Genomic DNA, 45,123 nt, shown 5'->3' on the forward strand with positions numbered 1-45,123 from the left:
CTTTTGTCAACGAGGAACTGTACCGCCACGACGTCGGGATTTTGGAAGCGGAACGAAAGCAGGCGCTTTCCGACAACGACGAGCTAAAAGACATGGTCGACCGCATCGTCCACGAGTTGAAAGCCAATATCAACACGATTTCTCTTTGCAACGAGACGCTGCAAAACGAAGTCATCCAACTCGCCGCGGAAACGATGAACCGCCAGCTCAGCCAGCTGCTTTTGCTTGCGAAGCTCGAAACGAACACGATGTCCCTCCACTATGAAAAGGCCGATGTGCGCGACTTGCTTTGCCGTTCCATCAAAAACAACAAGTACTTTCTCATTCACGAGCGCTTCTCGATCCATCTCGATTGCGAGTCGGCCATCGTCTATACCGACGCCGACTGGCTCGTGTACGTTTTCGACCAGCTTCTTGTCAACGCCATCAAATACAAGCGGGATCCAAAAATCGAAATCGCGGTTCGCCAAAACGAGTCGGTGACGACGATTCAAATGACCGATTACGGCATTGGCATTCCCGCCTTTGACTTGCCCAGCGTTTTTGAAAAAGGAGCAGTTGGCAGCCACGTGCATGCCGGCGCCTACAAATCGACCGGGATGGGGTTGTATTTCGCGAAAAAGGCGCTGGACCACCTTTCCGGAACGATCGAAGTGCAATCCGAGTCCGGGCAGTCCACCACGTTCACGATTCGCCTCTACAACAATGAAAAAATCGACTTGCTTCGATCTTGACGAGCTTTGTAATCTAGATGTAAGGATGGATCCAAGTCGATTTTTTACAATAGAGTCGGAGGTACAACCAATGAAAAAAGAAATTTTAAAAGTGGAACATTTACAAAAGATATACGGAAACCGCGGCTATGGCCAGCCGGTGCTGGACGATATCAGCTTTACCGTTTACCAAAAAGACTTTGTCGCCATCATGGGGCCGAGCGGATCCGGCAAGACCACGCTGCTGAACTTGATTTCCTCGATCGACCGGCCGACACGCGGCCATGTGGTTTTGAACGGAAGCGACCTCACAAGCCTTTCGTCCAAACAACTCGCTAAACTGCGAAAAGATTCCATTGGCTTCATCTTCCAGGACTACTCCCTTTTGGACTCGATGCCGCTGCTCGACAACATCGTGCTGCCGCTTTCGCTCAATGGCGAAAAAGCGGCTGTCGCGCTCCAAAAAGGAAAAAAGCTCGCCCGGCTTTTCGGGCTGGCGAACCATCTCGACAAATATCCATATCAGCTTTCGGGCGGTCAGAAACAACGGGGCGCGACTTGCCGGGCGCTGATCATGAATCCGTCGATCGTTTTCGCCGACGAGCCAACCGGCGCGCTCGACTCCAAATCGTCGAAAGATTTGCTGGAGTGCTTCGCCCAAATCAACAGCCAGGACCAGACGACGATCGTCATGGTCACGCATGACGCCTTCGCGGCCTCGTACGCCAAGGAAGTGTACGTGCTCAAAGACGGACGAATCGAAATGCACATCCATCGGGGCGAAAGCCAAAAGGAGTTTTTCAACCGGATCCTTGACATTCAAGCGACGATGGGAAGTGATCTGCAATGAGTTTGTTTCAACTCGCCTGGCAAAACTTCGTCCAGCACGCCCGCCGGTACAGCGCCTTGATTTTCTCGCTGTCCTTTACCGTTTTTGTGTATTTCAACTTTGAAAACATCCGGTATTCCAGCGCCCTGGGCGGACTGGATGCAGTCAATCTGGAACGCATCGCCACACTGCTTAACGTCGTCAAAGTCGTTCTCGTGTGCTTCATGATCTCGTTTATTTGGTACGCGTCCAACGTCTTTTTGAAAAACCAGAAAAAAGAAATCGGCATCTACGTGTTTCTTGGCTTGACCAACACCCGGATCGGCATGCTGTATGCCATAGAGAACTTGCTCGTCGGCCTCGTTTCCATTGTGGCAGGCATCGTGCTCGGCACCTTGTTCTCGTATTTGTTCACGATGGTTTTCGTGCGGATGTCCGCTCTGGGCGTCGCGCCCCAGTTCTCGATTTCCGTCCAGGCCATCGCGCAAACGGCTTTGCTTTTTTCGCTCATTTATGGACTCGTCACACTCAAAGGGATGTGGGAGATCCGACGCAGCACGGTTCTCCATTTGATTTCCGCGGCGCGCCAAAACGAAAAGGTGGCGCGTCGCAGCGGATTTCTGCTCGCCAAGGCCTTACTTGGCTGCGCCACGCTTGGCATAGGCTACGCGTTCGCCATCAAAGACGGCGGCATGGATGTGCTGGCCAACGCGATGATCGCGACGGTTTGCGTCATTGTGGGGACATATTGGCTCTTTGGCGGCTTTCTCCCCTTTCTCTTTCAGTGCCTGCAAAAAAACAAGCGGTTTCTTTATGGCGGCCGGCGCGTCTTGTGGATCAACAACCTCGTCTTCCGCATGAAACAAAACTACCGCTCGTACGCGATGGTATGCATTTTGCTCATTTGCGCCGTGACCGCTCTTGGATGCGGATTCACGTTAAACAATCGAATCCAGGCGATGCGTGAGTACTCGATGCAGTACGACTACCAGCTAATCAGCGCTTCTCCAAACCAGCAGGAACATTTCGACGCGCTCTTTCAAGACGTCGTCGACCGTTCGACACTCCAAATCGGACAAAGCGAAGAGCAGCTGTTCATCCCGTACTCGAATCTGGCGGACTTTGACATTCCCAAGCCGGAGCCGGATCAATGCGTCAAGCTCGCCAAGAAAATGATGCTTTCGCTTTATACCGATCCCTCCCGCTTTTCAACGACGCTCGACGGGAAACCACTGGAATGCGTCGGGGAGGTGCGGCGGGCCGTTGCCGGATTCATGCAGGATAAAATGGAAGTGCCGATTTATGTCATTGACGACGCGTTGTTCAACGCGACCTTTCCTGAAGAACAACGGCTTTCCCTGTACAATTATAAGCTGGCGGATTCCCATCCCGACTACGCGCAGACGCTGCAAGACGATCCATGGGTCGAAGGAGTGTATATCGCGGATAAAAACGCGCAAAGCGACGAGTGGCTTTCCACGATTTTCACCTTTTGCGTTTTCTTGTTTCTCGTGTTCCTCATCGCGGCGTGCTCGATTTTATTTATCAAGCAGTACAACGACTCGTTCGAGGACATCGCACCATACGCCATTTTGCAAAAACTCGGCGTGGACAGAAACGTTCTGAAACGCTCCATCGCGAAAGAATGCTCGCTCCAGTTTGGCTTGGATTTTGTGATCATGAGCCTTTCCTCCTTCTTTTCGCTTTTGGCGCTTTCCAAAATCGCAGGCGATCCGATGGAAGTGGTTTTCTTTGTCAGCAACGCGATCATTCTCGTATTCATCGTGTTGTGCGACCTGCTTTGCATTCGTTTTGTCCAGCAAAACGTGCTCTCCTGATCTCGTAAAAAAAGACGGTTCACCGTCTTTTTTCGTCTTCATTTGTTTTTAATCCCGCAACGGGTCGATGCGCACTTCGCAAACATTGGAAAAATCCAGGGACTTCACGATGTCCAGCACCTCGTCCAGCGTCAACTCTTCCACTAGATCCAGCCATTCCAAATAGTCGTAGCCATCCAGTTCGGCCCGCATCATTTCGATCGCGAGGCTCTCAAAATGGTCCAGCGAGCGTATGTTGCGCGCCAAAGCCTGGATTTTCAAGCTTTCAAAGCCTTCCGGGGCGATTTCCTGTTCTCCGCGCGCGATCGACTCCACCACCTGGCGGAACGCGTCGACTTTTTCAGTTTGCGCGTAAAACAAAATATAGCCGTGGTCTTTGTGGAAATCCGCCTCGGCTCCCCACATTTGCGAAATGACCTGATGGTCAAGCCACGTCTGGTATTGCGGATTGACCGGTCCGAGGACGCAGTCGAGCCACAGCGAAACCGCCGTGTCGACCTTCAAGCACTGCTCCAGCGTTTCATAGCCGTGAAGCTTGTACGCGAAGCCGACAAAGGGCGCTGAAACGTCCATTTCCATGGAATAAAACGCCCGCGCGACTTGCGCCGGCTCTTCCGGAAAAAAGCGGACCGCCTTGCTTTCGATGCGGGAAGGATATTTTTCTTCCTGCTCTTCAATGTGTTGGAATACAGGATCCAGCTCCTGTCCGGTAATGCCGACAATCACCATGCGGGAAGGATCGTAGTTGCGGGCGTAAAACGCCTTCAAATCGGTCACGCTCATCTGCTCGATGTCATGTTCGGTTCCTAAAATATCGTATTTCAGCGGATGGCGGCCATACATGGAGGCGTACAGTTCTTTTACCAGACGAAAATCCGGATTTTGATCGTACATCGCGTATTCGCTCAAGATAATTCCTTTTTCTTTCTCGACGGTTTTCTCGGTAATGTCAAGGCCTTGCACAAAATCCAGCAGCAGCGAAAGCGGCCGCTCGATATCGGCCGTCGTTGAAAAATAGTAGGCCGTTTCCGTATACGACGTAAAGGCGTTGGTTTGCGCCTGCATTTTCGCGAACAGGTCGCTCACATCCTCGTCGTGGTAGTGAAACATTTGATGCTCTAAAAAATGAGCGCAGCCGGTGCGGTTTTGAATCGTTTCGCCCGCGATCCGCTCGCGGACATTAAAGCCCCCGGTGCCAAATCCGCAAAGGAAAAACGACTGCACGTAGTCCGGTTTGCGGATCAGGATGACGGTGGCTCCGTTTTTCAGCGTTTTTTTTCGAATCTCAGTTTTCCATGGTTTCATCGAAATCCTCCTTTACGATCGCCATTGAAACAAGCGCGAGCCGACTGGCGACTTCGCAAACCTGGTCCCGCTCAATGGTTCGAATCGTTTCCACGCGTTGCGCCAGCGACTCCGAGCGCTCAAGCATCGAGTCGAGAAAGCGCTGCTCGATCATGGCCCACGGCCGGTCCTGCTGACGCCGGAACATGTCTATCAAATCCATCTTGGCGATTTCCAGCTGTTCATCGGAAAACTGCCCGTCGGCGCATTTCTGAATTTGCGCCTGGATCAGCCGCAAACAGCGGGCGATGGAGTCCGCGGATGTGCCGGTGCTAATAAGCAGGGCGCCGTCAAAGCGGACAAGAGAAGAAGAAATCGAATAGCACAAGCTGTTCTTTTCTCGCACTTCCTCAAAGAGCAGCGACATGGGACCTTGGCCTAAAATCGAGTTCAGTACAAGAAGCGGGTAATAGCGGGATGAATCAATGGGAGTCGACGTGGCCCATACTTGCACGATGGAAGTTTGAGCGATATTTTTCTCAAGCACCTGGAACGAAGGACTCGTCCTAGGAATCAGCGCCATGCGCAAAGACGGTTTTTCGAATTGAGGAATGGCATTCAAAAACGCCTCCATGACCGGTTCGAGCGTTCCGCAGCAGGAAACGAAACGAGGAAGGGCTCTCCACGATTCGTACAGCGCCACGACCTCTTCGTAGGACAGGGCCTCGATGTCTTCCAAAGCGCCTTGAATCGGGATCGCGATATCGTGGTCCTCGGCGGCCAGCGCGAACGCCGTTTTGAGCGCGAGAGAATCCGGGTCGTCGTTTTGCCGGCGCAGCCGGCTGGCAAGCAAGTATTTCGCTTCTTCAAAGGATTTTTGATCAAAGAGCGCGTGATGGAGAATCTGATCCATCATATGCACGACTTCATGGATATAACCGGGATCCTTGACGCGCTCGGGCCGAATGTATTGAAAGCGGATGTCGAGCGCCACCTGCCGGCCATAGCCGGTCAATCCGTAGGAAACTTTCATTCCGTACGCGTGGTTGAGGGCGATCGATAACTTTTGCTTCGAGTCGAAATCGGCCGTTTTCGACTTCAGCATAAAAACTAAAAGGTTGTAAGCGGTAATCGTACGGCGTTCCAAAGGCAGGAGCGAACGAACAAGAACACTTACATCACTAAATTTTTCAGTTTGAATCTGTTGCAAATTTCTTTCCTCCTTTTTCTTCACCTTGTATTTTATTATAGCATGATTCGTCGGTATGAAGTCCAGAGGGTGTCACAAAAAAAAGCCTCCAAATGGAGACTTCTTCTTTCCGATTTATGCGACGTGGATAAATCCAATCAGCGCGCGTTCGCAGTCGATTCCTGCAACGACAGTCTGGCTTCCGAGCCATCCGCCGTGAACGGCTTGTCCGTTTCCAATGTAAACGGCGATATGTCCGGAATAGATGATCAAGTCACCGGCTATCGGGCTGCTCGTCCAAGAACCAAGCGCCGCGTAGTCTTCCGGCCATCCGTGGAAGTTGATTCCCACAGCCGCCAAAGCGTTTGTCGCCAGCATCGTGCAGTCCTGCGTCATGCCGACTTGAGCAAGCGCCGCGTTGGCGATTGCCTGTCCTTTTCCAGTGTCTACGACTGGCGGCTGTTCCGGAACTACCGGCTCCACTGGCGCTTCCACTGGAGGTTGTTCTGGCTGAACAGGCTCCACTGGTGTTTCCACTGGCTGTTGTTCTTCCGGTTGTACCGGCGTTTCGACTGGCTGCTCAACCTCTGGTGTTTCCACCGGTTGTTCAACTTCCGGTGTTTCCACTGGCTGCGACACTTCCGGCTGCGTTGGAGTTTCCTGTGGTGTTGTAGTTTCTGTAGTTGTTTCTGCAGGAACTTCCGTATCTTCAACTGCCGGCGCATCCGTAACGACACCGTTTCCGTCGATTGTATAGCCATCTTTCGATGTATTTTGCATTAAGTTTCCGTTTTCGTCGAATGCGTAGTTCGTACCTTCGATCGCATGGAATGTATCTTTTACCTGGTTTCCGCTTTCATCGAAATATTGTTTCGATCCATTCGCTTCCTGCCAGCCTGTGCGGAAGACGCCGTCGTCTCCTGTCACATACGTTTTGCCATCCACTTCAAACGTTCCCGTGACCATTGCTCCGTTTTCACCGAAGTAATAGCGGTTTCCGTCAATGTCCACCCAACCAGTCACGGCGTTGCCGTTTTCGTCAAAGTAATACTTAACTCCGTCATGGTCGATCCATTGTTTTGCCACTTTGAATCCCTGGTCGTCATAATAGCTTTTGCCATCTTCCGACCATCCCTGCACAAGTCCGCCTTGCGACTGGAAGTTGTAAGTAGTACCTTGAATGGTTGTTTCGCCCGTTTCCGCAGAACCGTCTTTTCCAAAGTAATACGTTGCGTTGGAAACGTTCTGCCATCCGAACTGCATTTCTCCTTGCCCATTAAAGTAATAGACTTCGCCATCAATTTCTGTCAGGCCGGTCGCACGCTGGCGATTCGACTCCAACACATAATAACGATCTGCATCCTCACCATGCCATCCCGGCTGGGTTTCATATGCATGTACGGTAGAAAGAACTGGACCTGAAGCACATAAGCATAAGGCTACTGCCAATAATTTACTGTGTTTTTCAATAAAATTCATTTCTTATACCTCTTCGCTACAACACGGATAGGTTAACATGAAATTTCATTTCTTGCAAAATTCGATTTGCACCATTTGGCTTTCCTCCCGCGAATATTCAATTTATTTTGTAATGAATTCCTTTATCTAAAGTTGATTTTTCTTAAATATGGATAAATATGTGATTTTTAATAAAATTATCGAAATTCAAAAAATGTCTACGAATCATGAACAATTTTCGTTTTGTTTGTCATATTTCCAATCGTATTTATCAGTATTACAAGCTGAAACAGCCCTAAAATCACAAAACCGGCGCAAAAAAGGATACCGCCCGCAGACAAAATAGAAAGCGTTTTCAAAGCTGCTGTAATCGTAACACATTGCAGTCCGACGACCATCCACCCCGCGATCCATCCCAACAGCCCCGCGACAAGTCCCGCAAGGAAATATCCCGCCTTTTTTCGAAGCGCCACAACCAGTCCCAGCGACAAAACCAGCAAAAACAGTTCACCAGGCGTAAACGCCGACGCGATCTTTTTCGCGTTCATTGCCGCGAAGGCGATCCGGGGAAACAAGCCCGCCGAATACCGGTTCATGGATTCGTAAAACTCAAACAGCGCGTCCACGTCGCGCACCCGCCACAAATCGACCATCATGAAGCCAAGCCAGACAAACTGCCAAAGCCACCATCCTAAAACGACGGTTTCCACCCACGCCAGCCGCTGCTCAAACGAAGCGAAGAAGCTGTCAATCGCCTGAATAATTTTCAAGGAAGTCTTCCCCTTTGAGCTGCTCGTGACCGCTCAAGCCCGGATAGCCAAGCTGACGAAGCACCTCGTACACGACGATCGCGGTGCAGTTGGAAAGATTCAAGGAGCGGGCGTTGGCGATCATCGGCAGCCGCATGCAAGTTTCAAGGTGCCCCTTCAAAATCGACTTGTCGATTCCCGTGCTTTCTTTTCCAAGCACTAAATAAATATCGCCCGGCTCTTTTGTGAAATCAAAATCGGATGGCGCTCTCTTTCCGTAACGCGTCATAAAATACATGGAGGCGTCCGGATTTTCCTGCAAAAAGGCGTCCCAGTTTGGATGGATATGAATGTCCGCGTCGCGAATGTAGTCCATGCCGCTGCGACGCAAATGCTTTTCATCCAGCGAAAATCCAAGCGGCTCGATCAAATGAAGCCGGCTTCCTGTCGCCATGCAGGTGCGGATGATGTTTCCCGTGTTGCCCGGAATTTCAGGCTCATACAATACAACGTGAATCATTGGTTCTGGTCCTCCAAGAAGCGACGCAACGCGATGCCCCGGTGCGAGATCGCGTGCTTTTTCTCATCGCTGACGTTGGCCAGCGTCGTCTGATAAGGCGGGTAGTAAAAAATCGGATCGTAGCCAAAGCCGTTGGATCCAATCGGCTTCTCGCTGATTTCCCCTTCCACTTCCCCGCGGTACACGCGCTCTTCGCTTCCGTCCACATACGCGATGGCGCACACGTAGCGGGCCGTCCGCGTTTTTCCTTCGACTTGCCGCAAGATGAAATCGTTTTTTATAGCATACGACGTGTCTTCGCCCATAAAGCGGGCGGAGTACACCCCCGGCGCTTTGTCCATCGCATCCACTTCCAAACCGGAGTCGTCGGCAAAAACCGGTTCGTGCACGCGTTCATACAGCGCTCTGGCTTTGATGAGCGCGTTTTCCTCAAATGTCTTTCCATCTTCCACGATGTCGATCGGCTCCTTCAAATCTTTAAAACTTTTGATTTCGACATCCGCGCCTAGCATTTCCTGAAACTCTTCCAGCTTATGCGCGTTGCTTGTCGCGATCCATACTTTCTTTTCCATGCTTTACCTCCGTGAAGCCAACACCAGCCATCTTTCTCCTATATTATATAGGACATGCCAGCCTTTTGTGGTTTCCAACAGCGTCAGTATACCACATCCTGCGCGTCTTCCACGCTTTGATTGGCTGAAAGGTCGATTCCTGTCCGGATGAAACAATGAAAATTCATGAAACAAAGATTGTTTCGTTTTCAAGAATATATTATAATTTCTTTTAAGATCATTGGATCATTTGAGAAAGGAGAGAAGAGCGAAAGCTCCAACATCAGTTATGAAATTAAATGGATCACAAATCATTATGGAAATTTTACGTGAGCACGGTGTCGACACGATTTTTGGTTATCCGGGCGGCACGGCCCTCAACGTTTACGATTCCATCTACGATTATCAGGATAAAATTCACCATGTGCTCACCGCGCACGAGCAAGGGGCCAGCCACGCGGCCGACGGCTACGCCCGGGCGACTGGAAAAACGGGCGTCGTGTTCGCGACCAGCGGTCCGGGGGCGACCAATTTGGTGACGGGCATCGCGACGGCTTTTTTGGACAGCGTGCCGATGGTCGCCATCACATGCAACGTCAACGACGAAGCCATTGGCCGGGACGCCTTCCAGGAAGTGAGCATCACCGGCGTCACGCTGCCGATTACCAAGCACAATTTTTTTGTCAATAAAATCGAAAATCTGGCCGACTCGCTGCGCAACGCGTTCCGCATCGCCAACGAAGGAAGAAAGGGTCCCGTTCTCGTCGACATTACCAAAGATGTCACGGCGCCGAACAATTTGTATGAATACACCGCGCAGCCGCCTTTGCCTAAAAAGCCCCATCCCGCTTTGGATGAAAAAAAGCTGGATGAAATCGCCGAAGCCATCGCTTTGTCGAAACGTCCGGTTGTTTACTTTGGCGGCGGCGTGGCGTCCAGTCAAGCCAAGGAGGAGCTGAACGCGTTCATCGAGCGCATTGACGCGGTCGCCACGTACACCTTGATGGGCGCCGGCGTTCTCAAGCACGACGATCCCCGCAACCTTGGCTTGATTGGAATGCACGGCAGCATGGCGGCCAACCAGGCGATCGACCAGGCGGATTTGGTCATCGCGCTAGGCACCCGCTTTTCGGATCGCGTCGCGTTGAATCCAAATCGTTTCGCCCAGCGCGCGGCCATCGTCCATGTCGATATCGACGAATCGGAAATCAACAAAAACGTCCTGATCAACTTCGATGTCGTAGCCGACGTGAAAGACTTTTTGACCGCCCTGCTGCCAAAGCTTGAGCAAAAACGCAACGACGCCTGGATCAAACACGTGTCGTCCTTCCGGAAATTCGTCGAAACCGATGTCAAAGAGGCGACGATCCGTCCAAAAGACATCATCGAGGCAGCGTGCGACTTGACCGACAAGGAAACGATTTACGTGACCGATGTCGGCCAGCATCAAATGTGGGCGGCACAGTATTTAAAGCATGAAAAAGCCGAAAACTTCCTGACAAGCGGCGGTCTAGGCACGATGGGATACGGCTATGGCGCCGCGATTGGGGCCCAGTTTGGAAAGCCGGAAAAGCGCGTCATCCACTTTACGGGTGATGGCAGCTTCCATATGAACTTGAACGAAGCGTGCACCGCTGTCAGCAACCGCCTGCCGATTATCACGATCATCTTCGACAACAAAGTGCTGGGCATGGTGTATCAATGGCAAACGGTTTTCTACAACAAACACTACTCCCAGACGATTTTGCAGCGGCAAACCGACTACGTCCAGCTCGCCAAAGGATTTGGCGCCAAAGGATTTGAAGTGAACACGATCGAGCAGTTTAAGGACGCGTTCACACAAGCGCTCAAGGAAGACGGCCCGGTTTGGATCGCCTGCAACATCGCCAAGGAAGAGCGCGTCCTGCCGATGATTCCAAATGGCGGAACCATCGAGGACATGATCACGAACTGAGAGAGGAAGAAAGACGTATGAAAAGAGAAGTTATCAGTATATTTGTCGACAACAGCGCCAACGTGCTGACCCGCGTCGCCTCTTTGTTTGGACGCCGCGGATTCAATATCGAATCGCTTACCGTTTCCACGACAAGCGACCCGGCGATTTCCAGAATCACGGCGGTTTTCAACGGCAACGAGCAATCGCTCCATCAAATTTTGACGCAGACGCGCAAGCTCGAAGTCGTGCGCGACATCTTCACATTGGAGAAAGGACGCTCGCTGTTTCGCGAGCTGCTGCTTGTCAAAGTGGCGTGCGACAAGACAAACCGCGCGGCGATCCGCGAAATCGTGGACATTTACCGAGGCAAGATCATTTCGCTTTCCAAAACGTGCATGATCGTGGAGCTCACCGGCGCGAGCGAGAAAATCGACGGCTTTTTGGATATGTTGTCCTGCTACGACGTGCTGGAAGTTTGCCGCACCGGCGTGACCGGCATTTCGCGGGATGCCAATACGGAAGTCGAAGACGAGGAATAAGAAAGGAGTCGACTATGAACAAACACAAAAGCAAAGCGGTCACGGAGGGAATTGAAAAAGCGCCGATGCGCTCCCTCTTTTACGCGATGGGCTATACGAAAGAGGAACTGGACCGCCCGCTGATCGGGATCGTGAGCGCCCACAGCGACATCGTGCCGGGCCACTTCCATCTCGACAAAATCGTCGAAGCCGTGAAAGCCGGCGTACGCATGGCGGGAGGAACCCCCATCATGGTGCCTTCGATTGGCGTATGCGACGGCATCGCGATGGGCCATGTCGGCATGAAGTACTCCCTGCCAAGCCGGGAGCTGATCGCCGATTCCGTGGAAACGATGGCGCAGGCGCACGCCTTTGACGGCCTTGTCCTCGTGCCCAACTGCGACAAAATCGTGCCGGGCATGGTCATGGGCGCCTTGCGGCTGAACCTGCCGACCGTCGTGGTCAGCGGCGGTCCGATGATGTCGGGCTGCGTGGACAACGAGGACACGTCACTGTCCAAGATGTTTGAAGCTGTCGGCGCCCGGAAAGCGAACTTGATTGACGACGAGAAGCTCATGGAGTTCGAAACGAACACGTGTCCGGGATGCGGAAGCTGCTCGGGCATGTACACCGCCAACTCGATGAACTGCCTGTGCGAGGCACTTGGCATCGCGCTGCCGGGCAACGGAACGATTCCGGCTGTCCAGGCCAGAAGACTGCAACTAGCGAAAAAAGCCGGCATGGCGATCATGGATCTTGTCGAAAAAGACATCAAGATCAAGGACATCCTTCATGAACGATCCATCCGCAACGCGCTGACGTGCGACATGGCGCTTGGCTGCTCGAGCAATTCCGTGCTCCACCTGCTCGCCATTTCCAACGAGGCCGGCTGCCCGCTTTCGCTCAACACGTTCAACGAGTTCAGCGAAAAGGTACCCAACCTTTGCCATCTCGCTCCAGCCGGAAAAACCCATATGCACGACTTGGACAAAGCCGGTGGACTGCAAGCGGTTTACCACGAGCTGAACAAAATGGGATTGATCGACACGTCGCTGTTGACCGTCAACGGCAAAACCGTTGGTGAAAATATCGAATTCGCCTTTAACAAAGATCCGGACACGATTCGCCCGGTCGAAACGCCATATTCGAAAACGGGCGGAATCGCTGTTTTATTTGGCAATATTGCCCCGGATGGCTGCGTCGTCAAACGCAGCGCCGTCGATGAAAGCATGATGAAGCACACCGGTCCGGCCCGCGTATTCAACTCGGAAGAAGAGGCGATCGAGACGATTTACGCGGGGGGCATTCACGATGGCGACGTCGTCGTAATTCGCTACGAAGGCCCGAAAGGCGGTCCCGGCATGCGCGAAATGCTCAATCCGACCAGCGCGCTGGCGGGCATGAAGCTCGACAAGACCGTGGCGCTCATCACGGATGGACGCTTCTCGGGCGCGTCCCGGGGCGCTTCGATCGGCCATGTGGCACCAGAGGCGGCCGCGGGCGGAACGATTGGACTGCTTGAGGAAGGCGACTTGATCACGATCGACATTCCAAACTACTCCATCCACGCGCACGTGGACGACGAAACATTCGAAGAGCGTAGAAAGAGCCAGAAACCCTTTGAATCCGCATTCAAATCGGGATGGCTGTCGCGCTACCAGCGTATGGTGCAAGGCGCCGACAAGGGAGCCGTTTTAAAATAAGCAGAAAGAAAAAGAACAGCCGAAATCCATTCGGGATTCCGACTGTTTTTTGTTTATTCCACGGTTTCCAAAATCTTCTCGTGCTCCACGAACTGGCGCGCCGTTCTTGGCGAGCGTCCGTTGTTGCGCAGCGCAAACCCCTCCGCCTTAATGAGCAGCTCGTCTTCGTCCAGCCGCAAGCCATATTGCTTAGCATAGCTTCTGACAATTTCCAAATACAAATCCTTGGCCGGTTTGGAAAACGTGATCGTCAAGCCGAACCGGGCGGCCAGCGACGCGGTTTCCTGGATCGCATCGTTGCGATGGATTTCCGAGCCGTTCCGGTCCGCGAAGTTTTCTTTCACAAGGTGGCGCCGGTTGCTTGTCGCGTAAACGACGACATTGTGGTTGGATGCCACGCTGCCGCCCTCCAAAATATTTTTCAAAGCGACAAACTCGTCGTCACCGGTCTGAAAGCTTAAATCGTCGATAAAAAGGATGAATTTCAGCGGATTGTCCGCCAGCGATTCAATGAGCGAGGGCAAAAGCGCGATTTGGCTTTTCTTGATTTCCACAAGCCGCAAGCCATCCGGATGGTATTCGTTGACGATGGCCTTGATCGTCGAGCTTTTCCCTGTTCCGGCGTCGCCATACAACAGGGCGTTGTTCGCCTTCATCCCCTGCAAAAACGCGAGCGTGTTTTTTAAAAGCAGACTTCGCTCCCGCTCGTAGCCGGTCAGCTGCGACAACAGCTGGCCATCGGGATGCTGAATTGGAAACAAGCCGTTCTCGTCCATGCCAAACATATGGTAGCGCGCGAACATGCCATATCCTTTTTTCGAAAGCTCCCCGATCCGCTTCCTGTATTCCGCTTTCAAATCGCGGGGCGTGTTGTCCCATTTCGCCAGCTCGATCGTCGGTGAAAACGCCTCGAGCAAATCGTCGCTTTTCAAATCGTGTATTTGCTGCAAAAGATCCAGCTCGCGAACGAGCGAGTCTTCCATCGACAAGCTAACCGCTTCCCCGCTTCCTTTTTTCAGCACGTAAAAGTTCTCGTCGTTGACGACCAAATCGTATACGAGATCGGAGAGATTCGCCCCCTGCGCGTAAATCAAGGCGCAAAGACGGCTGTACCGGCAAACGAACTCGTCCTCCGTCCCGCTTTGCAGGCACAAAAGAAGCGTTTTGAAGAGCGGCTGCTCGTAAAACGAATGAAAGACGACCAAAGAATGTAATTTTCTTTCAAAAATTTGCAAATTCATTTTCATTCCCTTTCTTTTCGATTGTTTTGTGCTATAATTTTACCATTCATTTGAGTGAAGGAAAGAGGTTTTTTACGAATGTTGACGATCGACAAAGTATACCACGCAAGCAGCGTATTGAAAAAAGTGATCCGTCGGACGGATTTGATCGAAGCCCAAAATATCCACTGCAACAACCACTTGTATTTAAAAACGGAGAACCTGCAAGTGACCGGCAGCTTCAAGATTCGAGGATCCTACTATAAAATCAGCAAGCTGACCGAAGAGGAGAAAGCCAACGGCATCATCGCCAGCTCGGCGGGCAACCACGCCCAGGGTGTCGCCTTGTCAGCGCAGCACGCGGGCATTCCGTGCACGATTTGCATGCCGGACAGCGCGCCGCTTTCCAAAGTGGAAGCCACGAAAAACTATGGCGCCGACGTCTGCCTTGTCGAAGGCGCCTACGACGACTCCTACACAAAAGCCGCCGAGCTTTGCCAGGAACGAGGCTTGACATTCATCCATCCTTACGACGACGAGGATGTCATCGCGGGCCAGGGAACGATCGCGCTGGAAATTCTCGACCAGCTGGACGACATTGACGCCATCGTCGTCCCGATTGGCGGCGGCGGACTCATTTCCGGCATCGCGTTCACCATCAAAAGCCTGAACCCGAACATCAAAGTGTATGGCGTGCAGGCCGCCAACGCCGCCAGCATGTACGAATCGTTCAAGAGCGGCGAGCAGCGCACGCTGGATGCCGTCAACACGTTTGCCGACGGCATCGCCGTCAAGCACCCGGGCGACAACACGTTCGACATCGTCAGTCGCTACGTTGACGACATCATCACAGTGTCCGAAGACGAGATCGCGGCCGCCATCCTGACGCTGATGGAAAAACAAAAGCTCGTCACGGAAGGCGCCGGCGCCGTTTCAGTAGCCGCCGCCATGTTCAACAAGCTGCCGATCGAAGGCAAGAACGTCGTCTGCGTGTTGTCGGGCGGCAACATCGACGTCAACATCATCGACCGCGTCATGACGCGCGGCCTGCTGCTGAGCGGACGCAAAACAAGCTTCACGATCGCTTTGACTGACAAGCCCGGCCAGCTGCTTGGCGTTTCGAAAATCATCTCGGAAAACGGCGGCAACGTCGTCACGGTCGACTACGACAACGCCGACCCGGACATGGACATCAACGCCTGCTTTTTGAAAGTCACCGTCGAAACGCGCAACCACGCCCACATCGAAAAAATAAAGCACGACCTCGAAGCCAAAGGATTCAAGATCGTGCAGGAACGTGTCTGATCATCGGACACGTTTTTTTGTGAGCCCCCGATTCAACAGCCAAAACAGCGCCGTATAGCCAAACAAGACGCAAAGCCCCGCTCCGTACGAGGCACCCGCGTAGCCGGTTAAAACAGACACCGGATCCATATAGCGCATCGGATTCCACACCCCGCCCTGCGCCGCCATGAGCAGACCAATCGAGATAAAATACACGACAATCGCCAGAAACGACGTGGGAAACACTTTCTCCAAAAACAGCTCGTACTCCACTAAAAACAACACAAACAAACCACCCAAAAGCAAAGCGAGTCCCGTCACCTGCGCACACGTCATCAGCTCCATCGCCGGCTCCACATACGTGTCGCCGTTTAAAATCGTCAAACCGATGGGAATCGACATCATCCCGTCTTGCGTTTGCGCCAGCGGCGTGGCAAACGACGTCAACCCCGGCGCGAACACGAACACCGGCGTATGCCACGACGACCAGCCTTGCGTCATTCCAAAGAATACGCTCATAAGCGCGATCGGAACGACGAGCCAGAAACCGATCCAGCCCGCTCTCGCCACGCTTTCATAACGCACGAGCCGCCTTCTCAAATACGGCACCGTCAACAGCATGCTTTCGGCCCGCCGCTCTTTTTTCGTCTGCCAAAACAAACATCCCGTCAAAAGAACGGCCGCCAGCGGAAGCACGGAGCGCGCCAGCTGCAAAAACACCGTCCCCGCGCTTACATCGTACACCGAAGCCGGGACGAGGTGATTTTCAACGAGCGCGTCAAAATAGCGAACGTATTTCTCGTACACCGGATAGGAGGAATGTCCCATTGGCAAGTTGGCGATGGACGCGTAGCGGCCAAGATCGGGCGCATCGTACTGGCGGTACAACGCCTCGATTTGTTTTTGGTGAATAAAATCCTGCTCGTGAAAGCTGGTCGCCTCGCTGATTTCCTCCAGCCGCGCCAGCATCAAAAAATTGACGATCGACGCTTTCAAAAACGGCTGCCATTCCTCGTGCTGCTTGGCCAGATCCGCCTTTTCCAAATTCGCCCGCAAAAAATCCATGTCCTTCTCGCTTTGTTCGATGAGAGCGTACGCCTCCTGCTTCTTTTGCTCGGAAAGCATGGAAAGCTGCTCCCTCGTCTTCAATGGCCGGATCCAAATCGTTTCCGGATCCGTCATCGGCACCGGATCGGTATAGCGATCCATTTGCATCATCATCCGCAGCGTCAGCAGCTCGACACAAACGAGCAGGACGAGCAGCACGACGTTTTTCTTCGAATGCATCCAGCGCTTCCATTCGAACCATCCATACGCTTTCATGTTCCCAGCTCCTTTCGCTCTAACCGCCGCAGAGCGAGTCCGGCCATCCCGACACCCGCCAGCGCGAACGCGCCACCGCCAAGCCGCCATACGGGCAACGTCAGCACAAGCTCCATTCGCCAGGCGCCAAGCCACAGCAAGCCAGCCAAAACGAGCAAGCACGCGCAAAACGCGTCCATCGGCTTCAGACGCCACGAGAACACCCACAAAAACATCCCAAGCAAGCCAACAACCACGCATCCGCTCCACGCCACACCCAGGCCCAGTAGCGACGCGCCCGACACAATACGCTGATGGACGATGTACGGATAGTCCAGCGTCCCGATTCCGTAAACCAGGCCGACGCCGCCAAGCACGAGCCCGACCGTCAGGCAAAGCGCGCCGGCCACAAGCAGCGACACGAGAATTTTCGACCAAAAAATCGTTTTGCGCGGCGTCAGCGACGTGAACACGAGCTTAAAGGTTCCATTGTCCATTTCAGCGCCAATCGTGTCCATCCACAACACGAGACAAAACAACGCTACCGCGAGCCATCCGCCCCGCAACGTCCATTGCGCGTTCAAATTCACGGCGTCCGGCTGCCAGTCTGAAGCCAGCAGACCGATATTTCGCTTTAAGCAGGCTTCAGACTGTTGTAAATACGCTGTTGTCTCGATGGTAGAGTCGTAGCCAAAATCCGCGTACGGATAGCCGTTTTTATCGGCTTTGGCGACGAGCTCGTCCCAGCTTTGGCGCAGGACTACAAATCCCGGCGTCGTGTTTTCTCCGTTTTCGTACGCTTTGGAAATCGCCCTGGCGACATCGTGCGCCTCGTACAAAAATTCGCTTTCCCCGGGCATCAGCGGCCTGGACAAGTCGTGAAGCCGCTTGTTGGCCGTATACGCCATGTACGAATACCGGTTGGCGGCGTATCGGATGGACTGGCCGTTTTCTACAAGCGCGAGCCCCCAAAACAAAAGCAGCCCCGCCACAAAAAACGAATACACGATCCACGCGCGCGGATTGCGAACGAGCTTGCGCAACTCATACGTCATAACCCGCCTCCTGGAACTCGTTGTACACGGCTTCCAAATCGTGACGCGATGGCTCGATACCGACGACGCGGACTCGATGCGTCCGTTCGATTGCCGCGAGCCGGTCCGTCAGATTGCCACCATCCAAATCGAAACGATACGTCCCGGATTCGAGCGTCGTCAAGCCTTCCGGGTTCGCGATTGGACGATTCGTGCGAATGACATACGACGTCGTTTTTCCTTCCAACGGCAAATCGTAAATTCTTCCTTCCTTGAGACCGACGATGCGGTCGCACATCTTCTCGATTTCCGCCAGCTGGTGGCTCGACACGAGAATCGCCATCTTTTCCTTGCGGGCAAGCGCCTTGAGCTCGGCGCGAAGCGCCTGCACGCCCTGGGCGTCCAATCCATTCATTGGCTCGTCCAGCAAAAGCACCCGCGGCTTTTTCAACAGCGCGATGGCCAAGGCGAGCCGCTGCTTCATCCCCATGGAATACGTTTCCACCCGGCATTTCAAAGCGCCTTGGAGGCCGGAAAACGCCTCCATGTTGGCGATCCGGGACTTTTCGACGTGGTTGAGCGCGGCAAACAGCCGCAAGTTGTCGCGGCCGCTCATCGTTTCAAACAGCGCGGGATCCTCGATTTGCGCAGCGATGCGTCGCAAAGCCGCTTCCCGTTGGGTGACGATGTTTTTGACGTCGACCTCGATCGTTCCGCCTTGGGGCTGAAGCAAGCCGACCACGCATTTCATCGTCGTCGATTTTCCGGCGCCGTTGCGGCCGACAAAGCCCACGATTTCCCCTTCTTTCAGCGAAAACGACACGTCGGACAAAATTTCCCTGTGTTTAAACGCCTTGCGCAAATGCGATACTTTCAAAACAGTTTTCATGCGTTTTCTGCTACTCAAAATGTGTCTAAACATACTCAAACACATCGAGAATTGAAATCCTCACGGATATTTCTTACTGCTTCTTCGTGTATGCTTTTATGTTCCGTAAGCGGCAACACTACTCACAAGTTCTTGTACACTCCACAGTCGTAAATTCCCGAATCAGCCTTCGGTACATACCTACATTTGCTTGTTCGTTATGCAATGGTGTAGGTTGTTGCATCTCTTAAATTAAGACTTGCATTGAGATCTCTGTTTTCAACATAACCACATTGGCAGCGGAACACTCGATCTGAAAGTTTTAAATCTTTCTTGATACTTCCGCAGCAGTGGCACATTTTCGATGATGGATACCACCTGTCAGCGATCCTCAATTCAATGCCTCTTTCTTTGCATTTCGCTTCCAGTTTGACTCTAAACTCATAAAACTTTTGGGAAGCAACTGCTTTTGATAAATGCTTGTTCTTCATCATCCCGGTTACATTTAAATCTTCTACAGTAATATAAGATGGCTTGGTTTTCACGATCTCTGATACTGTCTTATTGATGTAATCCGTACGGATATTGTCCATCCTTTGATGAAGCTTTTGTACCTTGAGCTTTTGTTTTTGGATATTTTTTTGAGTAGACTCTCCTTTCTTTGTATTTTCTAACTTGCGTGAAAGACTTCTTTGCTCTCTCCGCAGTCGGTTTTCAAGTTTTTTTATTTTTGCTGATTTATTGATGTTTTTATAGGCCTTGCCATCGGAAACAATCGCAAGATCCTTCAATCCTAGATCAATTCCGATGCCTTCATTTTCGTTGTTTTTAACCGAAGGAGAGTCAGGTATTTCTACCACCACCGAGGCATAATATCTTCCTGCCTTCATGGAAACGGTGCCGCTTTTGATCACCATTCCTGATTTTGTGGTAGGAAGATACCCTTTTTCTTTCAGTCTTACCCATCCTAAAGTCGGGATCTTGATCCTGTGACGTTCGCAATAGATGACGGCCTTGGCATCCGTCTTAACAAAGTACATCTTTACATCGGATGTCCCTTTTTTCTTGAATTTAGGAAAACTGGTTTGATGTTTGAAAAAGCTTCGGAACGCTTTATCGGCATTCATGATACTCTGTTTGACGGATTTAGAACTAACATCCTTGATCCATGAAAATTCAGGATGCTCTTTCAAATAAACATTGTTGAGCCATTTTTGAAAATCCATGCCGGAGGCAAATTTCTTTTCTGCTTCATAGACTTCTTTGTTATGTGAAAGATAAAAGTTATAAACGAATCGGCATGTTCCGATCGTTTGATGGATCTTTTGTTTCTGTTCCAAAGTCGGATCAATTTCCGTTTTGAAGCTCTTTAACAATGTCATCATCCTCCCTGATCTGTTTCTTATACTTTCGAAGACCATATAACCTGTAAGTGAATACATCTAAGATTGAAACGATATCCTGCACAAGTTCTTCACTTGGCGAAAATGTTTCGCTGTTGACAACGATTATTTTTGTGTTGAATTTTTCGCAAAATCGTTCGAACCAGTCATAGCCAAACCGAACAAATCTGTCTTTATTCGAAATCACTATTGTTCTGATTTTGTTTTCCATGACTTCTTCAAGCAGTCTGTTCCATTTATTGCGATCATAATTTAATCCGCTTCCGAAATCTTCAATACATTGATTTCCAATAACACCTTTAGCATTACAGAATTGTTTTAAAAATTCTACTTGATTATGTAAATCATCTTTTTGATTTCTTGTAGAAACCCTTGCGTAAATGACAACATCTCTAACATCATTTTCTGTTTGTATTCCTTTGAATTGTAGATACTGGTCGTAAGTATAATATCTTCTATCAGTAGGAGTTCGATGAGCTTTCAATATTTCTTCTCTGTCCCATCTCTGCAATGTCTTGACTGATACACCCAATAACTCAGCAAAATCTTTGGGTTTATAGTTTGTGATATTCTTTGTGTTCATAAATACAACCCTTTCTATATGAACACACTATACCCATATTTATACACTTTTTTCTATTTTTTATAACTTAATATATCCTCCTTTTTATTTCATTCTATCAGCAATAAAAAAGAGAAACCATCAAAGATTTCTCCAAATTCGCTTTACTCCGCTTTTTCCTCGATCCGATCGACCAGCTCTTTGAGCTCGGCGCCGTTTTTCATCGCGTAGTCGTATTTTTGCTGCACCTCGTACAACGTCTTCAAAATATTGACCTTCATATCCTTGAACACGTTGGCGGAGGAAATGATTCCATTGGTGCTCATTTCCATGCCGTCCGCCTTGTATTTGAGCGTCCAGTCGTAATTCGTCGGGTTTTCCAAATCCACGTCGTCGCTGCTCGTCAAAAACGGCTTGACGTTTTCCTGAAACTGGCGCAATCCTTCCAAAGGCAGCTCGAAGTCGATCGTGAAGGGCTCCCCCTCGTCGCTCAACCCCTCCACCCGGATGATTTCTCCGTCCGAAACCACTTTGACGCGGGATGTGGGATCCGCTTCGCATCCCATTGTAAAGCTTAGTACTTTTCCATTTTTCATCACAATACCTCCACTCTCCTGATTCCTGTTTTCTATTATACCGAAGTTCTAGCATTTAATCAACTTAAGTGCTAAAGCGTGTAAAAAAAGAAAGAAGGCTGCCCTTCTTTCCAATGTTGTTTATTGTGTAATCAACGTTTCCGGCATTTCAATCGCAAACAACTGTAAAAACTGTTCCACCTGCTCTTTCGCGTTCGGCCCCGTCACGTAGCGGATATTTTGCGCGTCCCACGTCTTGGCGGCGATTTGCGCGTTTGGCAAACCCAGATTTTCCGCGCCAGCCGCTTCGACCGCCTCGACGATCGTCTCCTCGCTGGCGTCCTCGTCGAACGTCTGGATTCCGCTCAACAAGGCGTCGATGTTTTTGTCGCTGTCCTTTTTCACGAAGATGCCCGCCTGCGGATACCCGGTCGTGTCGTTGCCCATCTTGACCTTCCACATCTCCTGAAGGTTGCCAATGACTTTCAGCTCTTTGCCGTTTTCTTTCGCCTTGGCAATCGTGGCCGCGGCCGCAGGCTGCGCCAGCAAGGCGACGTCCGCTTTGCCTGCCAAAAGCGCCTGCTGCGCGTCCGACACCGCGTTGTACCACGTCGTTTGCGCTTTCACCTGGTCGGCCAGCACGTCGTTGTACACGAGTCCAGGCACCGCATTTTCGCCAAAAAGCGCCATTGTGTTGTCCGGGTTTTCCCAAGCCTTGTCCTCGCTACCAACAACGTATAAGTTGCCCCAGGTGATGACCGCGGCCAGCTGATACGCTTCCGCTTGGCCATACACTTTGGCTCCCACGTTGACCGGCGCCACGATTACATCGTACTCTCCGTCTTTTTTGGACAGTTCCGCCATGAGCGGATCGGTTCCTTCCACGCGGGTGATCGTCGTGTTTTCCACGTTTTCAGCGCCCAGAGTCGCCAGCGCCGGCGCGCCTGTCGGGCAAAGCAGCGAATACGACTGCGGTTCCTGGCTGGCTGAAGAGCACGCCGCCAGACCGAGCGCGAGCCCGGCCGCCAGCAGTCCTTTTCCTAGTTTTCGAATAAACATTTTGTTTCCACCTCATTTTTAAAGCGTTCCACCGCCTCGTCAAGCGGCATCGTCACGCTGTCTTTCTTTCCGTTTTGACGGATCGTGACCGTCGCGTTTTCCGACTCGCCCTGGCCGACGACGATTTGATACGGAATCTTTTTGATTTGCGCCTCGCGCACACGGTATCCAAGCTTCTCGTTGCGGGCGTCGACCTTCACGCGCATGCCCGCTTTTTCGAGCGTGTCGCGCACTTCGTTGGCGTACGCCAAATGCTTTTCGTGGTGCACCGGAATGATGACGAACTGCTGTGGAGCGAGCCAGAGCGGGAAGTGGCCGCCAAAGTGCTCGATCAAAATGCCGATAAACCGTTCGATGGATCCGTACACGACGCGGTGCAGCATGAGCGGCGTCTTTTTCGAACCGTCCCGGTCCACATACGTGCAGCCAAACCGTTCCGGCAGGTTCATATCGAGCTGGATCGTTCCGCATTGCCAGTCGCGTCCCAGCGAGTCCTTAATATGGATGTCGAGCTTCGGTCCGTAAAACGCGCCGTCGCCCGGATTGACTTCGTATTCCTTGCCGGCGTGGACGCACGCGTTAGCAAGCGCCTGTTCCGATTGCTCCCAGATTTCCTCGCTGCCGATGTAGCCTGTTTCCGGCCGCGTCGACAATTCGATCGAATATGGCAAACCGAAGACGCCATACATCTCGTCGATGAGCGACAGGACGTTTTTCACTTCCGACTCAATTTGATCCGGCGTCACGAACAAGTGCGCGTCATCCTGCGTGAACGTGCGCACCCGGAACAATCCGTTGAGCGCGCCGCTCGCCTCGTGACGGTGCACCTGGCCCAGCTCGGCGATGCGTAGCGGCAAATCCTTGTAAGAGTGCAGCTCCGTATTGTACACGAGCAAGGCGCCCGGGCAGTTCATCGGCTTGATGGCAAAATCGCGCTCGTCGACTTTGGTCGTGTACATGTTTTCGCGGTAGTGGTCCCAGTGTCCGGACGTTTCCCACAGCTCGCGCGACATGATGATTGGCGTTTTGATGAACTGGTAGTTGTCTTTCGTGTGGACTTCGTACCAGTAGTTTTCCAGCAGGTTGCGCAAAATCATGCCGTTTGGCAAAAAGATCGGCATGCCCGGCGCGTATTCGGAAACGGTGAACAAGCCCATTTCGCGGCCAAGTTTTTTGTGATCGCGCTTTTTCGCCTCTTCCAAAGCGGCCAAATGGTTTTCGAGCTGCTCTTTCGTGTCGAACGCGATGCCGTACACGCGCTGGAGCATCTTGTTGTTGGCGTCCCCTTTCCAGTAGGCGCCCGAGTGCTTAAGCAGCTTGAAGTTTTTCAACTCCTTCACGCTGTCGACGTGCGGTCCGCGACAAAGGTCGGTGAACTCGCCTTGCGAATACACGGTAATCGTCCCATCCTCAAGGTCTTTGATCAAGTCTTCTTTGTACAAGTCGTCTTTGAACATTTCGATCGCCTCGTCTTTGGTTACTTCGCGGCGCACGATCCGTTTGCCGTCTTTGGCGATCTTTTTCATTTCCTTTTCGATGCGGGCCAGATCGTCTTCGTTCAAGCTGACATCGCCAAGATCCATGTCGTAGTAAAACCCTTCCGCGATGACCGGACCGACCCAGAACTTCGCTTGCGGATACAAGCGCTTGACGGCTTGCGCCATCATGTGGGCGGCGGAATGGTTCAAAGTTTTCAAATGCTCATCTTCCAATACGTTGATTAGTTCCATACTCGTTTCTCCTTTTTTCCATAATAAAAGCGACAGACCTCAAAGGACGTCTGTCGCACGCGGTACCACCTTTGTTTACGAAAACCAAACGGTTTTCGTACACCTCAAACTCTCTTAACGCAAGATTACGGCACACTTTTTCAAGGGCGATTCAAAGGGAGTAGCTTGGAGCTCTTCGAAAGGCTTTCACCAGCCGCCTTTCTCTCTACATCCGGGGAATCCTCGCCATGTCCTTCTCGTTATCGTTGGTTTGAGTATAAAATAGAAACAACCATCTGTCAATTCCTGAACCCGTTTGGATGCGTGGCCTTGCCCAAAAACAAAGGAAATACCCGCCCGGGATATTTCCTTGTGTGCATTATTTGATTTTGTCGACACGCAGCGCGCGCATCGCGTTTAAAATCGCCAGAAAGCTGACCCCGACATCCGCGAACACGGCTGCCCACATATTTGTGATACCCAGCGCCGCCAGCACGAGGATGACGACCTTGATCGCCAGGGCGAAGACGATGTTCTCGTATACGATGCGCAGCGTTTTCTTGCTGATTTGCATCGCGACGACGATTTGCGAAAGCTGGTCTTCCATCAGCACGATGTCCGCCGCCTCAATGGCCGCGTCGCTGCCCAAGCCGCCCATCGCGATGCCGACGTCGGCCTGCGTCAAAACCGGCGCGTCGTTGATGCCATCGCCAACAAACGCCACTTTGTCCTTGCCTTCTTTTTGCGCAAGAATCTGGTCCAGGAGCGCGACTTTCTGATCCGGGAGCAGCTGGGCGTGCACCTCGTCGATGCCGACTTTGCCAGCCACTTTTTTCGCCACTTGCTCGCTGTCGCCTGTCAGCATCACGAATTTGCGCACGCCATAGTGCCGCAGCAAGTCGATGGCCGTTTTCGAGTCTTCCTTGATTTCGTCGGCGATCTCGATCATTCCGGCGTAGCGTCCATCGACGCTCACATACACGCACGTGCCAAACCCGTTGCCTTCCGGCAGCGCGTCGATGCCTTGCTGCGCCATGAGCTTTTGGTTGCCAATGCATACCGTCTGCTTGCCAACGATCGCTTTCACGCCGTGGCCGGCCACTTCCTGAATGTCGTGCACATCCGCCAGTGAAAGATCGGGCGCGGCCGCCTTTTGGATGGAAAGCGCGATCGGATGCGTCGAATGCGACTCAGCTTTGGCCGCCAAATCAAGCAGCGCCTCGCGCGACATGCCAACGGCCTGCACTTCGGTCACCTGGAAGTTTCCTTTGGTGATCGTGCCGGTTTTGTCAAAAACGATCGTTTTTACTTCCGACAACAGCTGAAGATAGTTGCTTCCTTTGACGAGGATGCCTTTGCGGCTCGCCCCGCCAATGCCGCCAAAAAACGAGAGCGGCACCGAGATGACCAGCGCGCAAGGACACGAAGTTACCAGAAACGACAGTGACCGATACACCCAGACGCTCCATTGTCCATCGACCAGCGAAGGAATGACGGCCAGCGCCAAGGCGAGAAACACCACGACCGGCGTATAGATGCGGGCGAATTTCGTAATAAACTGCTCCGACTTCGACTTCTTGTTCGTCGCGTTTTCCACCAGGTCGAGAATTTTGGCGACGGTCGAATCCTCGTATGGCTTGGAAACTTTGACATACAGCACGCCCGCCTGGTTGATGCAGCCGGAAATGACTTCGCTGCCGGCCCGCACGCTGCGTGGTACCGACTCGCCGGTCAGCGCGGACGTATCAAGCGAGGACTGCCCTTTTTCCACCGTTCCGTCCAGTGGAACACGCTCGCCGGGATTGATGACAATCGTCTGTCCGACGCGCACTTCTTCCGGATCGACTTGCTCGATTTTTCCATCCACTTCGATGTTGGCGTATTCGGGACGTATGTCCATGAGCGCGGCGATCGACTTGCGCGATTTGTTGACCGCGTACGACTGGAACCACTCGCCGATTTGGTAAAACAGCATGACGGCGACCGCCTCGCTGTACTCGCCCAGCACAAGAGCGCCAATCGAAGCGAGCGCCATCAAAAAGTTCTCGTCAAACACTTGCCCGTTTTGAATGTTTTTTACCGACTTGATCAACACGTCATACGAAATCAAAACGTATGGAATCAAAAAAGCGGCGAACAACGCTTCGGATGGAAGCGTTGTCGCGTGTTTGAGGATGACCGCCACCGCGTATAAAATCGAGGTGGCGATGATCCGCTTCAACATTTTCTTTTGTTTTTTTGTCATACGCGCGCCTTAACAATCAATTTCGGCGTCGCTGTCGACTTTGCGGGCGCACCGTTTCGCCTCTTTCATAATCGCGGCGTGGTCGGCGGCATCCGCGGTGTCAATCGTCAGTTTTTGCGTCATGAAATTGACGCGGGCGCTGTTGACCCCTTCGATTTTCGAAATCGCGTCTTCGATTTTGGCCGCGCAGTTGGCGCAATCCACTTCCACTTTGTACGTCTTTTTCATTTTGTCCCTCCTCGATTGAACAGTTGAATAATCGTTCAATCATCATCTGGTTTCAGTATACCAGACTTTGCTTAAAACGCAACGGAAAAGAAAAAAAGCGCGGAGTTTTTTTCTCTCGCGCTACAATCCGATCCAGGTACCGGTTTGATAGACGGCAAACGTAATCACCCAGGCGACCAAAAGCTGGAAGCCGGCCGCCTTCCACATGTACGCCCGCGATCCCGATTCCTTCTTGATCGTCGCCAGCGTCGCGAAGCATGGAATGTACAGCAGGCAAAACAGCATCATACAGTAGGCGTTCAAGGCGCCAAAGCCCATCGAGGACAAAATCGCCTGCAAGCTGCTCGCGCCGGCCGCCGAGTTGAGATTGCTCATGCCAAAGAGCACGCCCATGCTCGATACAACAACTTCCTTGGCCGAAATACCGGCCAGCAAGGCGACGGCGATTTGCCAAAAGCCAAGTCCTAGCGGCACGAGCAACGGCACGAGCAGCCGTCCTAAACCGGCCGCAAACGACGTCGACACGTTTTCGGTAAATCCCTGGAAGCCGAAGTTGAGCAAAAGCCACAACACGATGGAGGCGATAAAAATCGTCGTTCCCGCCTTGGACAGGAAGTCTTTCACCTTTTCCCATACGTACACGTACACGGTGTACAAGCTTGGCAGCTTGTAGATGGGCAGCTCGATAAGCAGCGGCTTCATCTCGCTCGTCTTGTCCAGTTTCGACGTGATCCACGCGATGACGAGCGCGACCACGATCCCTACCAAATACAACGAATACGCCACCCACATCGCGTGTCTGGAAAAGAACATGCCGGAAAACAAAATGTAGGCGGGCAGCTTGGCGGAACACGACATAAACGGCGTGACGAGCATGACGCGGCGGCGGTCCCGTTCCGATTCGAGCGAGCGCGACGCCATGATGGCCGGCACGGTGCAGCCAAAGCCGAGCACCATCGGAATGAAGGCGCGTCCCGACAAGCCAAGCCGGCCCATGATGTCGTCCATGACATAGGCGACGCGCGCCATGTACCCAGAGTCTTCCAAAAACGCGAGCGCGATAAACAAGATCGTGATGTTTGGCAAGAAGGTCAAAATGCCGCCAACACCCGAAATAATGCCTTCGGTTACGAGCCGGACGAGCCACGGGGATACGTGGAGGGCGTTCATGCCGTTTGTGACCGCCTGGCTGAACCATTCGATGGCCGTTTCCAAATAGCCGCTGATCCAGTCGCCGATTGTGAACGTCAGCATAAAGACGACCGCCATAATGAGGAAGAAAAAGACGATGCCCCAAAATGGATGCGTCAAAACGCGGTCGATTCGATCGGTGAGATCTTCTTTGCTTTCGCGCCCCAGCAGCACCTCGTGCATGATTTCCTCGATAAAATCGTATTTTTCATTGACGATCCGGTCGGCGATTTTATCGCCGGCCAGCGACCCAAGATCGACAGGAACTTGTTTTTTAACGGCTTCGTCGTCCTCAAGCAGCTTGATGGCAGTCCAGCGCGGATCGCGAATGTCCTGAGGCAGCTTGTTTTCCACCTGCCCGATGCGCTCTTCGATATCGGTCGTATAAATCATCGCGTGGGAGCGGGTCTTTTCGCTGTGGATCTCCATTGGCTGGTGGTTGATGGCATTGGCGTCCTCGGCTTGATGGAGGGCGGCGTGCATGAGCGCCTTCAAACCTTTTTTCTTGCGGGCCGTGACCGGAACGCAAGGGACGCCCAAAATTTCCGAAAGCCGGTGCAAATCCAGGTCGATGCCCCGCTTTTCAACGATGTCCATCATGTTCATCGCCAGCACGAGCGGCTTGTTGAGCTCCAGCAGCTGGAGCGTCAAGTAAAGGGAGCGTTCCAGCGAGGAGGCGTCCACGACGTCCACGATGACGTCGACTTGATCGGAAACGATAAACTCGCGGGACACCCGTTCCTCCATCGTATATGACGACAGCGAGTACGTGCCTGGCAAATCGACAAGGTGAATCGTCGATCCATGCTCCTGGATCGCCCCTTCCATGCGCTCGACCGTGACGCCCGGCCAGTTGGCGACTTTCAAATTCGCCCCGGTGTACGCGTTGAACAAGGTCGTTTTTCCACAATTCGGATTGCCGATAAACGCAATCGTGACTTCTTTTTTCATACGGTTTCCACCTCGATTCGCCGGGTGATTTCTTTGCCGAGCGCAAACCGGGTTCCTCGCAAATTGATGACGAGCGTCCCGTTGCGCTTGCGCTGGACGACTTTGACAATCGTGCCTTCCAGCATGCCCAGTGCCCGCAGCCGATGCAGTGTCTGCGAGCTCAGCTCGATCTTTTTGACCATGGCTTCCTGCCCGATCTGGATTGTATTCAAACTCATAGCTTCTCCTTGGAAATTAATCGAAACTAACTTTTCCACTCCCTATTTTAGTCGCAGCTAACCCATTTGACAATCAAAAAAACCATCAATTATAATGGGAGCGACAAGCGAGGTAATGTGAATGGAGAAAAATCAATTTCCATATGAAGTGTACGACGAGGAAAAAGTGGCTTGCGCTTTGCGGCATCTGCCTTGCGAAACACACATCGAATCTTTATCGACTTTTTACAAAATCATGGGCGATCCTACCCGGCTGATGCTTTTAATGGCGCTCGAGGCGGGCGAGCTTTGCGCCAGCGACCTGGCCAACGTCACCAACATGTCCAGAAGCGCCGTTAGCCACCAGCTGAAAACGCTGCGGCAGGCCAAGCTTGTGAAATCCAGACGGGATGGCAAGATCATTTTTTACGAACTGGACGACGAGCACATTCATTCCGTGCTGAAAGTGGCGCTGGAGCACATTAAAGAAGACCGCCACGACTCGCAATCCTAGCCGGCCAGCGCATGTCTGATTTCTTTTTTGAAAAAAAAGCTTGCGTTTTAGTTTGGTTTCGTGTAAATTAATAGAGGATTTAGTGATGATAGCGAAGAGGAAATACCTGTTCTCGTACCGAACACAGAAGTCAAGCTCTTCTGCGCCGACGATAGTTGGCTTCGCGCCTGCGAAAATAGGACGTTGCTAAGTCTTTTTTTTATGCTTGAAACCGATGCCTTCGGGCATCTTTTTTTTCGGAAACCTGCAAAAAAAGCCCCTTCCTTTCAAAAGGGGCCGCCGTTCTCTTTTAAAACACCGCTTTTGTCATCGCCTCTTCGACAGGGATGACCTGCTTTGTCGTGTCCGAGCGGTACAGCGCCAGCGCTTTGGGATCCAGACTGGCGATAAATTGTTCCTTCGCGTTCAAAACATCTTCGAGGTCCATTAAAATGTGGTACAGCAGCGCCCGGCTTTCAAATTCCTCCCGGGTTTCGGGCATGGGCTCCCGTTTCATCACAGCAAAAATCTCGGATAAAATTTCCATTTGCAGCCTGGGCTTTTCGTGCTCGAACACTTTCATGCAGCACACTTCCAAAAACTCCTGAATGATCGCCGCCTGGGCGGGCATCGTCCGGATTTTGCGAATTTCATAATGCAGCGCGTGAAGCACATGGTATTGACGGATCCGCATTTGGAAATACTCGACAAAATACTGGGGATGGCTTGAAAACGTGTTGTCCTGAAACTCGATGGCTTCCCGTAAAAAGTCTTGCAGCTCGTTTTCAAGACTGGCGAGATCTTTCCATAAATGCGTATGCGTCTTTTGCGATTTCATATAGTCGACGATTTGCGCGAGCAGTTCGAGCGTTTTCGTGTCGGTGTCCCGCACCTTTTGGACGAGATCGACCGTCGTGGCCCGGTAGTCGTTGAACATGTTGAACACGATGGCGATAGTGATTCCAAGCAAAAGCAACGCGGTTTCGTTCCACAAAAACGCCGCGTCGTATGTCGTGGTCGTAAAGAAGTGCATGGCGATGAGCGCGTTGACGGACAAAGTCGCCTGCGTGTTCGTAAATTCCGTGACGAGCACGAGAAAAAAGATGACGACGCCAAACGCGACGAAGTCGGAATGGAGAAGCGGATAAATTAGCGAGCACAAAAGGACGGTGACCACAAAGGTCGCCAGACGCTGCGCTGTCAGTTTGATCGTCCCGCGTTTTGTCGTCAGCAGCGTGAGCAGCGTAATGGTACCGGCGCCCATCGCGTTTTGCAGCGAAAACAGATGGGCCAGAAAGATAGCCAGCGCGCTGCCCGCGCCGATTTTCAAAGCGAGGATCCATTTCTTTTTCAGTTTTTTTCGATTCATTTCTCTTCCCCTTTTTTCCATCGTATCAAAAAAGGATAAAGCGGAAAACCGCTTTATCCAAAAAATCACGCTTCGTTCATCAAATACGCCAGCGTCAAGGCGCACGTTCCTTTGATGGCGTCGATGTGGGTGCGCTCATAGCCGTGGCTGTTCATGCACCCCATGCCGTACACGGCCGCTTTCAAATCGTGGCCGGCTCTAAGCGCGCTGGTGGCGTCGCTGCCAAAGCGGTAGTACACGTCCAGACACGCGTTGATGCCATACGCCTTGGCCAGGTCGTACAGCCTGGTCGTCAGTTCCCAGTCGTAGGGCGAAAAATTGTCGGCCGCGCCGATGCATACGCTCTTTTCGGTGCCATGGTAGTGCGGGCCGATCAGCCCGATGTCCAGCGCGATGTATTCGTCCACGACGTCCGGGACGTACGCTCCGCCATGGCCGATTTCCTCGTAGATCGGAAACGCGAACCACGTGTTGTACGCCGGCGTGATGCCTTCCTCTTTCAAAAGGCGCATCGCCTCGATGAGGGCGGCGACGCACGCCTTGTCGTCGATGTGCCGGGATTTGATGAAGCCCGCTGGCGTCACGACGCATTTGGGATCGACGGATATCAAATCGCCGTGGTCGATGCCCAGATCGTACACGTCTTGGGCCGACTGGACATCCTCGTCGAGCAGGATTCGCATCGTTTCTATGTCGCGCGGCGCTTCCCTGGCGTCGTCGAAGACGTGGACGGAATGCGATTTGTGGATGACCATGCCGGTATAGGTTTTTCCCGAACGCGTATGGATATACACGTTTTCTCCTTCCAATGAATGAAAATTAACGCCGCCTAGCGTGCGGACTTCGATCCAGCCGTTCGGTTCCACATGGCGGACGATCATGCCGATCGTGTCCAGATGCGCCCCGAAACAAATCGTTTTCGAATGGTCGGCTCCCGGCACTTTGACGTACAGCGTATGTTTGTGGTCGTACGTGACGTCGTAACCCATCCTTGCGAAAATTTTCTCGAGCTTTTTGTCGATTTCCGGATAGTACGCCACGACGCTTGGCACGTTGACGAGCGTTTCAAACAAATCCACGAGTCTCTTCTCGTCGATGTCTGGCATTTTTCTCATAAACTTCCTCTCCTTGTTTCTTGTATCCGTCTTTCATTATACGCTTTCCGCCTTATTCGCACCATCCTTTTCCGATGTCGACCCAGCCGGCTGACGGCACGCAATCCAAAAATTCTTCCAGCGAAAGATCGACCGCGCTGTGGTCGTTTCCGGCCGCCGGATAGACGCGTTCAAACCGGCGCAGCGACACATCGAAATAGACGGGCACGCCTTCCTTCGCCCCGAACGGGCACACGCCGCCCGGCTCGTGGCCGACAAGCGACTCCACCAGCTCGCCCGGGATCATCTTCGCTTTTTGTTGAAAGGTATTCTTGTATTTTTTATTGTCGACACGAGCGTCTCCCGCCATGACGACAAGGATCGGTTCATCCTGGACGAGAAACGACATCGTCTTCGCGATTTGCCGGGGCTCGCATCCGAGCGCGTCGGCCGCCTCCTGCACGGTGGCGCTGGACTGGTCGAGGACGAGGATCCGCTCCCCGAGTCCTTTCGCTTCCAAATCTTGTTTTGCCTGTTCAAATGCCATCGGTTTTTCCTCCTTTATTTTTCCGCTGAAAGCCGATACGCCTCGTCGATCCACGACAGCAGTTCCGCGTTGATTTGTTCCTTTTGCTCCACGAGCACGTGATGCGTCCACCGGCAAGGATAAGGCTCGCTTGCCATCGCGACGCGCGGCGAATCCAGCCGGTGCGCCAAGCCAAACGACACTAGCATGAACTGCCGGGGCCAATCTTTTTTGCGTCGCCACGGACCGGAAGCCATGGCGAACATGTGCCGGTTGTAAAATGAAATTTGCGTTTTGGACACTTTGATGCGCAAATCGGGATACCGCTCGACGAGCGCGTCCCGCAACGTTTCGTACAAGGGCAGCAGCGCGGGCCATGGCTGCCAGAACTCGATTTCGTCCACGCGCAAGTCTTTCCACTCTATCTTTTCCATACTATTCTCCTGTTTCTTTTTTTGTTATATCACAGGATGAAAACATTGAAAATACATTTCCTATTTTCATCCCATCATTTTCATGCTATAGTTACGTTGTAACCCGTCTTTCGACGGTTCCTGATTCCAAGGATAGAAAGGAGGCTCCTATGAAACTGAACAGCACAAACCGGTTCAATGCGTTCATGGCGTCTCCTTCTTTCTTTTCGTAAGATTTTTTCGTCATGACGCATTGACCTTCCCCATTCAAATAGAAAGGTCAAAAAGGAATGAAACTCTCAAAACAAATTCAATCATTTTTTCAAAACATCGTCACGCTTTTTGACGTGCTGGCTCGTTTACGCGTTCAAAAGGCGCTCATCGGCATGACAGTGTTGTCGGTGCTCATCGCGCTTGGCGGTATTGGCTGCTCTGTGTTCTACGCGGATGCGATCGACCGGGTCTTGATCCATGCAGGTCTTTCCGCTTTCCTTGGCTCGATCGGCTTACTTGTCCTTCTCAAGATTGGCGCCATCGCTTTGCGGACAGCGCTCGACTGGCTTGGATCGAGGACGCGCAATACGATGATCGCCCGCCTGCGTTCTTTGGTGCTGGCTGCGCTCATGGACATGGATCTCGAGTACTTCCATGCGTTATCGTATGGCGAACTCGTCGACAAGATCCAGGGCTCGACGTTCGATCTGGCCGACAATCTCGGCTTGTTTTTGCCGGAACTGCTTCGCCGGTTGTTTGTCGGCTCGATCACGCTGCTTTTTTCCGTCTGGCTTTCCCCCTCCCTCACTTTCTTGTTTTGCGGCTTGTGCGCGCTCATGCTCTGGCTGCAAATATGGGGCGGAAACCAGTGCGGCGCTTTCATGGACGACATGATCGAGGCGCGCAATTCGCGCGACGCCTGCGTCCACGAGCTTCTCGACACGACGAGGACGATTCAAATCTTTAGCCTGGAAAAAGCGACGAAGCGCTGGTTCGTGGACGCTTCCAACTTTTTTATCCGCGCCTTCTCAACGGCTATGGAAAAGCTCGCACTCTTCTTTAGTCCGGGACGGATCGTCAACGATCTGGCGATCCTGCTGCCGTGCGCTCTTGGCGTCCTGCAAGTGCGGTTGGATCAGCTACCACTCGAAACATTCGTCACGCTGTTGTTCGTGTGGTCGATCAGCGCGCAGGAATTCAAAGGACTGGACGGGATTTTGGGCAACCTGCCGACGATCATCGCCAACGCGCATGATCTGGACACGTTATGGAGCGCCCCGGCCGATCCGGCGCAAACCGAGGATTTTCAATCGCGGACGCCGGCGCTCGACATCCAAAATGCGCATTATTCTTTCATCCATGGAAATCCCGGTTTTCATATCGAGGATTTGACGATCCAGCCTGGTGAGAAGGTCGCGATCGTTGGCGGCAACGGCAGTGGCAAGACGACGTTTTTGCGAACACTGGCCGGTTTGTATCCGCGTTATACAGGAACCATCCGGTGGTTTGAAACCGAAGCGCGCGATCTAAAGCCAAACAAGATCGGCTATGTGAGTCAGCATCCGGCTTTGTTTGACGACACGCTGCGTAACAACGTCGATCCCCGTCATCAAAAAACCGATGAACAAATCCGTACCATGCTCAACGAACTCGGTTTGAGCGCGTTGTGTGCGAAGCTGAACGACCCTTTGGAGAAAAACTTGTCAGGTGGCGAGAAACAGCGGCTCGCGCTCGTCAGGACGCTGCTGGAAGGAACGAACGTCCTTTTGCTGGACGAGGCGACAAGCGCGCTCGATCGAAAGACGGCCGCCAAGATCCATCGCACGCTCACGTCCAAACGCGACCTCACCCTTCTTACCATTCTTCACGATGTGGAATGGCTGTCCTTGTATGACCGGGTGCTCGTCTTTGAAAACGGAATGCTAAAGGAGGATTCGGATCATGCGTAAGTCCTTGTTCATTCTTCGTTCTCTTCTTCGCGAAAGTCCGAAATGGTGGTGGCGCTCGGTATGGGGCGCGACGATCACGTCCCTGCCCTGGTTTTTATCGACTTTGCTTGTTTCCGGGTTTACTTCGATGGCGATCGACGAGGCGTTAAACAAATCGTGGCCTCCACTCGCCATTTGCGCAGGAATCCTTTTCGCGCTCGTCCTGCTGCGCCTCCCGGTCGTCGCTGGATATCGCTTGAACGCTTTGGCAAGCGAAAAGCTTTCGGCCCACCTGCAATGGAAGTTGATCGAGGCGTGGAACCGTCGCGATCCAAACGAGAAAAAATGCAGGAAGGAAGATGTATTGACGCGCATCGTCAGCGACTGCGCCCAAAATCTTTCGGAATTTTTCTTTCAAGGCTTTGGCCTGAAGATTCTCGAACCGGTGTTGACGGGTTTGGCTGCCCTGCTCGTTTTGGCGCGTTTGGAATGGCGCGTTCTTGTCGTTTCCATCGTCCTTGGCTTTGGACTGTCGGGAATCACGACACGCTTCACAAAGAAGATTCGAACGCTTCATGCCGCGTTACAGCACGACAACGATGTTTTGAACGGCTTGTTTTTGGATGTCGTCCGGAACATGGAAACGGTGAAAAAAATTGACTTGAAAAAAGACAAGCGAAAAGGATTCGACCAGCGCAATCAAATTATTGAAGAAACTTCCAATCAACTGGCCTGGCTGGAAACCGGACTGCGGATTTTGCCCATGACAGGCGAGTTGTTCCTGCTTATAACGACCCTCATTCTGGCGTGGCGGCTTCCGTCCTTTCCGGTCGGATCGGTCGTTCTGGTGGGAGCCTTGCAGCCGTTTGTCAACAACTTGTTCGCCAATCTGGGCACGATGCGCAACGAGCTGGAAAAGGCGGCGGTGCACGGAAAGCGGGTGCTCGATACGGTCGAAGACCTTCACTCCATCGCGTGGATCGAAGATCTTCCCGGTGAAAAAGAAAGCAAAATCCGGTATCTTGAACTGCGTCGTGTTGGATTTGTGGTTGGCAATCATCGAATTTTGCGCAATGTGAATATCCGCGCAAAACAAGGTGAGCTGATCGGAATTCAGGCGCCCTCCGGTTCGGGAAAATCGACTTTGCTCACCTTGATTCAAGGCCTGCGCGAGCCAGACGAAGGGCAAATCCTTTTTGATGGCGTTTCGGCACATGCGCTTCCATTTGCTTTGCGAAGACAGCGTGTTCGGCTGTTTCCTCAACAGCCGGTGCTCTTTCGCAAAACGATTCAAGAAAACGTCGAGATCGTCGCGAACCGCGCGCTTTCCAATGCGGAGCTGCGCCAATTAGCCACCCAAGTCGGATGGGACGATGTCGATTTTGGCAAGATGCTGGAAGAAGGCGGTTCCAACTTGTCGGGTGGCGAGCGTCAAAAAGTCGCTTTTATGCAGGCTCTTGTTTGCGACGCGCAAGTGCTGCTGCTTGACGAGCCGACGTCGGCTATGGATTCGCGCAGCGAAGCGATCGTATGGGAAGGTCTGCAAAAGCGCAAACACGAAAAAATCATTGTATGTGTGTCGCATCGTACGGCTTTGTTGCAGGCTGTGGATCGTCTTTACGGATGGGATGAAAAAGCCGGATTTTTCCAAAAGATGTGAAAATTTATTTTTTTCAATTTTTTTGTCCTCTTTTCCCTTTTCCAAACGTATATAAAAGGTAGGAGGTAAAAATTTGACAAACACAACCAACATCCAGTATTTGTCCATGCTTGAGCGCTTCACCTTGTTTAGCGACTTTTTCATGCACGCCGTCTTTTCCCGCAATAGAAAAGCCGTGCAGCTGCTCGCCCGCATCGTGACCGGAAAAAAGGATTTGATCGTCGTTGAATGGGGTCTGGAAGTCAAAAAGGGATTTCCGTTTTTTCGAAACGACCGCTATGATTTGTTCATCATCGACCAGTATGGTAATGTCTACAACATCGAAATAGAGAACACGCTTCAATCCATTGGCAAGCGCGCGTTTCACAATTTGAGCGTGCTCGTCGCCCAGGGCTTGAAGTCGGGACAAAAACACAAAAAACTGCAAGAGATCTTTTTGACAAGGAAAGACTTTCTCAAGCAAAACGAGCCATTTTACAACTATCAGTGGCGTGAGGACAGGAGCAGGCAAAAGCTGAAGACGGGTGGTCACATCCGCATCGTCAACGGGCAGTATCAGGGAAAGGACGCATTGGGAAAGCTGATGCATGATTTCCACTGTACAAACCCGGACGACATGTTTTATGATGAGCTTAGAGAAGCCGTATCGTATTTTAAAAAAGAACCGGAAGGAGTGAATACCATGTGTGAAATCATGAGAGAATTTGAGAGAAAATCCGAGAACAAGGGACGTGCCGAGGAACGTAAAAAGGCAAAGAAGCGCACGGAAGCCATTATGCGCAATTTGCGTGAAGAAGGCATGTCCTACGAAAGGATCGCGCGAATCACCAATCAATCGCTATCAAAAGTAAAATTGTTTTTTAAGACGCAACAAACCGCGTAACAAGCAGGCATCATGGCATACGTCATGATGCTTTTTGATGAAAATCTTCTAGTGTACAAACCCGGATGACATGTTTTATGATGAGCTTAGAGAAGCCGTATCGTATTTTAAAAAGGAACCGGAAGGAGTGAATGCCATGTGTGAGATCATGAGAGAATTTGAAAGAAAATCCGAGAACAAGGGACGTAGACAAGGGCGCGCCGAAGGACGGGCAGAGGGCCGAGCAGAAGGTCGGACAGAAGAACGGGAAACCATCATGCGCAATTTATATGCCAAGGGCATGGATTGTCCTTCCATCGCCGAAGTCACGGGACAAACCAGCGCCCAGGTTGAAGCCTTTTTCAAAGCCCGATAGCAGGACCCGCAAACATCGCGATCACCCGGTCGCGATGTTTTTCACAAGATAAATCGCTTAGCCAAAATCCGCAAAACCCATTTTCCATCGAAAGAATATGGTACAATACGTCTATGAAAATTATTGTTTCTCCTACAAAACAAATGAAGTTTAAAGACGACTTCTATATTCCTTACACTACGCCCGCTTTTTTAAAGGAAAGCGAACTTTTACGCGAAAAACTAAGCGCGCTTGATTTTGACACCTTGAAAAAAACAATGAAGGTCAGCGATAAAATGGCCGGAAAAGTTTACGACTTGTTCCATACCGGCCATTCCGCGCGCGGATGTGCCCTTCTCTCTTATTCAGGCATCGCCTTCCAATACATGGCGCCTGGCGTCTTCACCGATCGGGAAATCGAATATGTGGAAAACCACCTGCGCATCCTTTCCGGCTTGTATGGCGTTTTGCGCCCCCTTGATCAAATCGAAGGGTACCGGCTTGAAATGCAAACCAAGCTCCCCTTCTTTCCATTCTCGCTTTATGATTTTTGGAAAGACGCGCTGGCCCAAGCGCTGGACGACGAAATCATCCTCAATTTAGCCAGCGAGGAATACGCCAAATGCATCCGCCCCTACAAACCGCTCATCGACGTCCGTTTTCTTGACGTGGACGGCAAGGAAAAAGGCGTCTACGTCAAAATGGCGCGCGGGGAAATGGTTCGCTACATGGCGGAAAAAAACATCGAGCGCGTCGAGGACATCCGCCATTTCGACCGGCAAAATTTCGCTTTTTGCCCGGAACGTTCCAATTCGCGTCTTTACGTCTTTCAAAAAACAAAATAAATCGCAGGAAATCGGTGGATTTCCTTTTTTACTTTTCGCAACATGCATGAAAAAAAGAAAGCGCCAATTTGCGACAATAGAAAAAAAGGAGGTTCTTATGAATAGTTATCAAATCCAGACGATGCAGACGGTCATCAACGCCATGGAAAGCCACCTTGACAAACGGCTTGATTTAGAAACGCTCGCCCAAACGGCCGGCTATTCAAAACACCATTTCCATCATGTGTTCACCTCGTTGACCGGCTTGCCGATTCACGACTACATTTTACGAAGACGGCTGACCCAAGCCGCCCAACAGCTTGTCCACACCCAAAAACCGATTTTGGAAATCGCTCTGGAGGCCGGCTATCAAAGCCAGCAGGCGTTTACTTCCGCTTTCAAAGGCATGTATAAACAAACGCCCCGCGCCTTTCGGAAAAACAACGCGTTTTATCCGCTCCAATGGAAATTCACAGGCGTCATCCTTCCACAGCCCGCCAATCTCTCCCTTGCCTGGGCGAGTTTGACCGACCTGGATGACTGGATGGCGCTTAGCGCCCAAACGGTCAGCGGATTTCCTGGTTTGGAGGAAAACAGCCATCGAAAACAAATCCAAGTCGCGATTCGGCAACATCGCGCGATCGTGATCCGCGACCAGACCCATCTCATCGGCGCGCTTGTTTTTTCTCAACCAGCCGCGACCATCGAGTTTCTTGCCATCCACCCCCAGTATTCCTATCGTCAAATCGCCGCGATCTTTCTCGACTTTTTGATTCGAAACCGCGTGCTTGGCCCAACCATTAAAATTTCCACGTTTCGCGCCAACGACAAGGCGGATCCAGGCCAACGGAAAGCGTATGAGCAGCTTGGATTTACCGCCTCAGAGCTTCTCGTCGAATTTGGTTATCCAACCCAGCGCATGCTTCTTCAAGTCGCGCCCACGGAGTCAAAAAATGGCTGAGAATCCATTTGAGCGAAACTGGACGGCGTCCGCCTTGCTCCGATTCGCCTTTCCGACAATCATCATGATGCTCTCGATGGGATTGTACACTTTAGCCGATACGATCTTTGTCGCCCGCTTCGTCAATACGGACGCGTTGTCCGCCATCAACATCGTCTGCCCGGTTGTGAATCTAACCGTAGGGCTTGGGACAATGATCGCGACCGGCGCCAACGCCATCGTATCGCGAAACCTGGGAGCCGGCCAGGAAAGAGCGGCCAGAGAAAACTTCACCTTGCTCGTGCTGTACGGCGCCCTGCTTGGTCTTGCGCTTTTCGGAGCCGGCCTTGTATGGATCGACTCGATTGTGACTTTTCTGGGCGCGAGCCAACGCCTTTTTCCATACGCCAAAGCGTATTTGGAAATCGTTTTCCTGTTCGTTCCCGCCCAGCTGCTGCAAACCATCTTTTCCAATTTGTTTGTGACCGCCGGAAAGCCCGGCCTCGGATTCGGCCTGTCGGTTTTCGCCGGACTCGCCAATCTGGTTTTGGATGTTTTATTCATGACGCGCTTCCATATGGGAATTCAAGGCGCGGCACTCGGCACAGGCATCGGCTATTCGATTGGCACAATCGGCGGTCTTGTCTTTTTTTCCAAAAAGCGCGGCCCGCTCTTTTTTACTCGGCCAGCATGGAACGTGCGCGTCGTCATCCAGAGCTTATGGAACGGCTCTTCCGAAATGGTTTCGCAAGTTTCCAGCGCCGTGACGACCTTTTTGTTCAACCGCGCTATGCTCATTTTCGCAAACGAGGAGGGTGTCGCCGCCATCACGATCCTGATCTATTCGCAGTTTTTGCTCAACACCGTTTTTATCGGCTATTCGATTGGCGTCGCGCCCATCATTGGCTACAATTTGGGCGAGAAAAACACCCGCCAGCAAAAACGGGTGTTCGCGTTGAGTGTACGTTTCATCGCATGGACGTCCATCGCGATTTTCGTTCTCGCCCGCTGGAAAGGCGCGGATTTGATTGGACTCTTCGCTCCTTCGACGTCTTCTGTATATCAAATCACAAAACAAGGCTTTCCGATTTTCGCGATCAGCTTTCTGTTTTGCGGCTTCAACCTTTTCGTTTCGTCCATGTTTACCGCCTTGTCCAACGGCGCCATTTCCGCCTTTCTCTCTTTTTTGCGCACCTTCGTCTTTCTTGCCGGCGCGATCGTGCTTTTGCCAGAAATTTTGGGAATCAACGGAATCTGGTCCGCCCTGCCGCTCGCGGAAGGGGCCGCTTTTATTCTCTCGAGCGCTTGCTGCTTTCTCTTTAGAAAACGATACGGCTACGCTTGACAAAAAAAAACAGCAACTCTCTCGTGCTGTCTTTTTTGGGTATCCAAATTATTTAGGGGTCTAGACTTCTTTTTTTACGAAAGTGGCTTAGACCCCAAAATTGCCCCCAAAATTTCTTGGGAAACCCCTAAAGATTTTGGTTGCCCCTTTTTTTCCTTACGCTTCTTTTTTCTTTTTCATCACGCCATACACAATGCCGCCAATCAGCAACAGCGCCAAAGCGCCCATTCCCAACAGGGCCGGCATCGACAAGAACGACTTCGAAGCGTCGCCATTTTCGTTTTCTTCCGGTCCGGCCAACGGCACGTTGTCATCCTCAATGTCCACGATATCCTGCGGTCCGGTCGGGTTGTCCGTTTCATCGCCTGCCGGCGGAGTCGTCGCGTCCTCGCCGCCCGGTGTTGGCGCTGGCGTTGGACCTTCCTCCGTGCCTGGCGTCGTTTCTGGCGTCGTGGCCGGGGTCGTACCCGGTTCTGTCACAGTTTCCGTTTCCGTGTCGGTCACCGTTGTCGTATTGCCTGGAATCGTGCCCGGCGCCTCGATTGGCTCGTACCAGAAGTTGAAGTTGTGGCTTTTTCCTTCTTCCAGCGTGAACCGCGCGTTTCTCGCTTGCGGGGAATATCCTTCAATGTACGGAAACGACATGACGACCTGCTCGTTCAAGTTGCCCGTATACTTTGAGGGCTCCATTCCCGCGATTGGCTGTCTTGTTCGCGTATCCATGTAGTTGATCGTGTACTCCACTGGATCCAAAAGCAAGTTGTATGTGACCACGTAGTCCTGATCGGCCGTCACCGGACTGCCACCCAAATACACGGTGTCGCTCAACAAATCCTCGCCGCTCACCTTGATCGTGCCCGGAATGTACGGCTTCCCGCTCTCCCCGCTAGTCGCGATCAAATCCTGCGCGTTCAAGGAAGGAAGCGCCTCTCCATAGCCAAGTTCCAGCTCCATGTATTCCTGGTTCGGATCGTCTTTAAAATACCCATGGTTGCCCCGGTAAATGCGAATCGTATACGAATACGGCTCTTCGTTTTCTTCCGCCACGATCGGGCTGGCCATCATTCCAAAAGAAAGCAGAAGCGCGCCAAAAAGTTTCCTCTTTTTCATGCTAGTCCTCCTCCTTCTTTCTCTCTTTGATGCCAAACAAGGCGAGAATCAGCAAGAGCGCGCCGCTGATGCCGCTCACCAAAAGCCACGGCAGCCGGTTCGTCAACGTCGACGTGTTTACGATCCGGTTTTTCTTCGTCGTGTGGATCACCCGGTCCGCTTCCCGCTTCGGTTCCGTATCGCTCACCTCGGTCGCGAACTGCATCGCCACTTCCGCCATCGTTTCCTGGTAGTCGTTTCCTTGCGTCTCGCCATCCAAAGCGATTTCCAGCGACACGACCCCAGACTGGTTGTTGTTGAGGGTATCCAGGAACACATAGTCCTCCAGCCCTTCGGCCGCTTCCATCAGGCCGGCCTGTCCCTGCCCGCCCAACGACTTGCTTTCATACAACGTCCGCGAGCCGGTCGGTCCTTCGTACGTCAGACGGTATTCATAGCCGCCGCCCAGTGTCCGTTCCGCGTCCGCCTCCTGCAAAGACTGCACGACCTCGTTGCTCAAATACCAGTTGGTCGGCTTGGAAAAGTCGTTCACCACCCGCATCTGGATCGTGGTCGAGTCGCCCGGCTGCATGTCGGCGATATTTCCCAGCAGTTTCTTATCCGGATCGTTGTAGTCCATTTCCTCGTTCTTTGTGAACGTGACCGTTCCGCTCAAATCTTTCGCCATCACCGGAAGCGTCAAGGAAGAAACGAGTCCGGCCATCAAAAGCAGATTTCCTATCTTTTTCTTCATCCCTTTCTCCTTCCTAGTCGAGCGCGATCGTGTTCTCGTCGCCCGACACGCTCACGCCCCAGGCGCTCTTGATCGCCTCTTCGGCGTGCCGGTTTTGCACCGCGTCCACTTTCGCTTCCAAATGGAACTTCAAATCGTCGTAGTCGTACGCCGTGTCGCTTTTGTGCTTCATCACATCCGGATGGATCCGAATGGTTTCCGTCAAATTGGTCGTCGAAACATTGGGCGCAAGCACGCTCGAATAGTAATACACTTCCCGCTCTGGCGTCGAGGCGTCCGGGTCTTTCATCCATCCAGCGCCCAAGCCTTCCAGCTCGATGTATTCCGGTTTCAAATCCACCCGTTTTCCTTGTTCGTCTGTCCAGTATTTCGTAATCGTCACCCGCACGAATTGCGGAATCGAGCCGATGTTTCGCACCGCGATTTGTTCCGGATAGGCGTAGCCTAGCTTCAGCTTCTTGTCCGCCTTCACGGCCGGCAGTTTCAATTCACCTTCTGGCGAATTATTATTGTAGCCATTCTCCGCCACCGGATTTTTGTTTTCCAGCAGCGCCACGTCGATGCTCGACACGTTCATCGTCGCGTGGAACGGCGAGGACGTTTCGTTCAAAACGGCTCGCGTCCCTTCGATTCCCGTGCCTAGAAGCAGGCCGAGCGCCATGACAAACAGCAGCGCGATCACGATTGGTCTCGATAAAAATTGTTTGAACTTCTTCATCTTCGATTCCCTCTCTAAGCCCACGCGTTTGGATCCGGCACGACTTGTCCGTTTTCATCGTAAATGACCGGCGCCGATTCCGCGACGACGATCACGTTGAACGAATCCGCCTCGAAATCTCCCTTGACCTGGATCGAGGCGCGTAGTGTCGTGGTCGACTCGCCCGGCTCCACGATGGGCGTGTAGTAGTAAAAGCCATCCGCGCGGGCCGGCACTTCCCAGCCGTCCTCGCCTTCCACGAACACTTGCGAAACCGGCGAGCCGCCCTCGTCAGGGTAAAACAGCTTGACCCGTACGAACACCGCTTGCGAATTCTCGTTGTTGCGCACCGCGATCGACTTTGTCAAATCGTCCACGTCTTCGGTAATGTCGGTGTCGTTGCCTAGTTCAATGCCGTATTCGCCATCCGCACGCGCGTTGGTCGTAAAGTAGGCGTAGGCCGTTCCCACGCTCGAAGCGCCAAGCAAGGCGAGCGCCAGAGAAAAGATCATCCATTTCTTCTTCATACTCATTCACCCTCCCGGCTGTACCGCTGGTTCACGTCCCAGCTTTCGCCGTTTCTCGTAAACGTGTTGTTCACGCTTGTGCCATGGTTGTTGTTGGGAACCAGGGCGTTCACAAAGTCAAACGTCAGTTCCACATCGCCATCCGCCAGCTCTTGCGAAGGGCTTCCGGAAACGAGCGTGTAGGAAGCGCCGGTATACACTTCCTCGACCGTCACGACGGAGCCGACTGGAATGTTGTCCACTTCGATTGTTCCCGACGTCGTATCGGTCAGCACGAGCTGTTCGACACCCGAGTACACGACTTCCCCATCGTACTCGGCGGTGATTTCAAAGACGAACATGGCCGGGGCGAAGCCGCCCAGCGCGTCCACCTGCTTGTGGATGACAATACGGCCGTCCTCGCGCGGTTCCTGGGACGCTTTGAGCGTCATTGTAAAGTCATACTGCCAATCCGTTCCGTTGACCGTGTTGTTTTCTCCATTCTCGTCCATGCGCGATGGCAAAGCCACCAGCGAAGGGTTGAACGTGTATTTGTACTGGCTCGTATTTACAAACGAAAGGACTTTTTCCGTTCCGTCTGTCGAGCCGACCATCGTCTGTTCGAGCGAGTCGGCCAGCGTCATATCGGCGCGTCGCGGCATTGTTAAATACAGGCCCGGTTCCAAGCGGGCTTTGTCCAAAACCGAAACGGTCGCGACGGGTTCCGGTTTTGACTGCGCTACGATTTGGCCGGCTTGCTGCGACAAGGCCGTGTAGTCGACTGCCGCCAGGTTTTTCAACGCGGGCGCCAGCGCTTCAAACGTTTCGGTCGCCTCGAACGAATACGAGTCGACGCCCGGATCCTCGATGGCCGAAGCGACTTTGAACACGTCCACTACCACGTCGGCGGATTCCAGATCGTCCGCGTATTCGGGTAGCGGCGAAAACGACAGTGAACACGTTTCCTTCAAGTCCACGGCGAGCGTTCGCGAGATGGCGGGCAGCCCGAGCGCGAACACAAGCGCCACCAAACCAATGATCCAGCCTAATTTCTTCCTTTTCATACTCCTTTATCCTTTCTTTCCACTCTCTTTTTCACGATATTTTTCACGATCCATCCTATGCCCAGCGCCACAAAGAGGAGCACCCCGACAAAGA

Annotated in this window: 43 protein-coding genes and 1 rRNA gene (1 of these 44 running past the window's edge); 16 read left to right on the plus strand and 28 right to left on the minus strand. The window is 52.3% G+C overall.

Annotation, left to right across the window (positions count from 1 at the left end):
* The 3 genes from E5336_RS02265 to E5336_RS02275 all read left to right on the plus strand — a co-directional run.
* Positions 1–734 carry the 3' portion of a sensor histidine kinase gene (locus E5336_RS02265; protein WP_135979470.1) on the plus strand. It extends 214 nt beyond the left edge of the window, so 734 of the gene's 948 nt are visible here — the last part of the coding sequence; the start codon falls outside the window, past its left edge; the stop codon is at positions 732–734.
* A 70-nt stretch (positions 735–804) separates the two neighbouring features.
* On the plus strand, positions 805–1,563 hold the full coding sequence (locus E5336_RS02270; protein WP_135979471.1) for an ABC transporter ATP-binding protein: 759 nt from the start codon (positions 805–807) through the stop codon (positions 1,561–1,563).
* Positions 1,560–3,380, plus strand: a complete 1,821-nt coding sequence (locus E5336_RS02275; protein WP_135979472.1) for an FtsX-like permease family protein — start codon at positions 1,560–1,562, stop codon at positions 3,378–3,380. The genes E5336_RS02270 and E5336_RS02275 overlap by 4 nt, the downstream gene beginning before the upstream one ends.
* Positions 3,381–3,428: 48 nt before the next feature.
* Here the strand turns inward: E5336_RS02275 and yfmH are convergent, their stop codons facing one another.
* The 6 genes from yfmH to rdgB form a co-directional block, all read right to left on the minus strand.
* Positions 3,429–4,685, minus strand: a complete 1,257-nt coding sequence (gene yfmH / locus E5336_RS02280) for an EF-P 5-aminopentanol modification-associated protein YfmH (RefSeq protein WP_135979473.1) — start codon at positions 4,683–4,685, stop codon at positions 3,429–3,431.
* Positions 4,666–5,769, minus strand: a complete 1,104-nt coding sequence (locus E5336_RS02285; RefSeq protein ID WP_135979474.1) for a M16 family metallopeptidase — start codon at positions 5,767–5,769, stop codon at positions 4,666–4,668. Before E5336_RS02285 ends, yfmH begins: the two co-directional genes overlap by 20 nt.
* A gap of 219 nt (positions 5,770–5,988) precedes the next feature.
* Positions 5,989–7,197: an NlpC/P60 family protein gene (locus E5336_RS02290; protein ID WP_277820744.1), complete on the minus strand. Its 1,209-nt coding sequence runs from the start codon at positions 7,195–7,197 to the stop codon at positions 5,989–5,991.
* Between the two features lie 332 nt (positions 7,198–7,529).
* Entirely contained in the window at positions 7,530–8,081 is a 552-nt protein-coding gene (locus tag E5336_RS02295; protein WP_135979476.1) for a hypothetical protein, read from the minus strand.
* The gene (locus tag E5336_RS02300; protein WP_135979477.1) at positions 8,059–8,580 is read right to left on the minus strand and encodes a tRNA (cytidine(34)-2'-O)-methyltransferase; all 522 of its coding nucleotides are present in this window, start codon (positions 8,578–8,580) and stop codon (positions 8,059–8,061) included. The genes E5336_RS02295 and E5336_RS02300 overlap by 23 nt, the downstream gene beginning before the upstream one ends.
* Positions 8,577–9,152, minus strand: coding sequence for an RdgB/HAM1 family non-canonical purine NTP pyrophosphatase (rdgB, locus tag E5336_RS02305; protein WP_135979478.1), 576 nt, complete (start codon positions 9,150–9,152; stop codon positions 8,577–8,579). The genes E5336_RS02300 and rdgB overlap by 4 nt, the downstream gene beginning before the upstream one ends.
* Positions 9,153–9,420: 268 nt before the next feature.
* Between rdgB and ilvB the strand changes: the two genes are divergently transcribed.
* The 3 genes from ilvB to ilvD are packed head-to-tail and all read left to right on the plus strand — an operon-like array spanning position 9,421 to position 13,288.
* Positions 9,421–11,085 (plus strand): biosynthetic-type acetolactate synthase large subunit, encoded by a 1,665-nt coding sequence (gene ilvB, locus E5336_RS02310; RefSeq protein ID WP_135979479.1) that lies wholly within the window; start codon positions 9,421–9,423, stop codon positions 11,083–11,085.
* 17 nt (positions 11,086–11,102) lie between these two features.
* Positions 11,103–11,606 carry an acetolactate synthase small subunit gene (gene ilvN / locus E5336_RS02315; RefSeq protein ID WP_135979480.1) on the plus strand — a complete coding sequence of 168 codons (504 nt, stop codon included), beginning with the start codon at positions 11,103–11,105 and terminating at the stop codon, positions 11,604–11,606.
* A gap of 14 nt (positions 11,607–11,620) precedes the next feature.
* Entirely contained in the window at positions 11,621–13,288 is a 1,668-nt protein-coding gene (gene ilvD / locus E5336_RS02320) for a dihydroxy-acid dehydratase (protein ID WP_135979481.1), read from the plus strand.
* 53 nt (positions 13,289–13,341) lie between these two features.
* Here ilvD and E5336_RS02325 read toward each other — a convergent pair whose 3' ends face one another.
* A complete protein-coding gene (locus E5336_RS02325; RefSeq protein ID WP_168353518.1) occupies positions 13,342–14,529 on the minus strand; it encodes an ATP-binding protein in 1,188 nt (395 codons plus the stop codon).
* Between the two features lie 78 nt (positions 14,530–14,607).
* Here E5336_RS02325 and ilvA point away from each other — a divergent pair, with 78 nt between their 5' ends.
* On the plus strand, positions 14,608–15,813 hold the full coding sequence (ilvA, locus tag E5336_RS02330; RefSeq protein WP_135979483.1) for a threonine ammonia-lyase: 1,206 nt from the start codon (positions 14,608–14,610) through the stop codon (positions 15,811–15,813).
* On the opposite strand, the gene E5336_RS02335 is transcribed toward ilvA, so the two are convergent.
* From E5336_RS02335 to E5336_RS02390, 12 genes are all read right to left on the minus strand, one after another.
* Complete coding sequence (locus E5336_RS02335; protein ID WP_135979484.1) at positions 15,814–17,115, minus strand: hypothetical protein; 1,302 nt, start codon at positions 17,113–17,115, stop codon at positions 15,814–15,816. It lies immediately after the preceding gene.
* Entirely contained in the window at positions 17,112–18,149 is a 1,038-nt protein-coding gene (locus tag E5336_RS02340) for an ABC transporter permease subunit (protein ID WP_135979485.1), read from the minus strand. Before E5336_RS02340 ends, E5336_RS02335 begins: the two co-directional genes overlap by 4 nt.
* Positions 18,139–19,017 (minus strand): ABC transporter ATP-binding protein, encoded by an 879-nt coding sequence (locus tag E5336_RS02345; RefSeq protein WP_168353519.1) that lies wholly within the window; start codon positions 19,015–19,017, stop codon positions 18,139–18,141. The genes E5336_RS02340 and E5336_RS02345 overlap by 11 nt, the downstream gene beginning before the upstream one ends.
* Before the next feature lie 197 nt (positions 19,018–19,214).
* Complete coding sequence (locus E5336_RS02350; RefSeq protein ID WP_135979487.1) at positions 19,215–20,381, minus strand: RNA-guided endonuclease InsQ/TnpB family protein; 1,167 nt, start codon at positions 20,379–20,381, stop codon at positions 19,215–19,217.
* A complete protein-coding gene (locus E5336_RS02355; protein WP_168353521.1) occupies positions 20,344–20,967 on the minus strand; it encodes an IS607 family transposase in 624 nt (207 codons plus the stop codon). The genes E5336_RS02350 and E5336_RS02355 overlap by 38 nt, the downstream gene beginning before the upstream one ends.
* Positions 20,968–21,125: 158 nt before the next feature.
* Positions 21,126–21,557: a hypothetical protein gene (locus E5336_RS02360; protein WP_135979489.1), complete on the minus strand. Its 432-nt coding sequence runs from the start codon at positions 21,555–21,557 to the stop codon at positions 21,126–21,128.
* Positions 21,558–21,677: 120 nt separating this feature from the next.
* The gene (locus tag E5336_RS02365; RefSeq protein ID WP_135979490.1) at positions 21,678–22,595 is read right to left on the minus strand and encodes a hypothetical protein; all 918 of its coding nucleotides are present in this window, start codon (positions 22,593–22,595) and stop codon (positions 21,678–21,680) included.
* The gene (gene thrS, locus E5336_RS02370; protein WP_135979491.1) at positions 22,577–24,325 is read right to left on the minus strand and encodes a threonine--tRNA ligase; all 1,749 of its coding nucleotides are present in this window, start codon (positions 24,323–24,325) and stop codon (positions 22,577–22,579) included. Before thrS ends, E5336_RS02365 begins: the two co-directional genes overlap by 19 nt.
* Positions 24,326–24,683: 358 nt before the next feature.
* Complete coding sequence (locus E5336_RS02375; RefSeq protein ID WP_135979492.1) at positions 24,684–26,549, minus strand: heavy metal translocating P-type ATPase; 1,866 nt, start codon at positions 26,547–26,549, stop codon at positions 24,684–24,686.
* Positions 26,550–26,558: 9 nt separating this feature from the next.
* The gene (locus E5336_RS02380) at positions 26,559–26,777 is read right to left on the minus strand and encodes a cation transporter (RefSeq protein ID WP_135979493.1); all 219 of its coding nucleotides are present in this window, start codon (positions 26,775–26,777) and stop codon (positions 26,559–26,561) included.
* Between the two features lie 120 nt (positions 26,778–26,897).
* On the minus strand, positions 26,898–28,919 hold the full coding sequence (gene feoB, locus E5336_RS02385; protein ID WP_135979494.1) for a ferrous iron transport protein B: 2,022 nt from the start codon (positions 28,917–28,919) through the stop codon (positions 26,898–26,900).
* Positions 28,916–29,137 (minus strand): FeoA family protein, encoded by a 222-nt coding sequence (locus tag E5336_RS02390; protein WP_135979495.1) that lies wholly within the window; start codon positions 29,135–29,137, stop codon positions 28,916–28,918. Before E5336_RS02390 ends, feoB begins: the two co-directional genes overlap by 4 nt.
* Before the next feature lie 121 nt (positions 29,138–29,258).
* Between E5336_RS02390 and E5336_RS02395 the strand changes: the two genes are divergently transcribed.
* Positions 29,259–29,630 (plus strand): ArsR/SmtB family transcription factor, encoded by a 372-nt coding sequence (locus E5336_RS02395; protein ID WP_135979496.1) that lies wholly within the window; start codon positions 29,259–29,261, stop codon positions 29,628–29,630.
* Positions 29,631–29,708: 78 nt separating this feature from the next.
* Positions 29,709–29,822, plus strand: a 5S ribosomal RNA gene (gene rrf / locus E5336_RS02400).
* Between the two features lie 97 nt (positions 29,823–29,919).
* On the opposite strand, the gene E5336_RS02405 is transcribed toward rrf, so the two are convergent.
* The 4 genes from E5336_RS02405 to E5336_RS02420 all read right to left on the minus strand — a co-directional run bounded on the left by E5336_RS02405 (position 29,920) and on the right by E5336_RS02420 (position 33,032).
* The gene (locus E5336_RS02405; protein WP_168353520.1) at positions 29,920–30,978 is read right to left on the minus strand and encodes an aromatic acid exporter family protein; all 1,059 of its coding nucleotides are present in this window, start codon (positions 30,976–30,978) and stop codon (positions 29,920–29,922) included.
* Between the two features lie 65 nt (positions 30,979–31,043).
* Positions 31,044–32,093: a M42 family metallopeptidase gene (locus tag E5336_RS02410; RefSeq protein WP_277820745.1), complete on the minus strand. Its 1,050-nt coding sequence runs from the start codon at positions 32,091–32,093 to the stop codon at positions 31,044–31,046.
* A gap of 52 nt (positions 32,094–32,145) precedes the next feature.
* The gene (locus tag E5336_RS02415; protein ID WP_135979498.1) at positions 32,146–32,619 is read right to left on the minus strand and encodes a YbaK/EbsC family protein; all 474 of its coding nucleotides are present in this window, start codon (positions 32,617–32,619) and stop codon (positions 32,146–32,148) included.
* 14 nt (positions 32,620–32,633) lie between these two features.
* Positions 32,634–33,032, minus strand: a complete 399-nt coding sequence (locus tag E5336_RS02420) for a DUF5655 domain-containing protein (RefSeq protein WP_277820746.1) — start codon at positions 33,030–33,032, stop codon at positions 32,634–32,636.
* A gap of 269 nt (positions 33,033–33,301) precedes the next feature.
* Between E5336_RS02420 and E5336_RS02425 the strand changes: the two genes are divergently transcribed.
* The 7 genes from E5336_RS02425 to E5336_RS02455 all read left to right on the plus strand — a co-directional run bounded on the left by E5336_RS02425 (position 33,302) and on the right by E5336_RS02455 (position 40,919).
* On the plus strand, positions 33,302–34,954 hold the full coding sequence (locus tag E5336_RS02425) for an ATP-binding cassette domain-containing protein (protein WP_135979499.1): 1,653 nt from the start codon (positions 33,302–33,304) through the stop codon (positions 34,952–34,954).
* A complete protein-coding gene (locus tag E5336_RS02430) occupies positions 34,947–36,593 on the plus strand; it encodes an ATP-binding cassette domain-containing protein (RefSeq protein ID WP_135979500.1) in 1,647 nt (548 codons plus the stop codon). The genes E5336_RS02425 and E5336_RS02430 overlap by 8 nt, the downstream gene beginning before the upstream one ends.
* Positions 36,594–36,666: 73 nt before the next feature.
* The gene (locus E5336_RS02435; protein WP_135979501.1) at positions 36,667–37,476 is read left to right on the plus strand and encodes a hypothetical protein; all 810 of its coding nucleotides are present in this window, start codon (positions 36,667–36,669) and stop codon (positions 37,474–37,476) included.
* A gap of 70 nt (positions 37,477–37,546) precedes the next feature.
* Positions 37,547–37,831, plus strand: coding sequence for an RpnC/YadD family protein (locus E5336_RS12545; RefSeq protein WP_277820747.1), 285 nt, complete (start codon positions 37,547–37,549; stop codon positions 37,829–37,831).
* 113 nt (positions 37,832–37,944) lie between these two features.
* Positions 37,945–38,655: a YaaA family protein gene (locus E5336_RS02445; RefSeq protein ID WP_135979502.1), complete on the plus strand. Its 711-nt coding sequence runs from the start codon at positions 37,945–37,947 to the stop codon at positions 38,653–38,655.
* A 97-nt stretch (positions 38,656–38,752) separates the two neighbouring features.
* On the plus strand, positions 38,753–39,595 hold the full coding sequence (locus E5336_RS02450; RefSeq protein WP_135979503.1) for a helix-turn-helix domain-containing protein: 843 nt from the start codon (positions 38,753–38,755) through the stop codon (positions 39,593–39,595).
* The gene (locus E5336_RS02455; RefSeq protein WP_135979504.1) at positions 39,588–40,919 is read left to right on the plus strand and encodes an MATE family efflux transporter; all 1,332 of its coding nucleotides are present in this window, start codon (positions 39,588–39,590) and stop codon (positions 40,917–40,919) included. The genes E5336_RS02450 and E5336_RS02455 overlap by 8 nt, the downstream gene beginning before the upstream one ends.
* Before the next feature lie 156 nt (positions 40,920–41,075).
* On the opposite strand, the gene E5336_RS02460 is transcribed toward E5336_RS02455, so the two are convergent.
* Genes E5336_RS02460 through E5336_RS02480 form a run of 5 tightly spaced genes read right to left on the minus strand, consistent with a single transcriptional unit; the run spans position 41,076 to position 45,029 of the window.
* On the minus strand, positions 41,076–42,029 hold the full coding sequence (locus tag E5336_RS02460; RefSeq protein WP_135979505.1) for a hypothetical protein: 954 nt from the start codon (positions 42,027–42,029) through the stop codon (positions 41,076–41,078).
* A gap of 1 nt (position 42,030) precedes the next feature.
* The gene (locus E5336_RS02465) at positions 42,031–42,762 is read right to left on the minus strand and encodes a hypothetical protein (protein WP_135979506.1); all 732 of its coding nucleotides are present in this window, start codon (positions 42,760–42,762) and stop codon (positions 42,031–42,033) included.
* A 13-nt stretch (positions 42,763–42,775) separates the two neighbouring features.
* The gene (locus tag E5336_RS02470) at positions 42,776–43,480 is read right to left on the minus strand and encodes a hypothetical protein (RefSeq protein WP_135979507.1); all 705 of its coding nucleotides are present in this window, start codon (positions 43,478–43,480) and stop codon (positions 42,776–42,778) included.
* A 14-nt stretch (positions 43,481–43,494) separates the two neighbouring features.
* Positions 43,495–43,986, minus strand: a complete 492-nt coding sequence (locus E5336_RS02475; RefSeq protein WP_135979508.1) for a hypothetical protein — start codon at positions 43,984–43,986, stop codon at positions 43,495–43,497.
* Positions 43,987–43,988: 2 nt separating this feature from the next.
* Entirely contained in the window at positions 43,989–45,029 is a 1,041-nt protein-coding gene (locus E5336_RS02480) for a DUF5979 domain-containing protein (RefSeq protein ID WP_135979509.1), read from the minus strand.
* Positions 45,030–45,123: the final 94 nt, after the last annotated feature.

It is taken from the genome of Dubosiella muris (assembly GCF_004793885.1).
Taxonomy (GTDB): domain Bacteria; phylum Bacillota_I; class Bacilli_A; order Erysipelotrichales; family Erysipelotrichaceae; genus Dubosiella; species Dubosiella muris.

Coding starts and splice junctions, on each gene's coding strand:
- E5336_RS02270 (WP_135979471.1), top strand. CDS start 805: ATGAAAAAAGAAATTTTAAAAGTGGAACATTTACAAAAGATATACGGA.
- E5336_RS02275 (WP_135979472.1), top strand. CDS start 1,560: ATGAGTTTGTTTCAACTCGCCTGGCAAAACTTCGTCCAGCACGCCCGC.
- yfmH (WP_135979473.1), bottom strand. CDS start 4,685: ATGAAACCATGGAAAACTGAGATTCGAAAAAAAACGCTGAAAAACGGA.
- E5336_RS02285 (WP_135979474.1), bottom strand. CDS start 5,769: ATGCTGAAGTCGAAAACGGCCGATTTCGACTCGAAGCAAAAGTTATCG.
- E5336_RS02300 (WP_135979477.1), bottom strand. CDS start 8,580: ATGATTCACGTTGTATTGTATGAGCCTGAAATTCCGGGCAACACGGGA.
- rdgB (WP_135979478.1), bottom strand. CDS start 9,152: ATGGAAAAGAAAGTATGGATCGCGACAAGCAACGCGCATAAGCTGGAA.
- ilvB (WP_135979479.1), top strand. CDS start 9,421: ATGAAATTAAATGGATCACAAATCATTATGGAAATTTTACGTGAGCAC.
- ilvN (WP_135979480.1), top strand. CDS start 11,103: ATGAAAAGAGAAGTTATCAGTATATTTGTCGACAACAGCGCCAACGTG.
- ilvD (WP_135979481.1), top strand. CDS start 11,621: ATGAACAAACACAAAAGCAAAGCGGTCACGGAGGGAATTGAAAAAGCG.
- E5336_RS02325 (WP_168353518.1), bottom strand. CDS start 14,529: ATGAATTTGCAAATTTTTGAAAGAAAATTACATTCTTTGGTCGTCTTT.
- ilvA (WP_135979483.1), top strand. CDS start 14,608: ATGTTGACGATCGACAAAGTATACCACGCAAGCAGCGTATTGAAAAAA.
- E5336_RS02335 (WP_135979484.1), bottom strand. CDS start 17,115: ATGAAAGCGTATGGATGGTTCGAATGGAAGCGCTGGATGCATTCGAAG.
- E5336_RS02340 (WP_135979485.1), bottom strand. CDS start 18,149: ATGACGTATGAGTTGCGCAAGCTCGTTCGCAATCCGCGCGCGTGGATC.
- E5336_RS02345 (WP_168353519.1), bottom strand. CDS start 19,017: ATGAAAACTGTTTTGAAAGTATCGCATTTGCGCAAGGCGTTTAAACAC.
- E5336_RS02350 (WP_135979487.1), bottom strand. CDS start 20,381: ATGATGACATTGTTAAAGAGCTTCAAAACGGAAATTGATCCGACTTTG.
- E5336_RS02360 (WP_135979489.1), bottom strand. CDS start 21,557: ATGAAAAATGGAAAAGTACTAAGCTTTACAATGGGATGCGAAGCGGAT.
- E5336_RS02365 (WP_135979490.1), bottom strand. CDS start 22,595: ATGTTTATTCGAAAACTAGGAAAAGGACTGCTGGCGGCCGGGCTCGCG.
- thrS (WP_135979491.1), bottom strand. CDS start 24,325: ATGGAACTAATCAACGTATTGGAAGATGAGCATTTGAAAACTTTGAAC.
- E5336_RS02375 (WP_135979492.1), bottom strand. CDS start 26,549: ATGACAAAAAAACAAAAGAAAATGTTGAAGCGGATCATCGCCACCTCG.
- E5336_RS02380 (WP_135979493.1), bottom strand. CDS start 26,777: ATGAAAAAGACGTACAAAGTGGAAGTGGATTGCGCCAACTGCGCGGCC.
- feoB (WP_135979494.1), bottom strand. CDS start 28,919: ATGAAAAAAGAAGTCACGATTGCGTTTATCGGCAATCCGAATTGTGGA.
- E5336_RS02390 (WP_135979495.1), bottom strand. CDS start 29,137: ATGAGTTTGAATACAATCCAGATCGGGCAGGAAGCCATGGTCAAAAAG.
- E5336_RS02395 (WP_135979496.1), top strand. CDS start 29,259: ATGGAGAAAAATCAATTTCCATATGAAGTGTACGACGAGGAAAAAGTG.
- E5336_RS02405 (WP_168353520.1), bottom strand. CDS start 30,978: ATGAATCGAAAAAAACTGAAAAAGAAATGGATCCTCGCTTTGAAAATC.
- E5336_RS02410 (WP_277820745.1), bottom strand. CDS start 32,093: ATGAGAAAAATGCCAGACATCGACGAGAAGAGACTCGTGGATTTGTTT.
- E5336_RS02415 (WP_135979498.1), bottom strand. CDS start 32,619: ATGGCATTTGAACAGGCAAAACAAGATTTGGAAGCGAAAGGACTCGGG.
- E5336_RS02420 (WP_277820746.1), bottom strand. CDS start 33,032: ATGGAAAAGATAGAGTGGAAAGACTTGCGCGTGGACGAAATCGAGTTC.
- E5336_RS02425 (WP_135979499.1), top strand. CDS start 33,302: ATGAAACTCTCAAAACAAATTCAATCATTTTTTCAAAACATCGTCACG.
- E5336_RS02430 (WP_135979500.1), top strand. CDS start 34,947: ATGCGTAAGTCCTTGTTCATTCTTCGTTCTCTTCTTCGCGAAAGTCCG.
- E5336_RS12545 (WP_277820747.1), top strand. CDS start 37,547: ATGTTTTATGATGAGCTTAGAGAAGCCGTATCGTATTTTAAAAAGGAA.
- E5336_RS02445 (WP_135979502.1), top strand. CDS start 37,945: ATGAAAATTATTGTTTCTCCTACAAAACAAATGAAGTTTAAAGACGAC.
- E5336_RS02450 (WP_135979503.1), top strand. CDS start 38,753: ATGAATAGTTATCAAATCCAGACGATGCAGACGGTCATCAACGCCATG.
- E5336_RS02455 (WP_135979504.1), top strand. CDS start 39,588: ATGGCTGAGAATCCATTTGAGCGAAACTGGACGGCGTCCGCCTTGCTC.
- E5336_RS02460 (WP_135979505.1), bottom strand. CDS start 42,029: ATGAAAAAGAGGAAACTTTTTGGCGCGCTTCTGCTTTCTTTTGGAATG.
- E5336_RS02465 (WP_135979506.1), bottom strand. CDS start 42,762: ATGAAGAAAAAGATAGGAAATCTGCTTTTGATGGCCGGACTCGTTTCT.
- E5336_RS02470 (WP_135979507.1), bottom strand. CDS start 43,480: ATGAAGAAGTTCAAACAATTTTTATCGAGACCAATCGTGATCGCGCTG.
- E5336_RS02475 (WP_135979508.1), bottom strand. CDS start 43,986: ATGAAGAAGAAATGGATGATCTTTTCTCTGGCGCTCGCCTTGCTTGGC.
- E5336_RS02480 (WP_135979509.1), bottom strand. CDS start 45,029: ATGAAAAGGAAGAAATTAGGCTGGATCATTGGTTTGGTGGCGCTTGTG.